Origin of the sequence: Chitinophaga sp. W3I9 (assembly GCF_050434025.1) — a bacterium.
In the GTDB taxonomy this organism is placed as follows: domain Bacteria; phylum Bacteroidota; class Bacteroidia; order Chitinophagales; family Chitinophagaceae; genus Chitinophaga.
This window is the reverse complement of record NZ_JBNPWC010000001.1, coordinates 3943782-4001304: the sequence shown is the minus strand read 5'-3', so window position 1 is coordinate 4001304 and position 57523 is coordinate 3943782. Positions and strand designations below refer to the sequence as shown.

The following is a 57523-nucleotide window of genomic DNA, read 5'->3' as shown; positions in this document are numbered from 1 at the left end:
TCCGCCATTGGTGTTGCCGGCCATATTCCGTTAAAGCAGTGCGCAAACCACTGTTGGCGCTCACGCCGCCAGCAATGGCAATATCGCGGATACCTGTTTCTTCAGCCGCCTTCACCACCTTGTTCAGTAATATACTCACAATACGGTGCTGGATGGAGGCACAGATATCAGGCAGGTTTTGCGCAATAAAGGCAGGATCTTTCTGCTGGTTCTCCTGCAGGAAATAAAGAATAGCCGTTTTTAATCCGCTGAAACTGAAGTTCAGACCAGGTATCCGGGGCTCGGGGAACTTAAAGCGCGCCGGATTGCCCGTCTGCGCATATTTATCTATCAACGGGCCGCCGGGATAGGGCAAACCCAATATTTTGGCACTTTTATCAAAAGCCTCTCCGGCAGCATCATCCAGCGTTTCACCAATTACCCGCATGCTAAGCGGACTTTCACATAAAACGATCTGGGTATGACCACCAGACACGGTTAAGCATAAAAAAGGAAAGTCCGGCTTGGGATCATCTATAAAGTTAGCCAGTACATGCGCCTGCATATGATGCACGCCTATCAGGGGAATATCCAGTGCCATCGCCATCGATTTGGCAAAGCAACTGCCTACCAGCAGTGAACCGATCAATCCGGGCGATTGGGTAAAGGCAATCGCGCTCAGCTCCTCCCGCTTCACCCCTGCGGTTCTCAGGGCAATATCCACCACAGGCACTATATTCTCCTGGTGCGCGCGGGAAGCCAGCTCCGGCACCACGCCCCCGTATTGCTCATGTACCTTCTGACCGGCAATATGATTGGATAACACCTGCCCGTCTACAATGACTGCTGCTCCTGTATCATCACAGGACGACTCTATAGCTAATATTTTAACCGACATAAGGCGCAAAATTAATAAAAAAGGCGGGAAAACCCCGCCTGTACAACAGCTAAGCTGTTGCCTGTTACGTATGCCTGTTTAGTTGCTGCGGATGGCTACCACCGGATCCAGCTTGCTGGCCGTATAAGCAGGAATAAAGCCCGCCAGCAGCCCTACCAGGGCAGATATGCTCAACCCGAATATCACAGAACCGGCAGACAGCACCATCTCAAAGGTACCAGACAGATTAATAATTACTGTAAGAAGATAAACCAGCAGCAAGCCAAAAGTTCCTCCCAACAAACACAAACTCACCGCTTCCAGCAAAAACTCCATCAGGATAATGCCCCGGCGCGCTCCTATGGCTTTTTTCAGCCCTATGATGTTGGTGCGCTCTTTTACCGTTACAAACATAATATTGGCAATACCAAAAGCCCCCACTATCAGCGCAAAAATCGCAATCATTCCCCCACCCATATTGATCGCAGCAAACATCGCGTTCAAACTGTCGTTGGCGGTACTGATTTCATTCAATGAAAAATCATCCTCTTCCTTCGGCCTTAACCGGTGAGACGCGCGCACCACCCCTTTCAGCTCATCTTTCAGCTGATCCATACTCACACCGGGTTTGGCCTTTATCAGGATATACGGGTCCGCAAACCGGCGCTCATCCACTACCGTACGGGCAAACCGGTAAGGCAGTATAATGGCATTGTCGTACCCGATCCCGCCAATCATGCTTTCTCCCTTCTTCTTCAACACCCCGATGATCTTTACATCCCTCCCCGCTACTTTCACCACCTTGCCCATAGCCGCTTCCGGCGAAGGGAAAAGTCCATCCCAGATAGTAAAGCCCAGGATCGCCACATTGGTGCCGCTGTTACTTTCACTGTTGGCAAAGAAACGGCCGTCCAGGATCTGTAAGGTCTGTATCTGGTCAAAGTCGTTCGTCACCGCCATCATCGTCACGCCATCCATATAATCATCCCCATATTCCACCTTCTTATTGCCCGATTCAAAATTAAATGAGGCAAAACTGGCGCTCTGCACCTTATCCTGTATAGGTTTCAGGTCCTTATACTCCGGCTCCGGACGGTTCATATATTTCCACCACGGATATTCCCCATTACCGCCCCAGGGCCACTTCTGCATATATACCACATCGTCGCCCAGGTCAGCCAGATCCTTTCTGATATTGTGTTCCAGGCTACCGGTGAGCGTAAATACCGCGATGATACAGAAGATGCCAATGGTAATTCCAAACAACGATAAAAAAGTGCGCAGCTTATTCACCCGCAGCTCCTGCATCGCCATTTTGAAACTATTCCATAATATTTTAAGGGTTGCTATCATATTCCAAATTTAGCGGATTTATCGGCACGGGCAGCGCCAATAAACACGAAATATAGCCGGACAAAAAATTTAGTTACCTTTGCTGCCATTTTTCGGATATTTATGAAGTACGCTAACGAAATCAGTAAAAGAAAATCCTTTGCTATCATCGCTCACCCGGATGCCGGTAAAACTACGCTGACAGAGAAATTCCTCCTGTTTGGCGGCGCTATTCAAACAGCCGGTGCGGTGAAGTCCAATAAAATAAAGAAGCACACCACTTCGGATTTCATGGAAATTGAAAGGCAAAGAGGTATCTCCGTAGCCACTTCCGTTATGACCTTCGAATACCGCGATATCCTCGTTAATCTCCTGGATACCCCCGGTCACAAGGACTTTGCGGAAGATACCTACCGTACGCTGACTGCCGTAGACAGCGTGGTACTGGTGATCGACTGCGTGAAAGGAGTGGAAGAACAAACGGAAAGACTCATGGAAGTATGCCGCATGCGCGATACGCCCGTGATCATCTTCGTCAACAAAATGGACCGCGATGGTAAATACCCGTTCGACCTCCTGGATGAACTGGAAGAAAAACTTAACATCCGGGTAAGACCCCTCAGCTGGCCTATCAATATGGGCAGCGACTTTAAAGGCGTTTACAACCTGTACGATAAAAGCCTCGTGGCCTTCCTTCCCAACAAGAAAGCAACAGACGAAGACGTAGTACCGCTCACAGATCTCAGCAGCAGCTACATCGATGAACACTTCAATGAAAAAGATGCCGCACAGCTGCGTGGCGACGTGGAACTGATCGAAGGCGTGTACGATACCTTCAACAGGGAAGAGTACCTCGCCGGTAAACTGGCGCCCGTTTTCTTTGGCAGCGCCGTCAACAACTTCGGCGTGAAAGACCTGCTGGATACCTTTGTGGACATCGCGCCCATTCCGCGTAACCGCACCGCTACCACCCGCGAAGTAGACGTAAACGAAGATAAGTTCAGTGGATTCATTTTTAAAATCCATGCTAACCTCGATCCGCGTCACCGCGACCGTATCGCCTTCCTCCGCGTTTGCTCCGGTAAATTCGAAAGGAATAAATTCTATCACCATGTTCGTTTAGACAAAGACGTTAGGTTCAGCAACCCTTACAGCTTCCTCGCCCGCGAAAAGAACGTAGTAGACGATGCCTACCCCGGCGACGTGGTAGGGCTGTTTGATACCGGCAACTTCAAGATCGGCGACACCCTTACGGAAGGTGAAAACTTTTACATCACCGGTATTCCCAGCTTCTCTCCTGAACTGTTTAAGGAACTGGTGAACAAAGATCCGCTGAAAACAAAACAGCTGGAAAAAGGTATCCGCCAGCTTACAGACGAAGGCGTGGCACAGTTATTTACGCAGCACGGTGGCAACCGCAAAATCATCGGCTGTGTGGGCGACCTGCAGTTCGAAGTAATCCAGTACCGCCTGCTCCAGGAATATGGCGCCGCCTGCCAGTTCAATACCCTGCCTTTCTACAAGGCCTGCTGGCTCACCGGTCCGAAAGAGAAAATCGAGGAATTCATCCGCTTCAAATCCTCCAACATCGTGGAGGACAAGGACGGCCATATCGTATACCTGGCGCAATCGGAATGGTACCTTAACACCGAGCGCACTAACAACCCTGACATTCAATTCAACTTCACATCGGAGATTCATAAGTAGCGGAGGGAGGGCGGCGCCTTCGGCGCCTTTTGTCTTGGAGCAGGATTACGCTGATTATGTTGATTACGCTGATTTTCCCACCTTTTGTTTTAGATTTTTTTGGGGAGAGATTAGATTGATTTTCCCACATTTTATTTTAAATATTTTGGGAGATAGAAACAGAGATCTCTGTTTCTATCTCCCATTTTTTTTATCACAATACCAGGAAAATTTTTCTAATCAAATAAAATGCAGAAAAATCATTCCCATCTTCCCCTAAAAAAATCTAAACAAAAGGTGGGAAAATCAGCGTAATCAACATAATCAGCGTAATCCTGCTCCAAGACAAAAGGCGCCGAAGGCGCCGCCCTCCCTCCGCACAAAAAAGCCACTCCCTGTGAACAGGGGCGGCATTACTTGTACGACCAACTCAAATTATTGCTTTATTGAGAATATCTTGGTGCTGTGTATCGTGTGTGTGTTACACAAAAGTAGGTACAGCAATGCACTCCGCTTTCTCGAAGCGGGAAAATCATTTACGCAATCGGGAAACTTTACTCCGGGGAGAGGGTATACTGGAAAATGTATTCCTCGGTGGTGCCGTCCCGCACGCCTTCCACGCGGGCGTCGAGATGTTTGGCGTCTTTAAAACGGTAGGTGATTTTTTTGGGGAAATCATTGTTCAGGTCTTCTGCAACAAAACCAATGGCTTTTAAAACCCGCAGTTTCAGGTGTATGGTGGCGGGTTTGTCCTGCCCTTCATAGGCTGGAATATAAAAGATGCCGGTTCCTCTTCTCACAAGCTGCATGGATTGTTGCAGGGCGCTGTCCGCTCCTACTACCCGCCAGGTTTTCCCTTTCCAGGTAGAGTCATTGACCTGGCTCCAGGTTTCCACGATGGTGCTTTTGCGGGTGTTCATCTTCCAGGTGCCTTCCAGCTTATCCAGGAAACGGAAGTCGGCAGCACTTACCTGGCCGGCTGCCCGCAGGCTGCCGGCCAGTAAAAGGATCAGCAGCAGGTAACTACTGTTGTACCACCGCTTCTTCACCATAAATCTGTTGTTTGTATTTGAGAGAAGGAGAAGTCAGTAAAGGTCCGATACCCAGCTCAGGCCATTTGGTATCCACTTTCCGGATAGTGGCATCGTCGGCCACAATGATATTGGGCCAATCGCGCTCAAAATTGTCCAGCAGCCTGGTTTTCAGGGTGCCGTCCATACCAATGCCGCCAATATATTTACCGGGTTCCCCGGAAGGAATACGAACAACAAAGCTGTCACGTTTAGGGTCCAGGTTATTGCAGAAGCGCCATAACGCAGAAGCAAGATCGCTTACGTCCACGGTATGCTCTACGAAAAGGATCATTTTAATGCCCGCCAATGCCGGTAAGGTGTACAGCTTTTCATTCAGCTCCCTCACATGCGAAGGACGGGCCTTTTCCACTGCCACCAGGATACAGGAAATATCCAGTGGCAGCAGCGAAGCGTTGATGCCTTTGATTTCCGGGAACTGCTGCATGATGGCGGCTGTATCCAGCTGCCGCGGCGCCGGAACAGATATAAAGGTGGTGTCCTGCTCTTCTTCATATTTGCGGGTACCATCGATACACATTTTACCGCCAAAGCCCATTTTGGAACAGGAGTGATCCAGTACATCCATCGGCCCCTGGCTGAGGTATATATCGGCAGCGGGGTTCAGGTGTTGGAAGACATACTGCGCCAGCTGCTTATAGTCTGTGATCTTTGTGCCGTCGTCTGTTACCACCAGGATCTTGTTAAACATCATCTGGCCGGCGCCCCACATGGCGTTCATTACTTTCTGCGCCTGTCCGGCATAGTCTTTTTTAATCTGTGCAATCACCAGGTTATGGAACACGCCTTCCACCGGCATTTCCATATTAATGATTTCAGGCACGAGTGTCATTTTAATCGGCGCCAGGAAAATACGTTCGGTGGCTTTGCCTATCCAGGCATCTTCCTGCGGCGGAATGCCTACTATCGTCGATGGATATACGGCGTCTTTACGGTGCGTGATAGCGGTGACATGAAATTTAGGATACCAGTCGGCCAGTGAGTAATACCCGGTATGATCACCGAAAGGGCCCTCCCAGATGAGGTCTTCAGCCGGTTCTACATAACCTTCAATCACAAAATCGGCATCTGCCGGCACTTCTATATCCGGTTGGGTGATACACTTTACCAGCTCTACTTTCTTCTTGCGGAGAAAGCCGGCCAGCATATATTCATCTACGTTTTCCGGCAGCGGGGCGGTAGCAGCGTAAGTATAAACGGGATCCCCGCCCAATACTACGGCAACGGGCATACGCTTATTCAGCTTCTTGTATTCCATGAAGTGTTTGGCGGATACCTTATGTTTATGCCAGTGCATACCGGTCATATCTTTTTCAAATACCTGCATACGGTACATGCCTACGTTGCGGGTGCCGGTAAGCGGGTCTTTGGTATGGATTACGGGCAGGGTGATAAAAGGACCACCGTCCTTAGGCCAGCAGGTAAGCACCGGCAATTTGCTGAGGTCCGGGTTGGCCATTACCACTTCCTGGCAACTGCCTTTTCCACTTACTACCTTTGGCATCCAGGAAGCAAATTGTCCGAGCTTTGGCAGCATGGCCAGTTTATCAAGTATACTTTCCTTTGGTTTGGATAATAATTTAAAGAGATTTTCAATTTCACCGGCCACATCGTCCAGTTCACTCACGCCCAGCGCCAGGCACATACGTTTGTAGCTGCCCATGGAATTAATCAGCACGGGGAAGTCGGTACCGGTATTTTCAAACAACAGGGCTTTGCCGCCATCCGGCGATTTGCTGACCCTGTCTGTTATTTCAGCGATTTCCAGTTTAGGGTCCACATAAGTTTTTATACGTACCAGTTCTCCTGCCTGTTCCAGCGTGTCTATAAAGTGTCTGAGATTTTTATATGCCATGTTTGAATCTTATTACCAATCAACAAAAGTAACCATCCCGCACCGCAATAAAAAATGCCCCCCATTTAAATATGGGAGGCATCTCATTTATTCCATTTTCAGTTATCAGTTCACGATGGTAACACCCGCGTGGAATACGGCCCTTGGCCTTGATGGGTAGTAGCGTACCGGAGCTGGTACCGGAACAGGTATTACAGCAGGATAGTAAGCCGGTCTGGCGTATACCACTCTTTGACGAGGGTAGCAGTCATAGTCATACCTGTCGCGTACATACACTCTCCTGGGCCGCTCGCATCTCTCCCAGCGGTCATCATCATAACGGTCATGTCCGCGCCCATGTCCATATCCGTGGCCACGTCCATGTCCCCTTTGTGCATACGTGGTGAGCACAGTGCCGCCAATAAGCAGCATCAACAGCAGTACTTTTTTCATGTTTCTTTGGTTTTTAGTTCAAGATCGGTTGGCAAATAATAGTTGTGGTGTGTTGTTAATGTTAACCCGCATACCGGGCAAAACTGGCATCTGTAACAACATAAGTGGAACCCGGATATGCGATAAAAGAATATCTCCGGGGCTTACGCGGTTTCTTGTAATGCTTTTTATACGGTTTTTTATGATGATGCGGTGGTGTTGGCGGAGCCGGTGGCCGGTGATGCGGAGGCGTTGGAGGCCTGGGCAATCCTGGTGGTACTGGTGGCGCCGGCGGATGTGGTAAATGTGCCGGAGCCGGTGGCCTGGGTGGCAGTGGTGGTGCAGGCGGCCTGTGCTGTGCAGAAAGGCTCATTGAACCTGTTATCAACATCACTGAAGCTATATTTAAAAACTTCCTCATGGCACTTCTTTTTCGTTAGTTAAAACAGGCAGTTGCACACCAACTTATTTTCTTGCGGCTGTTGATTCATTACTCTCTCCGCGATTTGTGATTCTGCGATCCGCCATAAGCTGGTGGCTGCATTAGTACCTGTTTGAACTCATAAATTCAACAACTATGCCAATAAAAAAAATCCCGGCGGGATGCCGGGATTAAGAGGATAAATAAAGTATTAAACAGTTTGAATATCAGCTGATTACGGCCTGAGTATCGGGCACCGGGTAGCCTTTTGTTTACCCCAGCCACTGCCACCACCCAAACGGTAAGTAATGGTGAACCCGGAAAACGCATACCAGTCGTTATGCTTGTCAGAACCACGGATAGCACCATCTGCAGGATATGTTCCCGGCGCCACTTTGCCGGTTACTTCATCGCCACGGTAAGCCATATCTACCGCCTTCTGGCCACGGTAGGTCAGCAAGGTATTCTGATCAACATAGTTAGTGCTCACATCATCCATATAGTCTGTGGTAGTAGCACGAAGTCCTATCTCAAATCCAAGTGTCCATTTATCATTGATGATCGCCTTTACACCCGCTCCAAACGGAAAGGAAAAGGAAAACAGGTCGTAAGGCTGACGGGTAGGATACTGCGGTAATCCCTGTCCTTCGGTACCGAGGGGACGAAGCCGTACCCGGTTGCCCGACTGGTCTTTAGAAGTGGGATCAAAACCAAAACCACCCACACCCACAAACACATAAGGCGTAAACCCCTTTTCGTCGAGATCAAAAAAGTTGATTTCACCAATCAGGCTGCCTTCAAAAATATTGGTCCGGAAACTAAGGTTACGGGCCACCAGGTCTTTGGAAGAGTTGGTGCTGTCGGCGCCGGTAGCAATTCCCCAGGTAAAAGAGCCACGGATAGTGAGGTAACGGTTAATATCCTTTCTCACCAGCAAGCCAAGCGCCGGCCGGGTATATTTCATATCCACCCTTTGCTGGGTAAGATCCCCGCTGTAGTTGCTGATACCTGCAAAAGCGCCGACATGCCAGTCCTGCGCAAAGGTGAAAAAGGGAACTGCCATGAATAACAACAGTATTCCGGTAGATTTGGAGAATTTCAATGTATTTAAGTTTAAGAGGTTAGTCCTTATTATTCGTGCATCCATTTAACGTTATTACTGCAATTTTTATTTGGTGCCGCCCTCCCAAACTTTCAACCGCTATTCCCGGCACTTTACTTTAAAAATGTAAAAATAAACTAATAAACCAATTAACTCATAAACAATTAAACTAACATCTTATATAGGCCCATCCCTCCTGTTGCCTTTCTATAAGGTGCGCTATGGCTGCAGGCACCACTTCCACAAAGGGAAACAGCTGATCCGCTGCCAGCTGACGACTGTTCAAGGTATTTTGGCAAATAAGGAAACGGACCGACCGGCCCTGCAGGGACGCTATCTTTTCGGGGAAAGGGTGGCCCTCCGGCAGCAGTAAATTCCAGGCATGACCATGTACTACCACCTCTATGGCTACACGTGTTTGACGTTCGTTGGTATAATGAAGAAGATTATTGAGCTGCCCGAGCATAGACAATTGTGCATCCCGCTCACCGGATGTAATCTGAAAAACTACCTGCATGCCAGCAAACCTAACTAAATATTGGCAAACCCGAAAACAATGACATCAATACCAGGTGGATGTTATTTTCAGCGCTGAATCTCTTTTTGTTTTCCATTATGCAGCTCATATTGTACCTTTCTGAGCTTCTCTTCCAGCTTATTGTATTTTTCCCTGGCCTCACGCAGCTGGAACTGCAACGAAGCCTCTTTCTGCGCCTGTTTTACCAGGTTAATATTAGCTACCCGCAGGGCTCTGAAATGGTGGTACAGGATGGCCCAACCCAGCAGCAACAATAACGCTAAAACAATGATGACGGCTACCATAACATAAAAGGTTATACAATCAAATCAATCAACTATGCTAAACCACCGGCAAATGGTGTTGCGAAGGCCGCAACTCCATAACAGGATTGATAGGACAAAATCATTTAATGGTTATAAAACTATGGGAATGCCCGACTGATGATCCAAACATAACATGACTGTCAAAGATATTCATTCCCGTAATTAACGGTTTGTCCATTTTAGCTTTTTCTGTTTTTTTTCTCCTCCGGAACCTCCTTCCAGGCAACAATTTTTCTACATATTATAAATTTATATGCTAAATGCAAAATATATCATATTGAAAATCAACTTAATAAAATGATCCTGAAATTTACTTCTCCGGTAATCATAAAAAAATTAAATTAGGGATAATGTTCACGTAGCGATCTGCTTATCCAGGATGTAAATCAGCATGTACCGGATCCAATGAAAATCAACTAAAATCCCTCATATTTTATGGCCGCCCTTTTGACCAAAGAACAACTTGAAAATTTTGCTTTACAAGGGTTATCTTATGCAGATGATCACGTAAGTGATCCCTTTAATATCAGAGATGTGGCAGAACGCCTCGGCATCTCCTACTCCTACTTCTATCACAACTTTGTGAATTACATGGGAGAACCATTCTGGCACTATGTTAAAAGACACCGCCTGGAACTCGGCGCAGGCCTGCTCCGGCACAGTGGCTATAACATCGGTGAAATAAGCGAGTATTGCGGATACGCCACCACCGCGGCTTTCAGCAAAGCCTTTAAACTGCACTTTAAAGAAAGTCCCAAAGATTTCCGCCGCATCATCATCCTGCCCAATGAAAACAGGACCCTGCAGATCACTAAAACCATCACCGCAGCTGTAGGTAGTGAAGCATTCCAGGAATTGTTCAATTATGATCGCTGTGAGAAAATCAGAATGCCGGACAGCATCCTGTACTACTCCTTCATTTCACGGGGCCAGGACCCGATCGCTGAAATGATCGCCCGCATGAACACCTATCATAGTCTGTTTAAAAAGATGCAGACATTATACGATCTGCCACAAAGCAGGATCATTACAGGTACCCTCGACGCCGTACCGGTAACCAACTATGAAAAGCTGTCTATGTTCGCTGGATTGTTGATTCCAACGGCTGCAATAAACGCGCATATCCAGCTGACGAAAAACCACTCCTATCTCGCCACAAAACGGATAGCAGGTGGCAACTACCTCAAACTGCCGGTGCCAATGGACTTCGCCACAGCAGGTATGCCGATGTATAATTTTATCAGCATGAACTGTAAGGAAGGAATTTTCAAAATGAGCGGGAACCACTTCTTCATTTCGCTTGACGGCCCTCAATACTCTGAAATATTTATTCCGCTGCTCAAAAAACATTATTAAAAAGAGAACGGAATGACCAATGATGTCATTCCGTTTATTCTTTTATCTATTTAGTAAATACAGCCCGGAAACAATTGGCGCTCGTATTCACGGTATCTTTCTGCGGCTTGCCCGTTCCATAAAACTCATCCAGGAACCCGGCGGCATCCGACCAAACCGTTTGCATCATTCCCTGGAAACGGGGTTTCATTTCTTTGGTGGCACTCGCCCGGTAATCATACATATCCTTCAGCTGCAGCTTCGCATTAGCCGGCATCCTCCACGGACACGTAATCACCGATAATCCCTTCATCGCCAGGTATACCGGCGTTTTATCCGGACGCTCGTAGTGCCAGTCGCAAATCACCACATCCTTCGGAACCAGGTCCACCGCCCGGTGTGTATTGTTCATACTCGCCTCCCAGGCGCCTAACCCCGTCAGCTTGCCATCCAGCAACCGGTCGCCCCACATCCACAGCTCACGCCCCTGCTGCGCCAGGTGATTCCGGATCGTCCATACCTCCCCGGCAAATAATTCGGCCTTGTCCCGGCCGCCGCAACGCGGACATTTATCCTCGCCAATATAAAATACTTCATCCATGCCGGCATGAAAAGCGGTGCTCTCAAATACATCACAGATCTCATCCACCAACTCAAACACAACTTTATGTACCCCCGGATGCAACGGGCAATAACTTTTGCAATACAACCCATCTGCATTTGGCCATACATATTTCGCCGGCATTTTTACCCACGGCGTTTCATCAAAATCAGGATACACCTTCAGCAGGTTGGTAGTTGTACCCGCCCACGACTGGTGCCCCAGCAAGTTGATCTGCGGAATCAGCCGGATATTATGCTTACGGCAGGTTTGCACCAGCTGTTTTACCTGCTGTTCGGTTAACCCACCGGCATCACGCAGTTCCGGGTGCGACTTAAACTGGTAATTAAAATCAACGCGCAGCACCAGGGTGTTGATGTGCCGGGGCGCCAGTTCTGTATCGATAAATCTCAGGAACGGAGCCAGTCCTTCCGCCCTGGGCGCCGCTATACAAAAACCGCGGACAGGTAAGGTGTCAGCCGGCAGGGGTTTTGCAAAGGAAAGGGATCCACTGCCGCAAACGAGCAGCAAAAGGGCAAACAGTTTTTTCATAACGCTTGAATTTTTACGGGCATGTCCGTAAAATAATAAAAGCGGTGCGCAACTGCAACCTTTTCACCGTAACAAATGTATAATCAGCATTCTAATGTTATACACTTTGATTTTTAATATCTTTGATAAAAGCACTACCTCTATGAACGAGATCAAACTACCGTTTACTGCCCGTCTCACTTTTACCCTGTTTTCGATTATCCTTATCATCTATATAGCTCATGTTGGCAGTGGTATCATCGTTCCGTTGATGTTTGCCATGCTCATTGCCATCATGCTGCTGCCCGTTGTTCATCAGCTGGAAAAATGGCGCCTGCCCCGGGGGATGGCAGCCATCATAGCGGTATTGCTGTTTATCATCGCCATCCTGCTGATAATGCTCCTACTCGCCAAACAAATGGAAGCCTTCATCTCCGATTTCCCGCAACTGGAACAAAAGCTCATGCTGGTGATAGATTCCACCCAGGATTGGATCAATACTAAGTTTCATATTAATTCCAGCACACAAATGAGCTACGTGGAAAAAGCGATGATGGGTACCCTCGGAACCGCCACCAGCTTCATCAGTCAAACATTCCTGTCGCTTTCCTCCCTGCTGGTATTCGTTGTATTTGTATTCCTGTATGCTTTCTTTATCCTCTTCTACCGCAGGTTACTGGTATCTTTCCTGATCAAGATCTTCCAGGAACAGCACCGCGAAAAATTACTCACCGTCATCGCCAGCACCCGCACCATTATTAAAAGCTATGTAGGCGGCCTGATGATAGAAATGGTGATAGTAGCCGTTCTCAATACCGCCCTGTTCTTTATTCTTGGTATTAAATACGCCATCCTGCTGGGCGTAATGGCCGCTATCTTTAATATCATTCCTTATGTAGGGATCTTAACGGCCGCCATCCTTATCATCCTGGTAACACTGGCTACGGGTACGCCTATACAGGCGTTGCAGGCGGGCATTGCCCTGTTCCTCATTCATGTACTCGACAGTAACGTGCTTTTCCCCAGCATTGTGGGTTCCAAGGTAAAGATCAACGCATTGATCACCATCATTGGGGTGGTACTGGGCAATATGTTATGGGGCATCCCCGGCATGTTCCTTGCCATTCCGACCATCGCTATTATTAAAATTATTTGTCAGAATATCGAAGAGATGACCCCCTGGGCTATTTTGCTTGGCGATGAATCCAAACCGAAAGTAAAGAAGGTGAAAGTGGTGAAGAAAGACTAAACCATAAATATCGTCGTTGCCGCAGCGGTCCGGACTAACAAAACCTTTACAGCCATTTACCGGCCGGAGGAAAGAAAATATTAAAGGTGGTTCCCTGCCCTAACACGCTGCTCACCGTGATGGAGGCCTTATGCAGGTACAGAATCTTTTGCGTCATGGATAAGCCAATGCCATACCCCTCGAAGGAATGCGCATTATCTGCCCGGTACAGCGGCATAAAGATCTTTTCGGTGTCAGCTGCCGCAATACCAATACCACGGTCGCTTACAGACAGGCTGATACCACTGTCGCTATAGGAAAGCCGGCAACTAACGTCACGGTTATACGAAAATTTAAATGCATTACGGAGGATATTTTGCAACGCCAATGCCATCAGCGAACGGTTACCACGGATGCAAAGCAAAGCAGCATCGTCTGGCATACCGCTGAGTTGTACGTGCAGCTGCAAAGGCGGCGATTTATGACGCCAGTATTCCGCCAGGTCCCACAATAACTCGTCCATCCGGATCAGCTCACTGTTGGCTTCTGTAAGGTTGGCATCCACCCGTGTAAGCTGCAACAGTCCATCCGTAATGATCTTCAGTTTCTCCGATTCACCGAGCAGCGTACCCAGCGTTTGTACATATTCTTCCGGGCTACGGCTGTTCTGAAGGGTTACTTCTATCTCCCCGATAATAGTAGTTAATGGTGTACGTAACTCGTGGGAGGCATTGGATGCAAAAGAACGCTGCATATCAAAAGCCTGTTCCAGGTGTTGCAACAGTCCATTGAAATTAGCAGCCAGTTCATCTATTTCATCTTTATTTAATCCCTGCTGCACGCGCAGGTGCAGGTTGTTGGAGCGGATCTTTTGCACCTGCCGGTTGATGCTTTTAATAGGTTCGAGCGCCCTGCTGGCATACCACTGCCCCATCAGGAAGGTGATCAGCAGGGCAACCAAAAACATCACGACCAGTATCCATAAAAGATACTGCAGCTGCTGGATGCCCGCCGTATTACGCGCGGTTACTATCACTACAAAATCGCCCTGGTTATCGGGATAATAAATCCCCAGGCCCGACTCTTCCCGGAAAACGAACCGGTACACTTCCTGGTGACGGATGGTTTCCAGCAGCGACACCGGCCAGTTATACCTCGTTTTTTCAATGAACACCGCCTGGTTGTGCTGATCGTAAATATTACTGGATTCATCGGGTATCCGTTCCCGGTAGCTCTTTTCTATTTCAAGAAATTTCTTCTTCGTCAGCTCGTCTTTTTCAAGGTACACCTGCGCAGTTACCAGCGCACGCATCTGCAACAGCTTATAAAAACTGTTCCGGATGTATTGGGCAGATAACAGGTATATCAGTACGAAAACAACCGTAAGGATAATACCTGAAATCAAAGTAAACTGCAGCGATAGCCGGTGGCGGATCTTCATAAGCTTATTTCTGTTTCATCACATAACCCATCCCAACTACGGTATGGATCAGCTTTTCACCGGTAAAGCCTTTTTCAATTTTATTCCGGAGATAATTAACATATACATCAATGGTATTGGTGCCTGTGTCAAACTCGAGTCCCCACACGGCTTCTGAAATAAGCGCCCGGGACAGCACCCTTCCTGTATTACGGAGCAGCAGCTCCAGCAACGCATACTCTTTCGCTGTAAGCACAATTTCCTGTCCATCCCGGCTGGCAGTTTTGGAATGGGTATCCAGTTGAAGATCCGCAAACCTAAGCACCGCAGGCTCCTCGTGGAAGTGGCTTTTCCGTCTCGACAACGCATTGATACGTGCCATCAGCTCAGAAAAATGAAAAGGCTTGGCGAGATAATCATCTGCCCCGGCATTGAGTCCTTCTACAATATCCTCCGTGGCATTTAACGCGGTAAGCATCAATACAGGGATACTGATTTCCAGCGCACGCAGTTTTTTACATATAGCCGTTCCGTTTATTCCCGGCAACATCAGGTCCAGTAAAATGAGATCATAGTCGTGTTCCAGCGCCGCCTGCTGACCGGTAATGCCATCCGTATGCACATCCACATGATGATGATGCTCTTCCAGCCCGCGTTTGATGAAAGCGCCCACTTTTACTTCATCTTCTATAACCAGTATTTTCATATCAAAAAATTATAAGCAATAACCCCTGCAAAAGTAGCATTGTTTACCCGGGCAGGCATTAAAGCGGGATTAAAATCAAGGTTCCTATGGACATTTTCGCAATATCTGTTAGCTTTGCCCCAACCTAAACCGGCAACCGTATCATGCATTTACCCGTTTTAAATACCGGCAACCTGGTACTGAGACCAATAGACGAAAAAGATACCGCCGCCCTGTTCAGGCATTTTTCGGATGATACCGTCACAAAATATATGGACATTGATTCATTTTCCAATATCAGTGAAGCCACCCATATTATACAGTTTTTCCGCCAAAGCCTGGAAAAGGAAGAAGGCATGCGATGGGCCATCACACTGGCCGGAAAGGATGAACTGATAGGCACCTGCGGGTATCACAAAATCAACAAAACACATTTCAAAGCGGAAATCGGCTACGATCTGCGACCCATCTACTGGGGCAAAGGCATTATGAAAGAAGCGATAAGCGCCATGCTCAGTTATGGCTATGAAGAATTGCAGTTCAACCGCATTGAAGCCTTTGTGGACCCGGAAAATCAGGCGTCGTCCAAACTGTTGAGCAGATTGGGATTCCGCTACGAAGGCTTTTTAAGAGATGCCTTCTTTGAAAAAGGAAAATTTGTAAATGCAGAACTCTACAGTCTTCTAAGACACGAACATACACGCGAATCTATTTTCTAATTATTATATCATGAGCTTACAATTTCGGCATGCTACAGAAGCCGACCTGCCAAGGATCGTTGAAATTTATAACACCACTATCGCCAGCAGAATGGTGACTGCCGACACCTCACCTGTTACTGTTGAAAGCCGGCTACCCTGGTTTCATGCGCACAACAATACCCGCCGTCCCCCTGTGGATGATAGACGACAACGGCAGTAATGTGGGCTGGATGAGCTTTCAATCGTTTTACGGCCGGCCGGCCTACGACGGCACAGTAGAAGTAAGCATCTATCTCGATGAAACGATGCGTGGCAAGGGATTAGGCAAAAAAATACTGCAACATGCCATTACCGTAGCGCCGGAATTTGGCGTACAAACACTGCTGGGTTTTATTTTTGCGCACAACGAACCCAGTCTGAAACTGTTTCTGAATATGGGTTTTGAAGAATGGGCGCACCTGCCGGAAATTGCGGTACTGGATGGAGTGGAAAGAAGTTTAAAAATTTTAGGTAGAAAGATCTGATTCCGGCTACAACATTCCTTCAGTTTTCCGGGATAACTTACAAACCGTAAAAGGAAAAATATGTGGTGGTTTTATGCATTACTATCCGCTTTCTTCGCGGCCTTAACCGCTATCCTGGCCAAAATCGGGGTAGCGGACATCCCTTCCAACCTGGCTACCGCCATCAGAACCCTCGTTATATTGGTATTGGCCTGGGCCATTGTGTTTGCAAGAGGGGAATATAAAGGCGCCGGCGCCCTGTCCAAACACGCACTGCTCTTTCTCATCTTATCCGGTATCGCTACCGGTTGTTCCTGGATCTTTTATTTCAAAGCGCTCCAGATCGGCAAAGTATCGCAGGTAGCCCCCGTGGATAAGCTCAGTGTGGCGCTCACCATTCTCCTCTCCGCTATCTTCCTTCACGAAACACTCACCCTGAAAACCGCCATCGGCGCCAGCCTCATCATCGCCGGCACCCTGGTGCTCATCCTGAAATAACAGTCTCACGCGGATTTTGTCTTTCTCGCTGATTACGCTGATTATAATGATTAGCTTGATTTTTACTTTTGGATTTTTTTAGATTTCTTTGATTTTTTCAATAATAATTAAGGGAGATAAAAGCGAATATATCCGCTGCTATCTCCCTTAATCCTTTATAAAATCCAAAAGTAAAAATCAAGCTAATCATTATAATCAGCGTAATCAGCGAGAAAGACAAAATCCGCTACTCCGCCTCTATCTTATACACACAACGGCGGGCGCCGTTGATAATATGCTCCATCCGGGACACATTCATTTTCTCCCCGAGTATGCTCACAAACGTGCGCATTTCGGAAGTACAGATATTGTCGCATTCTGTGGCGGCGCAGCAAATGGGACAGTGATTCTCTATGAAGTAATACGTATCGCCTTCTTTTTTCCATTCCGCCAGGTACCCTTCGCCGGAGCGGATGGCCGCAAACGAGGTGAGCCGGTTTTCAATACCGTTGACGCCTTCCAGGGCGCTGCTGTATTTTTCCAGCTGGCTTTTTTCCCGGGCGTTCACCACGTTATCGAGCGCTTCCTTACCCAATACCGTTTTAATGGTCTGGATCAGCTGAAGGGTGAGTTCGGTATGTGTGTCAGGGAAACGGGCATTACCCAGGGGGGTAAGACTCCATATTAAAACAGGGCGTCCTACGCCTTTGGAAGCACTTTCCGACTGCACCAATCCTTCTTCTGCCAGTTTAAGCAGTTGAAGCCTGGCGCCCTCTCCGGTAATACCCAATTCGTTGGCCAATTCAGCTGCAGACAGCGGTCCCCGGGTCTTGAGCAACGTCAAAAACCGTTCGGCAGCATTCTTGGTTCGTATTGGATAATTTTCCAAGTTCTTACTTGTTTTATTCTCAAATATCGGTATTTTTGTGAAAGCTAAAAAAAAGATTTTGGGATTTTGGTGAGTTTATGAGATCCTTCATCAAAATTTAATCTCATAATCATTTAAATTTCTAAAAGTTAAATATTAATGAACGTCCTGATATTTAATGGTGCGATAGATGACCGTCCTTATGCCACAGCAAACCAGCTGGCGGTGTATCTGACGGAACAGTTAAAAGAGAAAGGATTTTCCCCGGAGATCTTTAGTCTGGGTAACGCCCAGATCCCCTTTTTCTCCCAGGCGGAAGCAGGAACGAAACCACCCGCAGTAGACGCCATGTGCAAAGCTTTTTGTAAGGCAGACCTGCATATCTGGATGACTCCTTTATATCATGGCAGCATGACCGGCGCCATGAAAAATTGCCTGGACTGGCTCGAGATGACAAGCAAGAACCAGCGTCCTTATTTAACAGGAAAGGTTGTAGCTTTGCTGTCCTGGGCGGACGGCACCCAGGCCATGCAGGGTATAAATGCGATGGATGCAGTGGCAAAGGCACTAAGGGCGTGGGTTTTACCATATTCCCTGCCCATTTTGAAAGACAACCTGTATGACCCCGAAACCCGGGGGTTCACTGAGTTCTATAAAAATAAACTGGATACGATGGTGCAGTTACTGTGTGCGGCTAAATCGCATGTAGTGGCTGGTATTGAAGGATAAACAGATAAGGATAGGCCGGGAAACCGGTAAATAGCTAATTAAAACAAATTCTGAGTATGATAACCGTTTCAGAAAAAGCAGGAGAATATATAAAAGCGCTGATGGAAAAAGAACATCATGCGCCGGGCACCTTTGTACGGGTAGGCGTAAAAGGTGGTGGCTGTTCTGGTCTTGAATATGTGATGAAATTTGAAGCAACCGAAGAAGAAGGCGACCAGATTTTTGAAGATAAAGGCGTAAAAGTAGTAGTACAAATGAAAAGCCTCCTTTACCTGTATGGTACAGAACTGGACTATTCTGATGGACTCAACGGAAAAGGCCTCTACTTTAATAATCCAAATGCAACCAGAACGTGTAGCTGCGGCGAAAGCTTTGCGGTTTAAATATTAAACTTGTATGATCAACAGTAACGAAATAATTGATGATATAGCCAATAAGGAGTACGAGTTTGGCTTTAGCACCGATATTGAAATGGATATAGCTCCTCCGGGGCTGAATGAAGATATCATCCGTTTTATTTCGGCGAAGAAGAATGAGCCCGAATGGCTGCTGGAATGGCGCCTGAAGGGATTTGCCGCGTTTAAGAAAATGGAATTCCCGAAATGGCAGCACTTTGAAATGCCTAAGCTTGATCTGCAGGCACTTTCCTATTATGCCGCACCAAAGAAGAAAATACAGCTCAACAGCCTGGATGAAGTAGATCCGGAACTGCTGGCTACCTTCGCAAAACTGGGTATTCCCCTGAATGAACAGAAAGCCCTTACCGGTGTAGCCGTGGATGCCGTTTTTGACAGCGTTTCCGTAGCCACCACTTTCAAAGGGAAACTGAAAGAAATGGGCGTTATCTTCTGCTCTTTCGGTGAAGCAGTACAGGAACACCCCGACCTGGTAAAGAAATACCTGGGCAGCGTGGTTCCCCATACGGATAACATCTTCGCAGCACTCAACGCCGCCGTATTTTCCGATGGTTCCTTCGTTTACATTCCCAAAGGCGTACGATGCCCGATGGAACTGAGCACTTACTTCCGTATCAACGCACAGAACACCGGACAATTTGAACGTACCCTGATCATCGCAGACGACAACAGCTACGTAAGCTATCTCGAAGGCTGCACCGCTCCCATGCGTGATGAAAATCAACTGCACGCCGCAGTAGTGGAACTGATAGCTCTCGAGCAAGCTGAAATAAAATACTCTACCGTACAAAACTGGTATCCCGGCGATAAAGACGGTAAAGGCGGTATCTATAACTTCGTTACCAAAAGAGGCATCTGCAAAGGCGCTGCCAGTAAGATCTCCTGGACACAGGTGGAAACCGGCTCCGCTATTACCTGGAAATATCCCAGCGTAATCCTGCAGGGCGACCACTCCGAAGGTGAATTTTACTCCGTGGCAGTAGTCCGTAACAAACAGATCGCTGATACCGGTACCAAGATCCACCACATCGGTAAAGGCACCAAAAGCCGCATCATCTCCAAAGGTATTTCCGCCGGCAGAGGCGATAACAGCTACCGCGGCCTGGTATCCGTTGGGCCACGTGCCGATAACGCACGTAACTTTACCCAGTGCGATTCCCTGCTCATCGGTAACCAATGCGGCTCCCACACCTTCCCGTATATCGAATCAAGGAACAAAACAGCCATGATCGAACACGAAGCCACCACTTCGAAAATTGGGGAAGACCAGATCTTCTACCTGAACCAACGTGGCATCGACAGCGAAAAGGCAGTTGCCCTGATCGTAAACGGCTATGTGAAGGAAGTACTGAACCAACTCCCGATGGAGTTTGCAGTAGAAGCGCAAAAATTATTATCTATTACACTTGAAGGAAGCGTTGGATAACTCATTATCCAATTAATACATACAGAACGAAATAAAACAATCATGCTGACGATTAAAAATCTGCACGCAGAAGTAGAAGGGAAAAAAATTCTGAAAGGCATTAATCTCGAAATAAACAAAGGAGAAATGCACGCTATCATGGGACCTAACGGTTCCGGCAAAAGCTCACTGGCTTCTGTTCTGGCGGGACGTGATAACTACACTGTCACCGAAGGTGAAGTTTGGTTCAACGGCAAAAATCTGCTGGATATGGCTCCGGAAGAACGCGCCCGCGAAGGTGTTTTCCTCGCTTTTCAATACCCCGTAGAAATTCCAGGTGTTTCCAACCTCAACTTCCTCAAAACCGCACTGAACGAAATCAGGGCGTATAAAGGTCTCCCGGCCCTCGAAGCCAGGGAATTCCTGAAGCTGACCAAAGAAAAACAACAACTGGTCGATTTTCACTCCAACCTGATGAACCGTTCCCTGAACGAAGGATTCAGCGGTGGCGAAAAGAAACGTAACGAAATTTTCCAACTCGCTATGCTGAATCCGCAGCTCGCCATATTGGATGAAACAGATTCCGGACTGGATATCGATGCACTGCGTATTGTTTCAAATGGTGTAAACAAATTACGCGATGCAGAAAAATCTTTCGTAGTGATTACTCACTATCAACGCCTGCTGGAGTATATCATACCTGACTTTGTGCATGTATTATACAACGGCCGTATTATTAAAACCGGTACCAAAGAACTGGCACTGGAACTCGAAGAAAGAGGATACGACTGGCTGAAAGAGGAATTACATTTGAAAGAATCTGTATAAAAAGAACTATGACAAGCGATATGATATTGCCATTTTACCAGGCGTTAACAGAAGATGTAAATGCACTGTCGGCACAGGCTCCCTCCCTCGCTACCGATACGCTGCAGGACATCCGCCGCAAGGCGCTGGAGCGTTTCTCTGCGATAGGCTTGCCTACGCTGAAAACGGAAGCATGGCGCTACACGAATATTCAGCGCTACCTGAAAGAGTTTCCTTATGAACTGCTTACCACTGCTTCCCCCGTTGCGGAAGAAGTAGTAAACAGCACCGCTATTCCTGAACTGGACTGCTACCGCATTGTGCTGGTAAATGGCCACCTGCAGGCGGATCAGTCTACCCTGCCGCAAGGCAAAGGTATCACCGTTGGCGCCATGAGTGCCCATACCACCGCACCAGGCTTTGTTACTTATTTCAATGAACAGCACCACCTGGCCGCAGAATCATTGGCACAGCTCAATACAGCCCTCTTCGCCGATGGCCTGTATATCGAACTGGCCACCAACACCGTGGTCGATAAACCCATACATGTAGTAAACGTTTACTCCTGTACAGCGCATGCCTTCATTCAGCCACGCCACCTGTGGATCCTGAACAGAAACGCTGCCGCCACCATCATCGAAACTTCCATTCACCCGGAAACCGCCACCATCGCTTTTGCGAACAGTGTACTGGAAACCGTGGTACTGGAAAATGCAGAACTGTGGCACTATAATGTACAACAGGGCGCTGAAAGCTTCCGGGAAGTACATACCACCGCTGCACAGCAACACAAAGACAGCCGTTACCACCATTTTAATTTCACCCTGCCAAACACCCCGTTCACCCGTAACAACCTGAGCGTGGCCCTGAATGGCAGTCATACCGAAACTAATCTGAACGGTTTATATATTGCCAGCAAACACCAGCATGTAGATAACCATACCTTTATGGATCACATCATGCCGGACTGCAACAGCAACGAACTGTACAAAGGCGTACTGCTCGATAACGCCAACGGCGTATTTACCGGCAAGATCCTTGTACACCAGGAAGCACAGAAAACAAATGCTTTCCAGCAGAACAATAACCTCCTGCTCGGTACCAAAGCGGACATCAATTCACAGCCTCAGCTGGAAATTTATGCCGACGACGTAAAGTGCAGCCACGGTTTTACTGCCGGTCAGTTCAGTGAAGAGTCCATGTTCTACCTCCGCTCACGCGGTATTGGCGAAGATGCGGCAAAAGCACTGATGGTAAACGCCTTCTCCCACGACATCACAGATGCAGTGAAGGTGCCTGCCCTGCAACATTTCCTGCAGACGCAGATTGCGGAGATCATGAATAACTAATTTTACGATGGAACATATTGCTAACATCATAACCGACGGCCTGGACGTAAAGCAGATCAGAAAGGATTTTCCTATCCTGCAGCAACAGGTACATGGTAAACCGCTGGTATACTTCGACAACGGAGCTACCACGCAGAAACCACAGGTTGTAATAGACACGGAAGCCCGCTATTACGAAGAATATAACAGCAATGTGCACCGGGGTGTACATCACCTGAGCCAGGTAGCTACCAACGCATACGAAAAAGCCCGCATCACCATTGCAGGTTATATCAATGCCGCAGACCCGCATGAAGTAATCTTCACCGCAGGTACCACCGCCGGCATCAACCTGGTAGCCAATACCATGAGCCGCCGCTTCCTTCAGCCGGGCGACAGCGTCATCATTTCCGCCATGGAACACCATAGTAATATAGTGCCCTGGCAGATAGCCTGCGAAGAAACCGGCGCCACACTCAAGGTAATTCCTATCAACGACCGCGGCGAACTCCGGATGGACGCATACAAAGCCATGCTGGATGATTCCGTGAAAATAGTAGCCGTTACCTACGTTTCCAATACCATGGGAACCGTAAACCCGGTACAGGACATTATAACGCTGGCGCATGCACGCAATATACCGGTACTGCTCGATGCCGCCCAGGCAATCCAGCATATCAGTATCGATGTACAGGCGCTCGACGTGGATTTCCTGGCTTTCTCCGGCCATAAAATTTATGGCCCTACCGGCACCGGCGTACTCTATGGCAAAAAAGAATGGCTCAATAAACTGCCCCCCTACCAGGGCGGCGGCGATATGATCAAAACCGTTACTTTCGAAAAAACAATCTATAACGAACTGCCGTATAAATTTGAAGCCGGTACCCCCAACATTGCCGGTGGCATCGCATTGGGTGCGGCTATCGAATACCTGCAGCAAACAGGGATCTCCAAAATCCAGCAATGGGAAGAAGAGCTGATGGAATATGCCATGCAGGAACTACGCCAGATCGATGGCATTCGTTTTATCGGAGACGCCACAGAAAGAAGCGGCGCCATCTCCTTCCTGGTACACAACATCCACCCGTTTGATATGGGTGAACTGCTGGATCAGCAAGGCATCGCCGTAAGAACAGGACACCACTGCACCGAACCACTGATGGATATCTTTAAAATCCCGGGTACCGTGCGTGCATCCCTTTCTTTCTATAATACCAAAGAAGAAATAGACAAACTGGTAGCCGGCATAAAAAGAGCCGCCGCCATGCTTTTGTAAACAGGTGAATATGACGATTCAGGAAATACAGGAAGAAATAATATCCGATTTTTCGGTGATGGGCAGCTGGGAAGATAAATACGAATATATCATCCAGCTGGGTAAGGAATTACCGCTCATCTCAGAAGAATTTAAAACGCCGGACAATCTCATCAAAGGCTGCCAGTCGCGCGTGTGGCTGCATACAGAGCTGAAAGACGGGAAACTTTTTTTTACCGGCGACAGCGATGCCGTTATCACCAAAGGCCTCGTAAGCCTGATGATCTATGTACTTTCCGGTCATACGCCACAGGAAATTGCCGCAGCAGACATTTATTTTATCGATGCTATCGGCTTGAGCAGCCATCTCTCCCCCACCCGCTCCAACGGGTTGCTGAGTATGCTCAAACAAATGAAGCTGTACGCCATCGCCTACCAGGCTAAAATTAATCAGCAATGAGTGAAGCAATATTAAGAGAACAGATAGAAGCACAGCTCAAAACCGTATTCGACCCGGAAATCCCGGTGAACATATGGGAACTTGGACTGGTATACGAAGTAAAGATCAAGGAAAATAACAGGATCGGTATCGATATGACCCTTACCGCCCCTGGCTGCCCCGTAGCCGGCGATATTATCCGCGAAGTAGATGAAAAAATAAGAAATATAGAAGGCGTTTCCGATGTGGATGTGCACCTTACTTTTGATCCCCCCTGGACAAAAGAAATGATGAGCGAAGAAGCTAAACTGGAACTCGGCTTTCTGTAAAACAACACAATACTTACATACTAAAACCAAATATCAGATACACTGCGTAGTGTTACCTGATATTTGGTTTTTTATTTTATGGAATTATTTACTTTGCGCTTTAAATCGTTAATCCATTGAACCTATCCGACGAACAAGTGCTTGCTATGGCGCCTGATGAATCTTCCCGTAAATCCGGGAAGGATCTGGCTAATCCGGCTAAATGGGTTAGTAAAGGCGTCAGCGATATAGCGTTATGGGGCGAATGCCAGGGCAGCGGCAGCAAACCATACCAGACACAGATAGATACCGGCAACATGGCATTCAAATGCAGTTGCCCCAGCCGTAAGTTTCCCTGTAAACACGGACTGGGCCTGCTGTTGCTCTACTCCAGGCAACGGGCTTCCTTCCAGAAAGAAACACCACCGTCCTGGGTAAGCGAATGGCTCGCCAAACGCGCCGAAAAAGAAGAGAAGAAAAATACATCCGCCACTTCAACAGAGAAGCAGCCAGATACGTCCGCACAGGCCAAAAGGCAACAGGCACGCATGCAGAAAGTAAGCGACGGCGCCGCAGAACTTCTCCGCTGGATAAAAGATCTCGTGCGCAACGGTATCATGGATATGCCCGAAAAAGATCCGGCTTTCTTCGAAAATATGATCCGCCGCATGGTAGATGCACAGGCCCCCGGCCTCGCCGCCATGTTGCGCGAACTGGCAGACATCAGCTACTTCCACGACGGATGGCAATCCGTTTTTATCACCCAGCTCACACGCATTTACCTCGTTATACAGGGCTATCAGCACCTCAGCGACCTCCCACCAGCACTCCGGCAGGATATCCGCACCCTCGCCGGTTTTTCTACCTCACAGGAAGAACTGAAGGAACAAAACGGTATCACCGACACCTGGCAGGTACTGGGAAAACAAACCACGGAAGAAGACCGCCTCGTGGTGGAACGCTACTGGCTGTACGGCATAAATACCAAACGTCCCGCACTGATACTGCAGTTTTATGTACGCGGACAAAGCACCATCGCCAATACCCTCACTCCCGGCAGCGCCATCAATGCGGAACTGGTATTTTATCCTTCCGCAGCACCGCTGCGCGCACTGATCAAACAACAGGTAACAGTGCCGGCAAACCACACCTTCAGCGGCTATGCCGGATGGCAGGAAGTAGTAACCGCGCAAACCGCCATCAATGAAGTATTGCCCGTGTATAACGACCAGGTATATACGATCGCAGACCTTACCCCTGTTTGGCACGCGGATCAATGGTGGCTACAGGACAGCCGTCAGCAACTCATGGCCGTGAAAAAAACTTTCCAGCACACCTGGAAACTGCTGGCGCTGAGCGGGGGAACACCCCTCCATATGGCAGTTACCGGTAAAGAAACCCAATATGAACCCATTGGCGTTTGGCATGAACAGGAATATAAAATACTATAATGGAGCACTGGCATCAACTCATTAATACCGCCTTACTGGGCACCGCTAAAAAACCGGTAGACAGCACCGGTATGAACGGCCCCCTGCAACAGGCGGCCCATACCATCCTGACAGGCGAACACACAGATAAAGAAGATAAGTTCCTGCAACTGGCAGCAGTGCTCTATAACTACCGCCTGAGCGGCACGCAACCCGTTACCGCCAACGTAGCACCCATGAAAGTGTGCCCGCCGGAAACAAAACTTTACTGCAAGCCCGCCGCCATAAGAGTACTGCAACAGGTACTGGAAACCGAAAGCATCCAGCTGCTCCAGCTATGGCTCGAATACTGCGCCAAGGCCAATGTACTCCTGCCACCGGCGCAACTGCCCGTGATGCTCGACAAAGGCTGGCGGAATAAATCATTGCGCGCATTGATCGCTGCTACGGGCGGACAACGTGCGGAATGGCTCGGGCACTTTAACCCCGACTGGAACTTTTCACGCGTAGCGGATACCATCGAAGACAGATGGCAGAATGGCGCCACCGCACAGCGTTTTGAAGCGCTGAAGGAGTTGCGTGCAACCGATCCCGTAATGGCGCGCACCTGGCTGGAGCAATCCTGGCCTAAAGAAAGCGCTACCGTGAAAACGGAACTGCTCTCCGTACTGGAACAACCTGCCCATCCCGCAGACATTCCCTGGCTGGAATCGCTGCTCACCGAAAAAAGTAAACAGGTAAAAGACACCGCCACCCGCATCCTGAAAAAACTGCCCGGCTCCTCCCTCCATGAAAAATACTGGCAGATCGTCGCCGGCGCCATACAACTCGATGAATACGGTCAGGTAACGGTAGCGCTCCCGGAAATAACGGACGACAGCATTTTCCAGAGCGGCATCGAAAAACTCAGCAACGATAAAAGCATTACGGATGAAACACACATCCTCTACCAGCTGATCAGCTTCGTACACCCCGCCCGCTGGGAAGAACATTTTAACCGGAATACGGAAAGGGTCATCGCCCTCTTCCAGCTACAGGAATCGCTGAAACCTTTTATCCCTGCGCTGGTGCTGGCTATTGCCTGGTTTGAAGACAAAGCGCGCGCTGTCTCGTTTATGGAGCACAGCGAAACTTTTTATATAGATATCATCCCCCTGCTACCACCGGAACAACAACAGCAGTTCAGTGAAAAGTTTTTTGATGAACACCCGGACTCCATTATCCAGTATGCCTGCAACAACCAGGAAGAATGGAGCCTCCCGCTATGTACCCGGATCTTCAAATATGCGGCCACACAGCCTTACACCTACAATCAGCAATTCATGAATAATCATATCCGGCAGATACCCGTAGCCATTGCCGCCACCCTGGATGATATCACACCCGTGGAGGCCTATCACACCGGGTACTGGAATAATATCAAAGTTCACCTGGGCCGGCTGCTCCAGGCAAAAAGCCAGATACAATCACTTTAATCCAAACACATTAATCAACATACCATGTCAGACATTTTACGCTACCACGCCGAACAACTGTACGCACAGGAGCTGGAAGAACTGAAAAAAGACGACGCAGGGAAGCGTCCGCAAAACTGGTTACTGCCGCCACAAGCGGTAGTTACTTACCTGATCGGCGGGAAACTGAAGAACGGTTTTGAAGTCACCCCTAAATATATTGGCAGCAAACGCCTCATGGAAATAGCCGTGGCTACCCTCGCCACCGACAGGGCCCTGCTGCTGTATGGTTTGCCTGGCACCGCCAAAAGTTGGGTGAGCGAACACCTCGCCGCAGCCATCAGCGGCGATTCCACGCTCATCATTCAGGGTACCGCCGGTACCAGCGAAGAAAGTGTGCGCTATGGCTGGAACTACGCCCGCCTGCTGGCCGAAGGCCCTACCCGGAATGCCCTGGTGGAAACCCCGGTGATGCGCGCGATGCAGGAAGGAAAAATTGCCCGCATAGAAGAACTCACCCGCATCGGCGCCGATGTGCAGGATACCCTCATCACTATCCTGTCGGAAAAAACGCTTCCCATTCCTGAACTGAATACGGAAGTGCAGGCCACCAAAGGATTCAATATCATTGCTACCGCCAACAACCGCGATAAAGGCGTAAATGAATTATCCAGTGCGCTGAAACGCCGCTTCAATACTGTTATCTTGCCTGTTCCGGATTCCATGGAAGAAGAAATTGATATTGTAAGAAGAAGGGTGGAAAGCTTTGAAAAAACGATGGACCTGCCGGCAGAAAAACCTGCGGTGGAAGAAATCCGCCGCATCGTTACCATCTTCCGCGAACTCCGCAACGGCGTTACCCTCGATGGCAAAACCAAGCTGAAGTCGCCCGGCGGCACCCTCAGCACCGCTGAAGCCATTTCTGTGGTGAATAATGGTCTCACCCTGGCCGCCTGGTTCGGCGATGGCACCCTCAATGCTGCGGATCTGGCCGCCGGCATCATCGGCGCTGTAGTGAAAGATCCCGTTCAGGATAAACTGGTTTGGCAGGAATATCTCGAAACAGTGGTAAAAACACGGGAGGATTGGAAAGATGTGTACCGCGCCTGCCGTGACCTGGCTTAACAGCAGGTAAGGTTCAGGTCCGCCTTTAAAGCGGGGATGAAGCGTATCAAGTCCACCTTTATGAAGGCTATAAAGCGTGATACAACGTGAAAACTCCTGCTTTACTGCTTTAGTTTTTACTTTAATAGTAATTTCATAAGTAGATCATAATGTGTTCATTACATTATGTTTGTTTAGAAATTACTTTCAGTATAATTTCCGGGAGATGCCGAACTGCTGGCACTCCATTCATTTGTTAATAATGATCGACGTATGTCCGTACATATATTAGGTATCCGGCACCACGGCCCTGGCTCAGCCAGGAATGTAAAAGCTTTCCTGGAAGAGCTGCAACCGGATATTGTGCTGATCGAAGGACCACCGGAAGCAGATGCCTTGCTGCAATGGGCTGGTCATGAAGAGCTGCAACCACCCGTGGCCATCCTGGCTTATCAGCCGGATAGTCCGCAGAAAGCCTGCTTCTATCCATTTGCGGCCTTCTCACCGGAATGGCAGGCCATGCTGTATGCCAAAACCCACCGCATCCACGCCCGCTTTATGGACCTTCCCCTGGCCCATGTATTCGGCATGGAAAACGAAGCCGCGGCAAAAAGAGCAGCCGGCGCTCAAAAAGAGGAAGCTCAAAAAGAAGAAGCTGAAAACACAATACCAGGGGAAGACATGCCTCCCGCGGAACTGAACTCCGCATTGAATGCTTCCACGAAAGCATTCAATGCGGAAGAACTGGACCTGGAATTTCTCCCGCCATCACCGCAGGACCCGGTCGCCCACCTGGCCCATGCCGCCGGATACGACGATGGCGAACGCTGGTGGGAACATATGTTTGAATACCGCCTCGGACAGGAACAGGTATTTGAGGCGGTGCATGACGCCATGCACGCCCTCCGGGAAGAACTCCCCCGGCGGTACGACCGGAAAGAAGCCCTCCGTGAAGCCTGGATGCGGAAGTGCATCCGTCAGGCAGAAAAGGAAATGTTCCAGCGGATAGCCGTCATATGCGGCGCCTGGCACGCACCGGCGCTGCAAACCATGCCCAAACAAAAAGATGATAACGACCTGCTGAAAGGCCTCCCCAAAGTAAAAGTGGAATGCACCTGGATACCATGGACGTATAGTCGCCTCAGTTATGAAAGCGGCTATGGCGCCGGCATTCCGTCACCGGGATGGTACGAACACATCTGGGAATACCCTGCCGATGATGGTACCCGCTGGATGGCGCTGGTAGCAAAGCTCTTCAGGGAGCAGCAACAGGATACCTCCGTGGCGCACGTAATGGAAGCAGTACGCCTGGCCAACGCATTGGCTGCCCTCCGTCATTATCCCAGACCCGGATTGGAAGAACTCAACGAGGCCACCCTCAGTGTGCTCTGCAACGGGGAAAGTATCCTCATGCAACTGATCCGTGATGAGCTGATTGTACGCAACCGGATCGGGAAAGTACCCCCAGAAGTACCTACGCCTCCACTCCAGGCCGATATTTCCCGGTGGCAGAAAAAACTAAGGCTGCCGCAAACAGCTGACTTTAAAGACTATACCCTCGACCTGCGGAAAGACACGGACCTGGAAAGAAGTATTTTCCTCCACCGCCTGCAACTGCTGGAAATATACTGGGGAAAACGTTTCGAGGTATCCGGGAAAGGTACCTTCAAAGAACAATGGCGCCTGCAATGGGACCCCGCCTTTTCCATTGATATCATCGAAAAAGGCAGTTGGGGAAATACCGTAGCAGAAGCCGCTACCAGCTTTGTTACCAACACCGCCAATAATACCGGCACTCTTCAGCAGGTATGTAAAATGCTGGAATCCGCCATCCCTGCAGAACTCCCCGCTGTAGTGGAAGTATTGATCCACCGGATCAACAACCTCGCTGCCGCCTCCGGCGATGTGCTCCAGCTGATGGAAGTAATTCCCTCACTGGTAAATATCAGCCGCTATGGCAACGTGCGCAAAACAGATGCGGCGCTGGTCAGCAACATCACCGAAAGCATGATAGGCCGCATCTGCATCAGCTTACCCGCTGCCTGCACCGCCGTTGCCGATGATGCCGCACTCCCGCTGCTGGATCTCTTCTTTGCCATGAACGACGCCATTAACCTCATACAGGATAATGCCCTCACCACCTCCTGGCAGGAAACGCTGCTGGCCATTTCCCGCAACGCGCAATCGGCCCCCATGATAGCCGGCTACGCTTCACGGCTCCTCTTCGACGGCAAAATAATGACGGGGGAAACATTGGTAAAAGCTTTCAGTGTATCCATGTCAGTAGCCAATCCGCCTGCACTGGCGGCCGCCTGGCTGGAGGGCTTCCTCAGGGGCAGCGGTACCCTGCTGCTCCTGGATGAAGAGCTGTGGGACATGGTGCATAATTGGGTTTCCCAACTGGAAAATGATATTTTCATACAGGTATTGCCGTTATTACGCCGCACCTTTTCTAACTTTACCGCCCCGGAACGAAAAAAACTGGGCGACAAAGTGAAACACGGCGGAAATGGAACCAGCATAAAAGCAACTACCACAGGGGATATAGATCATGACCGGGGCGCCCGGGGCATCCCCGTAGTGATGCAGCTGCTGGGATTTAAAGACGCTAAATTATTACCGGATGGAGCATGAAGAACAGGTTCGCAGGTGGCGGCTCGTACTGGGTGGATCCCAGAATGACGGTACCTCCTTCCCGTTAAATAAAACGGACCTGCAGTTGGACAAAACACTGGAAGCCCTGTACGACAGCACCAGGCAGGGAGGATTAGGACCATCCTCTCCAAACGTAAGCCGCTGGCTGGGCGATATCAGGAGCTACTTTCCCGCCTCTGTGGTGCAGGTAATGCAACAAGATGCCCTCAAACGCCTGAACCTCACCCAGATGCTCTTCGAAAAAGAGATGCTGGAAAACATAGAACCCGATGTACACATGGTGGCCACCCTGATGACTTTGAGCAAGGTTATCCCGGAAAAAACCAAAGACACCGCCCGGCAGGTAGTGAAAAAAGTAGTGGATGAACTGATGCGGAAACTGGCGCAACCCACCCAGCAGGCCATCACCGGCAGCTTAAACCGCAGCGCACGCAACCGGCGCCCACGGCATAACGAGGTGAACTGGCCTCTAACTATCCAGAAAAATCTGCAACACTATCAACCGGAGTATAAAACCATTATCCCTGAAACACTGATCGGGTACGGCCGCAAACGGTCGGCGCTGAAAGAAGTGGTATTATGCCTGGATCAAAGCGGATCAATGGGTACCTCTGTCGTTTATTCTGGTATCTTTGGGGCTGTAATGGCTTCTATCCCGGCGCTAAAAACACAGATGGTGGTTTTTGATACCGCCGTGGCAGACCTTACAGAAGAATTGCAGGACCCGGTGGAACTGCTGTTCGGCGTACAACTGGGCGGAGGTACAGATATCCATGCCGCACTGAAATACTGCGCACAGATCATCACCAAACCGGCAGACACCGTACTGGTACTGATCACCGATCTCTTTGAAGGAGGAGATGAAAAAAATATGCGGAAACGCTTTACCGAACTTGCAGCAGCAGGTGTACAGGTAATCGTACTGCTGGCGCTGAACGATGAAGGCGCCCCCAGCTACGATCACGAGAATGCCCAATTCCTGGCAAACCTCGGAATACCCGTATTCGCCTGCTCCCCGGACAAGTTTCCGGAGATGATGGCCTGCGCATTGAGCAAACAGGATGTTGCACAATGGGCAGCAAAAGAAGATATTGTGCTGAAAAAATAATCTGAATCTATCTATACCCTTATGCCATACAAAAAGGAAACTATACTACCTCTTGTTGAAAAACTGAAACAACTGAATGACTATGAAAACATCGCAGGCGCTATACAGTCCGGGGTAGATTTCCTTACAGGGCACACCTATGAAACACCGGTATTTCCCACCGCTGAAACCGCCCGGCAAATGGGACATTTCATCTCCCTGCTGCAAATTCCCGACCACTGGGACGACAACGACCGGCTCATACTAAAGCTGATTTCACCACCGATTACCTGGAACGAATGCAGGGAAACCTTCCTGACAACCATCATTCCGATGATGGACATGCCCGGCACCTCCTCTTCCATTGTACTGCGGTTCAGCTATTTTACCAGCTACCTCCAGCAACGGGGTTGCACACCGGAAGAAATCGGCTCTCTCATGATCAGCTATTCCAGGGACGGTAACAACTTCGACCTTGCACCGCTGAAATTCACGCCCCTGCGCAAATTTCTGCAGGACCTGATCAAAAGTGCGGAACCACATGTGATCAACGCCTATGTAAACACCTGGCGTAAAAAAGGATGGAACTCCCTCTTCTTCCGGCTCCTTACCAAAGGGCACCCGGACCGGGAAATGGAATACCTGGAAAACATCCTCCTGCTGCCGGAATACCTTCCGGATCAACAGGCCGTGTCCCGCGTATTACTGCAAAACAACCCGGGCAAGTATGAACCGCTGATCGAAAAAACAACCACGCAACTGGCTGCACTACCCGATTATGCCGCCGCCGTCAGTGGTTATTATCTTCTCGCCGGTCATCTTCCCGAAAAATATAACCAACGGCTGCTGAAAGCAGCCTACGATTACCTGGAAAGGCAGGTTGCCGGCCCATACACACCGGAATCGGGGTACTCAAAGGTAACAGGGGAACATACCGCCCAACAACATGCCCCCCGGCGTGCTGGCAGTGCGCGGCTTGCTGCACCTCGACCGCCCCGCAGCCGTTCCTTATCTCGCTGACCTGCTTGCTCAAAAACGTTCGCTCCACCCCGAAGCCTTCCAGGTGCTGGCAGACGAGTTACAGGAACAGGCAGCACCCATGCTGCTGCACGCACTGGAAAATGATTACGACGCCAGAACAATACTCCCGGTGCTCTCCCAGCTGGACAAGGCGCTGTATATAGATCAGCTCTGGCCATACACCCTGCATAAACTGAAATCAGTTCGTACGCTCGTTGCCGTGATACTGGCGGAACACCCGCAGGCGCTGGAAAGAGCGGCGGAATTACTGGGGCATAAGAAAGCCGATCAACGCTTAACCGCCGTACAGATCCTGTCTAAACTCGACCATGAGCATGCCCGGGAACTGCTGCAACAGGCGCTCCACAAGGAAGTAAACGACGATGCACGTGACCTGATGCTGGAAACACTGGGAGGACATACCCTCACAGATACCGACGACCTGGTGCTCGTTACCAGGCTGGTGATGTTTGCAAAGAAAAGACACAAACTCTCCAAACCGGCAGAGAAATGGCTGGACGACAAAGCCTTGCCGCCGCTCTACCTGCTGGATGGTACAGTGATGACCACCGACATGATGCGCTTCCTGATTTACCGCATGTCGAGGGTAACGGAAGTACACGCCGACGTGGAAGCCAAACCACTGCTGCGTTTGATCGACCGGTCCCGCAGCGGCGACTTTGCCCGCGCACTCTATAAAGCATATGCCGACCAGGGCGGCGACCTGAAGCTAAAGTACCTCATGACGCTCACCGCCCTGCTGGGAGACGACCTGCTGGCCGATACCCTGCGGGAAGACATACAGCTCTGGATTACCACCAAACGGCTCAAAATGGCGGAACACGGCGTGGGCGCGCTGGCCCTGCATGGCAGCAATAAAGCGCTCCGCGAAGTGGAATTCTTCTCACGCAGGTACCGCTTCCGTAAAGCAGTAGTAGGCGCTGCAGCCCTCCGGGCGCTGGAGCTGACGGCCACAGAAAGAGGTCTAACGCTGCAGGAGCTGATCGATTCAATAGTGCCTGATTTTGGCTTCGATGGACTGTACCGGTCCTTTGAAGTGAAAGGCGAAACATACCGCGCATTCCTCGACAGTAACTTTAAACCGGCTTACATTAATGATAAGGGCCGTCGCCTGAAAGCCATTCCCGTAGCCACTCCCAGGGAAATCAGGAATGCTTTCAAAGCACTGCCAAAGGAAATGGCCGATACCATCAAAGTACAAACACAGCGACTGGAACTTTTCCTGGAAGAACAAAGAAAATGGAGCGCCGAAAAATGGCAGGCCGTATTCCGGCACAACCCGGTGATGTCCGTTTTCGCCACAAGGCTTGTCTGGGCGTTATTCGATGAAGGCGATCAGCTGATCACCGCCTTCTACTGCGATGAAAACATAACACCACGGACGCTTACCGGCGACTCCCTTACCCTTCCGGAAAATGCGCAGGTAAGGATATTGCATCCCATTCACCTGGATACAGCTACCCTGCAGCAATGGAAAGATACATTCAAGGCGCAGCCGGTGTTTCCTCAACTGGACAGGCCCGTAACCCTGCCGCAAAATTATGCGGTAGAATACGACTATGGCGACGCCTCTATGGAAAACGGATTACCAAGCGGTTATATGGAACAGGAAGGTTAATGGCGCAGTTCTTTTAAATCACGGGATTTTATTGTATTTTTTCACCTTAACCAAGTGAACAATAAAAATCTACGTATGTTAAAACTACGCTCCACCCTGGCATTGGCCGGCCTGCTGCTGCTATCGGTAAGTACCATGCCCCTGCAGGCAATCAATATTATTCCGCAGCCGTCGGAAGTAAAAACATTGTCTGGCACGTTCTCTTTATCCGGCGCCACTGCCATCATTCCAGGCAAGTGCGCCGGCGAGGCCAACCAGCTGCAACAGGCATTACAGGAAACATATGGACTCTCTCTCACACTGAAACCTGCTGCCAAAAACAACTACATCCGCTTCTCCCTGGACGCAAAACTGGAGAAGGAATTAGGCAAGGAAGGCTACCAGCTGCAGGTAACGCCTGATAACATCACCATCACCGCGGCAACTACAACCGGCGTGTTTTATGGTATACAGTCTTTACGCCAACTCATTACCGCCAACGGCAGCGCATATACGATTAATGCCGTGTCCATCAAAGACAAGCCCCGCTTTGGCTGGAGGGCATTCATGCTGGATGAAGGCCGCTACTTCAAAGGCGGCGAAACCGTAAAACACCTCCTGGATGAAATGGCGCTGCTGAAAATGAACGTTTTCCACTGGCACCTCACCGACGACCAGGGCTGGCGTATTGAAATCAAAAAATATCCCCTGCTTACCACTGTCGGCAGCAAACGCGATTCCACCCAATCCGGTACCTGGAACAGCAAAGTATACGACGGCAAACCCCACGAAGGGTTTTATACGCAGGAACAGATTAAAGACATTATCAAATACGCGGCAGACAGGCACATCACCATTGTTCCTGAAATAGAAATGCCGGGCCATTCCAGCGCGGCCATTGCAGCCTATCCGTGGCTTGGCACCACCCACACGCCTATCAGGGTTCCGGGTAAATTCGGTGTGCATTACGACGTTTTCAATGTGTCTGATCCCAAAGTGATCGCCTTCCTGGAAGATGTGTTGCAGGAAGTGATTACCCTCTTCCCCTCTAAAGTGATCCATATCGGCGGCGACGAAGTAAAATACGACCAGTGGAAAGCAGATGCCGGTGTAAATGCCTTCATGAAAGCGCATCAGCTTGGCTCTCCTGCCGACCTGCAGATTGCTTTCACCAACAATATCTCCAACTACCTGGCAAGCAAAAAACGCCGTATGGCCGGATGGAACGAAATCATGGGCACAAAGCTGCATGAGTTCACTGATAGCAAAGATGTTTCCGCTACGGAAAAACTCGCAGCCGGTACCATTGTGCAATTCTGGAAAGGGGAGCTGAAACTGATCACCGATGCGGTGTCTAAAGGATACGACGTAATCAATTCCTATCACGCCATGACTTACCTGGATTACAGCTACAAGGAAATATCACTGGAAAAAGCCTACAGCTTTGATCCCATCCCCGAAGGCCTTGATCCGAAGTTCCACAGCAAAATACTGGGCAGTGGCTGCCAGATGTGGGGTGAATGGATTCCGGATGTAAAAACAATGAACCACCAGGTATTTCCCCGCCTGGCGGCTTATGCAGAAGACGCGTGGACCATTCCCGCCAATAAAAACTTCACACAGTTCTCCGATGCACTGCAATACTTCTATACCCGCTGGGATAAAGAAGGTATTCAGTACAATAAATAATTGTAAAACAGCTATTGCAGCCATACCAGGCTGCAATAGCTGTTATTTCGCCGGCACCAGCTTCAGGGTGTCGCCTGCCTTTTGCAGGTGATAAATGATAATCCCTTTGGTGTTTGCAGTTAACGCATCGGGATCACCTTCCCTGAACGCCGGAAAAGTACGTACCAGCGTTTTCTCTTTTATAAAAAATGTATCCTGTCCCCTGTAATCCTTTTGCTGCATGGTATCCAGGGAAACAGTGTTAATCCTTGTCACTTTAGGCCGGCCTATTTCAAAAGCATAGATCTTACCAAACCGGCCGGTACCCTCCGATAACATTTGCAGGTAAAGCTCCGGTTTATCGTTTCCATCCAGGTCTGCGATCATCATATTTTTCAGCTGCCCTTTCACGTCATGCTCAATGGTACTGTCTGCCTGTGTAGAATCCTTTTTGCTGCCTACCGCCAGGATAAGATCCCGCATACTGCCGGTACCAGAGGCAATCGCCGAAATGCGGTAATCGCCATATGTAGTATCTAACGAGATGCTTTCCGATTTTTCTTCTGGCACGCCCTGAACCGGGGCATTGGCCGAATCTTTGGCTGCCCGCTCCTGCTCATTCTGCATCGGGCTGTTACATGCGGTGCAAATTACCACCGCCAACAGCGATAACCTGAAAAATGTGTGATCCATATGCTGCTGATTTAAAAGCCCGGCCGCCGGTTAGCGGCCGGAACTGCCTGTCATCAATGCTTTTTATGTTTATTAGCTTTGGTGTCTTTACTGTTGTGCGTGGTATCGCTGCCTTTATAATCCTGTTCTTCATTTTTCCTGCTGTCAAGATTATCCCTGATTTCGGGCCGTGGCATATTGGAAAAAGACTGTTGTTTACTTTGCCGGGTGTTCTCATTTCTGGTGCCTTTCATAAGATAAATTTTTGGTGAACAATATCTTAACCGCCACAAAAGCAGTGCCTCACGTTCTTCCGGCCGTCCATAGGGGTATACAGTATGGGATAACGTGTCTGTCACTCCACTGTTTGACGTGCAATATCCACAGTAAAAACGGGAATAAATAACGCAACGATAAGATAACTGAAATATTGTCAGCAGCTTACATCAACAGTGCTCTGCCGCTGGAAAGGGCGCATGATATCTGCTTATTAATACCTGAACAAATTTATTTTTTTATGAAAAACCTACCAGCTACCATCGGCCTTATAGGCACGCTTACCCTCCTCTTTTTCTTCAGGGGTACTCCGGACAAAGCACAGGCGGCTCCGGTAAAGCCAGCTCAGATTGATCAGATTGAAGTATTTGCACAGGACACTTTTCCACCTAAGCCAATGGATACCGTCATGAAACACAAGAAGAAAAAAGATAAGAAAGGAGATACTTCCTGGCCACAGAAAAGAGATACTTTATTCAGATGATTTTTAGCGGAGGGGAATCTCCCCTCCTTTTTATTGTTCGAGGGTACCAAATAGCCCATTCTTATAATCCTGTATTGCCTGCTCCGTTTCTTCCGCAGTGTTCATTACAAAATTATCTTTTGCCGCCACGGGTTCATTGATCGGTTCCGCGCAAAGGTATAACAGGCGGGTATTTTCAAGTGCTGAAATATGAATGTCCGGTTGCTCATCATCCTTATCAAACACCACCAGGTGATAGCCTGATACGGCGGTTCCATTCACTTCTATTTTCCCATCCACTACATACAACAACGTCCAGTATCCACGTGTAGCCGTAAGCGTTACGGCTTTTCCTGCTTCCACATTTCCCCAGATGGCGGTGATGGGCGTAAAGTTTTTTAATGGCCCTGTTTTACCTTCATAATCGCCGCCTACCAGCGTAAGGTGCACGCCTTCTTTTACCGCCACTGCGGGCATTTCTGTTCCTTTAATATACTGGTACCAGGGATCTTCTGCTTTATGCGCTGCTGGTACATTAAACCAGAGCTGCAATAGTTCATAGTTGCCCCCTTTCTTCAGAAATTCCTCCGACGGGCCTTCACTATGCAAAATACCTTTCCCGGCAAACATCCATTGTACGTCGCCGGCGGTAACGGTCATGGCATTACCGGCATTATCGCGGTGATATCCCTGCCCCTGCAGCATAAAGGTAACCGGTGCAAACCCGCGATGCGGATGCGGATGCAGCCTGTCTTCCGGCGATCCCGGCGCAAAATACTTTGCCGGCATATGATGCACCACAATAAACGGGTTGGCAAACCGGAACTGCATGGTAGGCAGTGATTGTCTTACGACTTCGGTATCTGTAATATGTTTTTCGCGTCCTTCGAGGACGTGGAGGATCTTCTTCTCCATAAAAATTATTTTATCGGATCAGTTTTAATCTGGCTTTTTCCACGGAGCTGCGGAACATTTTCAGGATCAGCACTTCATAATTTTCAATAATGATCACTTCTCCTTCCCGCGGAATATTTCCGTGGATGTAGTTGATTAAACCGGAAAGGGTTTCATAATGTTCACTTTCCGGCAGGGGATGGGGTAATAATTCATTGATATCTGCCAGGTATTCATGCGCATCTACAATAAAATTATCATCTTTCTGCTCCACAATCGGCGTTTCATGATCATGTTCATCCTGTATGTCGCCTACCAGTTCCTCCAGGATATCTTCCATGGTAACAATTCCCTCTGTATCGCCAAATTCGTTGGTCACTACCGCCATTTGCAGGCGTTGGCCCTGGAAGGTACGCAGCAGGTCTTTTATTTTCATACTGTCCGGCACATAAAATACCGGCTTCATGATATCCTTTATGTTATGCAATGTTTTTTCATGCACGCCTTTCACCACATCTTTGGTATACACCACCCCTTTTAGTTCATCGAGCGAACCGCTGGATACGGGATACCTGGAGTAGCCGTCCCTGATCACCTGGTCTATCAGTTGATCCAGGGGCAGGTTGATGTCGAGGGAGGATATGTCTTTACGGTGGGTGAGGATTTCCTTTACGCGGCTGTCGTCGAACATAAATACGTTCTGGATCAGTTCCCGTTCGGTTTCCTCGATAGCGCCGCCTTCCTGGCTTTCAGAAATGATCAGCTTCAGTTCTTCTTCCGAATGGATTTCCGATTCTCCGGCCGGTTTAATACCCATAAGGCGGAGAATACTGTTGGCCAGCCCGTTGAGCAGCCATATAAAAGGACGGAAGATCACAAACAGCGCCCGCAGCGGGATGGCCACCACCAGCGTGGTGGGCAGCGGTTTACGGATGGCCATTGATTTGGGAGCCAGTTCCCCGAAAACGATATGCAGGATGGTAATAATAGTGAAAGCAACGGCTACGGCAATTACATGGGTAGCGGCCATTGAAATGGTAACACCAAGACTTTCCATCAACCGGAGCACGATGGCCGTCATCACCGATTCACCCACCCAGCCAAGTCCCAGTGAAGCCAGGGTAATTCCCAGCTGCGTAGCGGCCAGGTACCCGTCCAGGTTATTGAGGATGCTTTTGGCGGCGGCGGTAGCTCTTTTGCCGGTCAAACCGCCTTTACTGTTGATTTGGGAGGAACGTACTTTAACAATGGCAAATTCTGCCGCAACAAAGAATCCGTTTAATAATACTAATATAATTGTCCAGAAGAGTTGCCAAAGCATGTAGTTGTTAAATTGGTTCGCAACCCCAAATATAGGTAAATCAATTTTTATACGTTCGGGTATTTTGAAGAATTACAGATTATAAATTAAAATTCCGGGAGATATATTCGGGATTTTACCTTTCTGATATGCAATTTTTTCCAAGCAGTCTACTTATTTCATAGAGTTTATGTATTTTGTGGGGAATTAAGGCTGGCACATTATTAAAAAATGGAGAAAGAACTTACTACCCTTGCTGCACCCGCAGCTCCGAGCACAAACGAATCAAATGCTGCAACGCCGCAGGAAAGCGTCAACTTTAGAAAACAGCGCTGGATTTATGGTATAGCAGGCATCCTCATACTGGGCGTTATCCTGGGTGTGGCGTGGTGGCAATCGCCCGATTTCCGCACGTATGTAGAAGACGTACCTCCTACTTTTTACTATTTCCTCATAGCAGGATTTATCTTCGCCATGATCGACGGCGCCATCGGCATGTCTTACGGCATTACTTCCACTACTTTTTCCCTGTCGATGGGCATTCCGCCTGCATCGGCGAGTACGGCGGTGCATATTTCGGAAATCCTCAGCTGCGGCATTGCCGGCTGGATGCATATGCGGATGGGAAATGTCAACAAAAAACTGTTTAAACTACTCATATTACCGGGTATTGCCGGTGCTGTGATAGGGGCTTACCTCTTATCGTCGCTGGAACATTACGCACAATACACTAAACCGGTGGTATCGCTGTATACGCTGATCCTCGGCACCGTTATCCTGATGAGAGCCATTAATGCGCAGCGCAAAAAACACGCAGCTAAAAAAATTAAGCGAATAGGCCTGCTAGGCTTCGGAGGCGGATTTATAGACGCTATCGGTGGCGGCGGCTGGGGTTCTATTGTGTTGTCGTCCCTGATTGCCGGCGGCCGACATCCCCGCTTTTCGCTGGGCACGGTAAAGGCTACCCGCTTTTTTATCGCTATGCTCAGTTCCCTCACTTTTGTAACGGTGTTGTATCACGTACACTGGGATGCCGTACTCGGCCTCGTAATAGGCAGCGCCATCGCCTCTCCTATTGCGGCAAAAGTATCCAATAAAATTTCTGCTAAAACTATTATGGTAGCGGTGGCGATCATTGTGATCCTGGCAAGTATGAGGAGCATCTATATGTTTGTAGCCAAAATCATATAGCCGTAGCCGTTAATCGTTGCTTACCTGCTGGTTTACCTTTAAAGTAATGGGCTTGTCGACTTCGTATTCCACCAGCGCCTTAATAGTGATCACTTCCCGGTCGCTGAACGGCCGTTGCGGGAGGAACTTCGGGTCTATGTCCACCTGGATTTCGGCGGTACGGTCTTCAAAAAGATAATTATTGCCACGCAGCTTTTTGGTGATGTAACCGGTCACCTTAACAGCGATGCTGTCGTTGTGCAGTTGCCGGGCATTGCGCATCACCTCTCCGACGGTGTAAGTTCGTTCCTGCAGAGCGAACAGGGGAAGCAACAAACATAGCATCCAGCTTTTCATGATAAATATATTGGTTCGCTAACACCATAAACAATAATCATGGCAGATTGTTCACCGAACAGATACATTTGGTTATCTTGTAAATCATAAACTTCAGGTATGGGATTCCTCAAAACGTACAGTAGTATGTTCTGGTTACTGGCAGGCATCATTGCCGGCAGTATTGCCGGGCTTATATTGGGTGAGCGTGTAGCCGTTATCAAACCATTGGGCGATGTATTTCTGAACCTGCTGTTTACAGCCATCATACCACTGGTATTTTTTGCGATCTCGTCCGCCATTGCCAATATAGAAGCGGGGCATAAGCTGGGCCGTATTCTCGGTGTGATGTCGCTGGTGTTCCTTGGTACCGTTCTCATCTCCGCCTTTCTTACTATTGTGGCCGTATGGATATTTCCCATCCACCAGCAGGTAACGCTTACAAAAGATGTGAACCTGGAACAGCCGGGCAACTGGGGCGAGCAGGCAGTACGGCTCCTCACTGTGAATGAATTTTATGAGTTGCTGTCGCGTAAAAATATGCTGCCGTTCCTGATTTTCTCCGGCCTGGTAGGTTTTGCAGCCATGCGTACGGGAGAGAAAGGCGCTGCTTTCCGCGGATTTCTGCAGTCGGGCAATGAGGTGATGAAAGATATCCTTACGCTTATCATGAAATTGGGCCCTATCGGGCTGGGCGCCTACTTCGCTTACCAGGTGGGCACTGTAGGACCGCAACTATTTGGCACCTATGCACACTCTCTCGGTATTTACTACGGCTTTGGCGTTGTATATTTTATTGTTGGCTTCAGTGCGTACGCATTTGTTGCCGGTGGTATACCGGGTATAAAAATTTTCTGGAAGAACAATATTGTACCCACCCTTACCGCGGTTGGTACCGGCAGCAGTATTGCCACTATTCCGGCTAATCTCCACGCAGTAGAGCGGATGGGCGTTCCACGCGATATCGGCAACGTGGTAGTGCCATTGGGCGCTACCCTGCATAAAGATGGCTCCAGCATTTCTTCCATCATAAAAATGGCCGTGGTGTTTGCCATGTTCGGAAAGGGCTTCGACAGCGTCCCCATCATTTTAATGGCACTAGGCGTTACTGTTATAGCCAGCATCGTGGAAGGCGGTATTCCTAATGGCGGCTACATTGGCGAACTGCTGGTGATGAGCATCTACGGGTTTCCCATAGAAGCACTCCCGCCGCTGATGATTATAGGCACGCTGGTAGATCCGCTGGCTACAATCCTCAATGCGACGGGCGACAATGTTGCTGCTATGCTGACAACACGTTTTCTGCGGGGGCGGGCGCCGGCAGTTTCGTAAACGCCTGCTCCAGGTCGGCCAGCAGATCGGCGGTTTCTTCAAGTCCTACTGATAAACGGATCAGGCTATCGCTTACGCCTGCCGCTCTTCTCTTTTCTGCGGGAATGGATTTATGGGTCATCGCCGCGGGATGACACAATAAGCTTTTGATGCCTCCGAGGCTTTCTGCCAGTTTAAAGTAATGCGTAGCTGTAACAAACGCAGTTGCCGCTTCGGCCCTGTCATCTTTCAAGGTAAAAGATATAATTCCTCCAAACCCTTTACTCTGCTGCTTTGCCAGCTCGTGGCCCGGGTGCGATGGCAATCCCGGATAAAACACTTTATCTACTGCCGGGTGTTTTTCCAGGTATTCCGCCAGGGCCTGCGCATTAATGCCATGTTGCTTAATACGCAAGTGCAATGTTTCAATACCACGTATCAGCAGGAAGCTGTCGAACGGGGAAAGAATAGCGCCGCAGGCATTCTGATAAAATTTAATCTCCTCTCCCAGTTGTAATGTTTTAGCCACTACCACGCCCGCAATCAGGTCGCTGTGGCCGCCCAGGTACTTGGTAGCACTGTGGATCACCAGGTCGGCGCCCAGCTGCAAGGGCTTTTGCAGCACAGGGGAGGCAAAGGTATTGTCTACACAAAACAAACAGTTATGCGCTTTTGCAATGCGGCCTATAGCCGCAATATCTGAAATCTTCAGCGTTGGATTAGTGGGCGTTTCCAGCCAGATCAGGCGCGTGGCCGGTGTGATGGCGTTGAATACCGCCTGTGTATCGGAGGTATCTACATAGTTTACTTTGATACCAAACTTCTCATATACTTTATTAAACAGCCGGAAAGCGCCGCCGTAAATATCATCTACCGCTACAATTTCATCGCCTGATTTCAGGAGCTTGATTACCGCGTCGATTGCTGCCAGGCCGCTGGCAAAAGCAGATGCAGTAGCGCCGCCTTCCAGTTTCGCAATGATCTTTTCTGCGGTTTCACGGGTAGGATTATTTGACCGCGCATAATCGTATCCTTTATTTACACCGGGTGCTGTTTGCACAAAAGTAGATGTCTGGTAAATAGGAACTGCAATAGCGCCTGTTTGCGGATCTACGGGAATAGAATGGATCAGTTCAGTGATAGTGCTCATCTTTGTTTGATTTTTAGTTTGATGAAAAATTGGTTAAACAGGTCCGTTAAATGAGCATATCAAAAAGGTGGGAGCATAAAAAAAACTCACCTGGGAGCCAGATGAGTTTTCTATTATCGTAAGAATAATATAATGTAAAACTATTGATCTGACTTATCTTTCCTGGTCCGTAAACCGGGATGGATGCAGCACCTTTCACTGTTTGCACAGTGATGGTTGCTAAGGTATCGTCGGGCCATGTCCCTCCTCCTTTCTTGATAAGCTATTTAAAGAACTGGTGCAAAGATAAGACAGAAAAAATAACTTCCAAATTTATTTTCCTACTAAATCGGTAGACTATTATTTATGTGCCAGTGTTAAACGGATTCCTTCTTCATAAGAAGTAGGTTTCACCTTAAAGTGTTGTTCAAACTTTGTAGAGTCGAAGATATAAGGATAGTTACTCTGGTACAGCATTTCCTTCATTTCCCGGATGGTAGTGTCAAACAATCCCGAGAGGGTTAGCATAAAACTGCCCAGCTTCATATATTTAGGTTTCACCCCCATCTGGGTGGCAATTATATTTATATATCCGTTGCCGTCCGGCGCCGGGTTGGCGGTCGGCAGGTGCCATACCTGGTTCCAGGAACTATCGTCCTGTGAAAGAAGGAACAATCCTTTGGCAGCATCCGGCGTAAAGGTATAGCTATGTGTCTGATCGTCTTTTCCAAGCCACATGGCATTGCTGTTCTTCCGGAACTTATCGATGATCAGCAGGTTCAGGAAGCCGGTTTTATCTGCGCCGGGTCCGTAGAAGTCGGCCGCTCTTGCAATGGTAGCCGTAAGGCCACCGGCCTTTACCTCGTTCATTAACTGGGTTGCAATGGCTGCACGGATCGTTCCTTTCTTACTGGAGGGGTGATACGGCGTATCTTCTTTCATAGGTCCGTTTACTAACCCGTAAGAATATACGTTGTCGAAGAAAATGAGCTTCGCACCGGCTTCCTTGCAGGCATTAATTACATTGGTCATGATCTTTGGCCATGCATCAGACCATACTTTGATATTATATTGGAGACCGGCAGTAAGAAATACGATGGCACTATCTTTCACGGCGTTCTTTGTTTGAGCGGCATCAGTAATATCGGCCGGCACCAGGTCGGTGATGCCTTCAATTGATTTTGGCGACCGGCTTACGAGGCGTACCCGTTTCTGATGACGCACCAGTTCGGCTGCCAGTTCGTTAGCAATAATACCTCCTGCACCGAGGATTGTATATAAGGGCTGGATAGATGAATCAGACATAATAAGGATGTGTTTATAAAGTAGACGAATAAATGAATGAGATATTTTATTTCAGGGGTCCAATGGATCAAATACATTTACCTGCAGCGACCGCAGATCCGGCAGGAATGATAAAAAGTAGAGGTCGGCCTGTTTGATATCTGCCGCAGGCATATATCCTAACTCTGTGGTGCAACGTTGGGTGAACATCGGGCTGTTCACGTAGGCAACGTGCATCACATCAGACACGCACATCATTCTTTTACCGGCCGGTATGCCACTCTGCCACACGATCCTCACGGCATTACGCACGTTGGTGGTAGTGTGGCGGGCATAAGGGTCTACCATCACCGCCGACGCGGGGATCTTCAGTTCATTTACCAGGTATTTCCTCATTTCCACTGCTTCGGAATATTGGGTACCTACCGGTCTTACATGACCACCGGATACAATAATAAAGGGCGCCATTCCTTTGCGGTATAATTCCGCACCGGTACGGCAGCGGCTTTTACCGGTTTCACTGATGGCCTCCTTTGCTACCGGGCTTGCGCCCAGGATAAGCATGGCGGTGTACGGATATTTGTTCCAGTCTGTTTTCTTTATTTGTTTATACGCATCCCGGTTGGTATCAGATAATGGTTCATAACGCACGGCTTCATCGCGGCGGTTCAGCGTCAGTAATTCCAGGGCCACGTGCAGCGACGGCTGGAAAAACAAGTCCGGCTTCTTTTTCCCCGCATCTTCAATTACACGTTGTACCATTGCCTTGTAGGCAGGCGACATCACGTAATAAGTGGCCGAATCAATCACCGGGTAGCGGAGTCCTTTTCCGTTCGTATAGGCATTGAGGATATAGTTCACGCCATCGGCGGCATCCTTCCAGGCGAAGGAAAGCAATACCGGGTCCGTTTTCCCGGCATACAACTGGAATAAGCCACTGCTGCGCATTTCACTTACCAGTTGTTCCATTTCCTTTGGATGTTGCTGTAATAAAGTAATAAAAGCACTGCTCACTTCACTGATGGTGCTGCCGGCAAACTGCAACGGAGCGGTAAAATCACCGCTACTCACGGGATGGGTTATACGCTGTGTGTATTCATCCCGCAATGCGGTAAGGGTGCTATCCTTATTTATCAGCTGCGTCACACCAGGCACACGCTCCAGCAATGTAAACAGGTAAAAGATCCTGTCCTGCAGGGCACTGGTTCCTTTGTAAATTTTGTAATGCGGTTCCGGTGAAACAGGTTGACCAAAAACAAAAGGCAAGCATACGAGGAGTAACAGACCGGTAAGAAAACAGTTTTTCATCAAAAGCAGGTATTACAGCAACAATAATACAAAAGGAAAAGGGAACTTTATCTTCTCCCTAAAATATAATACATATTTTATATACCAATATTAAAACCTTAAAGTTTGCACCCATATGAAAGTTTTAATAGGTAAAAATATATAATGTATTAAATATAATTATACATAGGAAACTCAGCAGAAAATACATACCTATTCTTTTAGTTTTTCATTGATTATCTATTAGTTAGGGAACGTAAAATCATTATTTTCGTCGCGGTTTTGCCACCACGCCGACGTCCCAATCATATGTAACAATGTATACAACCCACGAAAAAAAGACCTTTGTACGTTATGCTGTGCTAACGATAATGGTGATTGTTTTGATGACCTTTTTCATGATTATCTCTTTAAGAAAAAAAGAGTCAGCACAGTTAAGCATTGTTGTTAAAGACCTGATAGCTACTAAAACTGATGTAGGTCATATTGACCAGGCAGTGCAACTGTTGTACGCAGCAGACAATAACTTCCGTGTATATACGCTCACTTACGACAAGCATTACCTGAATGCTTATGTGGGCCAGTTGAGCAGCATTACTGCGCACCTGGACAGCGCCGTGAGCTCCGCTAAAAATGAAAAGCAGATGCATGCGCTGCTGGCGGATAAAGTAAAGAAGTCGCAGCTGTACCTACAGACACGCCTATACGTAGATTCATTGCTGCAGCTATCGCAGGTATGGGACACTGCCACCCACCCCCTCCCCCTGCAGCAGTTGAGTAATATTAAAATACCGGCGCCCAACATAAAGGCCGACACGATTATAACTACGGAAACGGCCACTGCAAAGGGCCGCAAGAAACTATTGGGCCGCATCAAAGACGCGATCAGCAATAAATCACAGGTACAGCAAACGAGCCAGCAGGTGAAAATCGTTCAATACGACACACCAAAGGATGGCAAAGCCTTTTCAAAAGATCAGCTGTCAAAGATCCAGGCCGCCTATAACAAGTTTATAAAAGATGCCACCGAAAGTCATAATAACCTGAAGCAAAAAGAATACGCCCTCGTTATTGCCAACGAGCGGCTGTTCTCTGAATTGCTTCGCCTCATGGCGAACCTGAAACAGGACATCGTGGCCGAAACCGATAAGCGGCGGCTGCAATTGGGTCACGATATCGATCATTCCCTCTACAAGCTGGATAAGCACAACTACTGGGAGATTCCGCTCATCCTGTTACTGGCAGCGATTATTATATATGGTATTGTCCGTTTATACCGCTACGACCTGGCGTTGCTAAGAGCCAAGCAACAGGCTGAAAAGTTTGCACAACAGAAAAGCGACTTTGCAGCGACGATCAGTCATGAAATACGCACACCGGTACAGTCGGTGCTCGGCTATACGCACCTGCTGGAACGCGATACAACGCCCGAAACGGTGGCGGCTATACGTCACTCTGCAGAAATGCTGCTACAGGTGGTGAATAACGTACTCGACTACACGCGGATGGAATCTGCAGAACCCATATTAAGAGAAGAGAAGTTTGCTCCCCGTACCGCTATTGAAGAAGTATGCAATACACTGGCCATACAGGCAGCCATGAAGTCGCTCACGCTGGAGGTAAACATCTACTTCCCCAGCACTTTAATTGTGGTGGGCGATGCCTTCCGCCTAAAACAGGTGTTGATTAACCTGGTAGCCAATGCCATTAAGTTCACAGAAAACGGCGGTATTACGGTAACCGCGCATATACGTGACAACAACTTATTACAGGTAAGCGTAAAAGATACGGGTGTAGGTATTTCGCATAAAGAACTACCTTTAGTTTTCGAGGCCTTTTCCCAGGGAAATAACCATTATCATAAGGGAAGCGGATTGGGATTACATATTTCCAAGAAGATCATCGACCTGCACAACGGAAAGATACATGTGGAAAGCCTCGCAGGAAAGGGCTCCACTTTTTATTTTGAAATCAGGTATAAGCTGATGACCCCATCACCTGTTACCAAAAAAATTATTGTCCCGGTGAATAATACATCTACAAACGCAACTATTCCGGCGGGTATCCGGTTACTGGTAGTAGAGGACAGTATCCTCAACCAGAAACTGCTGGCCCTGATGCTGGACAGAATGCAGGCTTCTTACCTGATTGTTTCTTCAGCAGAAGAAGCACTGGAAGTATACCATCGTGAAGCATTCGATTTTGTACTGACCGACATTGACCTCCCCGGCATTGATGGACTGATGCTGACCAATATGATCCGGGAATTACCTGACAAGAAGAAAGCCTCCGTAACCATTATTGCCATTACCGGTAATGTTATGGACGATGATATTGAGCTGTATCTTCGTTCAGGTTTAAATGATTACATCATGAAGCCTTACCGCGAAGAAGACATCCTGGAAAAAATTACCAGGCATCATCAAATGGCGTAAATTGCGGAATGACTATCGCCGATCAGATCATTAGCTTCAACAGCCAGCTGCATTTCCCGGGCAAGTTGCCCGCAGGTATACGTGTGATGAACCCTTTCCGGGAAGGCCCCGGTATCATGGATATCATGACACAGTTCTATAAAAAATTTTATAACGACAAACAGCCACGCCAACTGATCCTGGGCATTAACCCCGGCCGGCTGGGATCGGGATCTACCGGCGTCCCTTTTACGGATACCAAACGTATGTGGGACAAGTGCGGCATTGAAATTACCGGGCTTAAAACGCACGAGCCCTCCTCTGTATTTGTATATGATGTAATAGACGCCTATGGCGGGGTGAAAAAGTTTTACCAGCAGTTTTATATCAGCTCTGTTTGTCCGCTCGGATTTACCTCCCTTCAACCTGGCGGGAAGGAAATAAATTACAATTACTACGACAGTGCCGCTTTAACAAAAGCCGCCTATCCTTTTATTGTGAGCAGTTTAAAAGCGCAATTGCAGTGGAATATCAGTCGTGAGGTATGCTATTGTATGGGGACAGGGAAGAATGCCGCGTTCCTGCAGGCATTAAATGAAAAGGAGAAATTTTTCAGGGCGATTGTCCCGCTGGAACATCCCCGCTTTGTTATGCAGTACAAATCCAAAACGAAGTCGCAGTATATCGACAAATACCTTACAGCTTTTGAGGAACACCCGTAACCCCAATCTGTGGAATTTTTACGCCGTCTGAACCGCGATCTGGTCTGCAATGTTGTTCAGCAGTCCCATGTTTAAACGACGGCCATTGTCTGTAGCGCCCGGTGCACGTACATATCCGTCTTCGTCTTTCTCCATCATTACCTCTTCTCCGTCTACGTCTACCAGAAAGCGTTCAGCTGAAGAGGGTTTTACGCAAAAGCGGCCTCCGGAAGTTTTAATCATAAATGCGTTCATAAGATTCTTTTTTCTAAAGAACTTACGCAAACCACGGACCAGCTATGTCAGGACAAAAAATAAAAATATTGATTCCAGATCAGTTCAAATTCTGCCTTGGAAATTAGTTCAGGAATAAATTGCCTGTCTTCCATGATTTCTTCCAGGCCGGGCATCACCTGATCGGATAAGGCGGTGCCGCCGAAATGAAAATTGCTGCAGGCGATGCCGAAGCTTCCATCCGGGTAGATTTCAATTTTCCTGTTTTCGAAACGCTGCGAATCTATCTCGCTGTATAGGTATACCGGTTCGTCTTCAAAATGATGAAGCCAAGATACTTTGAGATACTCCATTTTTTAGATTTTTACAAGACGGCAATCCCAGGTATCTTTGGGTTGTTCCTGTACCGGATCGGGCGTTACCACGCCGGTGATCTGGTAGATATTGCCTTCTTCATGCAACCGGTCGCCAATTTGAGGCGTCAGCTCGTATTTAAAGCGGATGGTAGCAATGATACCGAAAGACTTGTAACTATGAATTTTTATGATACTCGCAGATCTTACAGGTAAAAGCAATTCGGCCTTTTTGCGATTACGACTCCTGTACATGGAGATCATCGCCCATAATGCCAGGGCAAACAAAAGGCTAAGGAGCAGCAGATTCACGGTTTTGATCAGGTTTAGGTTGAATAATATTTTATAGTTGAGCGGTACCTCCTGTTGGCATAAAGCAGGTACTACTACAATATAGTGAATTTAACACATGTAAACAATTTTTTTTACAAGGCGGGGATGCGCCCTCCGGCGGGGAGGTATGGAGAATGCTTATATATGTGTTACTTCCGGGATACTTCTGCCATGCTTCAAACCTGCGTATACCTTGGATAAACCATGCGGTATTAATACTGTCAGCATGCACTTCTAATGCACTACCCATGCACTCCCCATGCACTATGTCTCATTTCCCCCCCGGATGGGCGGGTGTTGGTACTTCCTGAATGATGTCCGGAATTCGTATTCTCCGGCAGCAGCGTCCTTAAACATTGATATTATTAAACACCTGTAGCGGATCATCATACAAAAAACTATATCCCAGCACGTTTCTCAGTTTACTGGAACCTACAATTTTATAGGGTTCCTCTTCGGCGGGTAATCTGCGTGGCATCTGGATGCCGAGGTATTGCGCAGCTGCCTTGTAATAATGGCTGCGTTGCGGGTGTCCGCTGGCGCAGGCGTTGAATACTTCTCCCCACATCTTCTTTTCTATCACCTGCCGGATAATACCGATGCAGTCGTCGCGGTGGATTACATTCATAGGCTGGCCGTTGGCTTTCCGGCCTTCCATGATCCGGCGCTGATCCGGCAGCCGGTCGTAGCCAATGAGCCCGCCGAAGCGCAATACGGTGGTATCAAATGCGTCTGACTCCAGCAGGAGGCTTTCGGCTTCCCGCAGCGCCATCCCGTTGGGCGTGTCAGGGATTTCTTCATTTTCTTCTGTTACCAGGCCGTTAATGTCTTTATAGACAGAAGTGGAGCTTACAAAGATAACTTTGCTGATGGGCGTTGTGGCTATAAAACTGCGCAACAGCGCTATTTCTGATACATGTGCATCTTTGCCTCTTTCTTTCCGCGGCGGAATATTTATGATCAGTATGTCGGCATCCCAGAAGGCATCGGGGCCGGTCAGCACGTCTTCAGACAATACCACCGTATACGCTTCCAGGCCAAGGGCCTGCAGCTCCTGTACGCCTGCCATGCTGGTGCGGGCTCCTTTTACGGAATAACCTGCGGCTTGCAGGTGCAGTGCCAGCGGCTTTCCCAGCCAGCCACAGCTTAAAATACTGATCCTTTCGTTTCTTTCCTCTCCGGGGTTTACCGCTGTGCTGTCCATATAAAATAATATTTTACTGCAATAATGCTGATGATCATCACGAAAGTAACTGCCTGATTAAGGTACATTACCTTGCTGAATTCTCCATGTTCAATACTGCGTTCATTTTCACCGATGTAAGGTTTATTTACCACTACTCCCTGGTAGAGGTTGGGACCACCGAAGCGGCAGTCCAGGATACCTGCCAGTGCGGCTTCCGGATATCCTGAATTGGGGCTGCTGTGTGCCGGTCCGTATTTAATCATAAAATGCCAGGCACGGCTGCTGCCATACAGGAGGATCATCAGCAGCGCCGTGATACGGGCCGGGATAAAATTGGCTACATCATCCAGGCGCGCAGCGAAGCGTCCAAAATACAGGTATTCCTTGTTCTTATAGCCTATCATGGAATCCAGGGTATTAATCATTTTATACAACATCATGCCGGGCAGCCCCAGCACGGCGTAAAAAAACAGCGGCGCTACTACCCCATCGCTCAGGTTCTCAGACATCGATTCAAATACCGCGATGCGGATCTGATCAGGTGAAAGATGACCGGTATCCCTTCCAACTATCCACGACAACCGCCTGCGGCCGGCCTCCACTCCTTCGTGGTGTAAAGCTGCAAATACTTCTTTGCCTTCCTGTAGCAGGCTTTTGTTAGCCAGCGCGAAAAAAACAAACACTGCACTGAATCCATAGTACACTACCGGCCACCCCGATAGTACTATAAGCGTAAAATAAAAACTTATATATACTGCTACGCACAAGGTAACCGTGAGCAAGGCCCCCTTCCAGAACCGGGCGCCTCCCCTGTTCAGCCAGCGTGTGCCCCGGCTGATCAGCCAGCCATAAACTTTCACAGGATGCGGCCAACTGCGGGGATCTCCCAGCAACAGGTCGGCGATATACCCTAACAGTAGCGGCAATACGAATTTTAATACAGGGTCCATTGGCGCAAAGCAGTAGTCAGTAATTGATTGTCAGCGGCATTGCGGCAGGCAACCCGGCAATGCCCGGCTTCCAGTCCATAAAAATTGGAAGCATCCCGGATCAGCAGGCCATACTTCTCCATCAGCCATGCTTTCAATGTAGCGGCGGTACCGGTTAATGTTTCAAACAAAAAATAATGCGTATGCGATGCATATACTTTGTACTCGGGCATCTTACGGATACTCTCCCACAAATGAAAAGTTTCCTGCAACAGGCTGTCGGTCGCAATGGTAAACTGCTCCGGGTGTTCCACGATATAATAGCCGGCATCCAGTGCCAGGCTATTCACCGACCATGGCATCCGGAAAGCCCTGACACGGTCCAGCAGTTGTTTTCTTCCTGCCATATACCCCAGCCGTAAGCCCGGGATACAACAGGTTTTAGTCATGGATCTCAGCACCAGCACATTTGGTAACCGGTGCAGGAACGGCAGCATGGTAGCGGCATTTAGTGTAAACTGTATATAGGCTTCGTCAATGATGAACACCGTATGCTTATTATGGGCGATGAGTTGTTGCAGGGCTGTTTCATCCAATGCCTGCCCTGTAGGATTGTTAGGATTGCAGATAAATACCAGGTCGCTGCTGAACACGGTACCCGGTGTGAGCTTATCCCATTGCAGGTACAGCACCTGGTGCCCATACAGCTTACACGCATCTGCATACTCCGAAAAAGTAGGCACTACCACCGTGGTAGTGGCGCCTGTAAATGCCTGTGCCACCAGGTAAATGGCCTCTGTGCCACCGTTGGTAACCAGGATACTGCCGGCGGGGAGAGCCGCCTGGTTTTCGAGCATGGCCTGCAGCTTTGAGCCACCTGCGTCCGGGTAATGATCTATACCCGTTACTTTATTCCTCAGATGCTCCTTCAATCCTTCCTGTAAACCACCATACCATACGTTGGAGCTGAAATCAGCTTTCACCTGTTGGGCAAACAGGTAACCATCATCACCGTGTCCTTGTATCATAATGCAATATTATTATAATTCCAGTGCCTTATAAACAGCCGGAATGTCCAGATGTTCACGGATGTGTGTTGCCAGTTTGTTATATTGTTCCTCCTTAAACCGGCGGTAATCGAACTCCTTTACTACTGCGGGTTTCCCGCAATGCGCCAGCAGGTCGTTGATCACTGTGTCGTTATCGAGGATGCCATGCAGGTAAGTACCCCAGCAGTTAGTCCGGAGGAAATACCCGTCTGTGCCGCCATCTGTAAACGTGTTCAGCGGGGAAGCCACTGCGGCGGTGGTATCTCCCATATGAATTTCATATCCTTCACATACTTTCGGCTGATCCCGGTAATAAAAACTTCTTTGCCTGGTGATCTTTTCTTTTGTAAGCACAGTGGCAACTGGCAATATTCCAAGCCCCGGTATGCTGCCGGCAGGGCCTTCCACACCATCAGGATCCGCTACCTGCTGTCCCATCATCTGGTAGCCACCGCAAATACCGATCACTGCTTTATTTCGTTTATACGCTTCCGTTATTGCGGCAGCGGTACCGTTATTCCTGATGGAGACCAGGTCGGCAATCGTATTTTTACTGCCCGGCAGGATGATAATATCTGCGGCCGACAGTTCTGCCGGATTATCTGTATAAAATATATTTACGCGCTCATCTTTTTCCAGCGCATTGAAGTCGGTGAAGTTGGACATATGCCGCAGCAGTACGATAGCTATATTTATCTGACCGGCGGCAAACCGTTTCTGTTTAAGCTGCAATGAAACCGCATCCTCTTCTTCAATATGAATATCGTGATAGTAAGGCAGCACACCGGTTACTGGTACGCCGGTAATGCTTTCCAGCATCGCCCGCCCGTCTTCAAACAACCGGATATCGCCACGGAATTTATTGATAATAATTCCTTTGATCAACGCCTTTTCTTCCGGCGGCAACAGGGCGATAGTCCCATATACGCTGCCAAAAATACCGCCGCGGTCAATATCCGCGATCAGGTACACCGCTGCTCCTGCATGCAGCGCGATCCGCATATTCGTGATATCTTTTGCACGCAGGTTCAGCTCTGAAATACTGCCTGCCCCTTCCATTACCAAAGGATTGAATCGCTGCGACAAACGGTCAAAAGCGCCTTTCACTTCTTCAAAGAGCGCGCGTTTATCGTCTTCCATAAAGTATTCCCAGGCCGACTGATTACCAGCTGGTTTGCCGTGCAGCACCAGTTGCGCGTTGCGGTCACTGGTAGGCTTCAACAACACGGGGTTCATATCGGTGTGACATTGCACCCCGGCAGCTTCTGCCTGAACAGCCTGCGCACGGCCTATTTCCAGTCCATCGGGGGTAGCGTAGCTGTTGAGCGACATATTCTGGGCCTTAAAAGGTGCAGGAGCATATCCATCCTGTTTGAAAATACGGCAAAATCCTGCGGTGATTACGCTTTTGCCTACATCGGAAGCCGTACCCACAAACATTACCGGCCGGAGTTGTTTCATTCGTTCATGACGTTAGTACTGCCGCGAAGATATTAACTTTAAGACAAGTATGCCACCTTTATGCCGCCTGTAAGGGAGTGGCCTGCCGGCAATTATTTAAATATATCATCTCCCAGCCCACTGTTAATAGCCGCCTTTTTCACTTTCATCACCGCATCATAACCGCCTGTATTGGTAGTAATGGTAAACGGCAGTTGTACACCATTCACGTTGCGGTAATCAGTGTAATCAGTAGTGGTTTCCTTTTCATTGCCTTCCTGTCCCGGCAGGGAAACAGTGCGTACTTTCAGGCCCGTTTTCACATCGTAGTAGTTGCGCAGCAATGCCCCGTTGGAAGTAGCCACACCAATAACATAGGCGCTTGCATTATTGACATCGGCGGTCAGCGGCGCCAGTTCCAGCTTAACATCGCCGGCATGGTTAAGGTATTGCAGTTCGGGAAACAGGCTGTTTTTATCCTTCAGTATAGCCTTGTCCGCCGGTGAAAGCGGCACCTCCTGCCCCATGCGGGCCATACTTACATTATTGCCATTGATAAGCAACTTATAGGCAATTAACTTATTCACCGGAACGCTTACCACCTGCAGCATTTTATCGGGTTGTTTCGCCTGCACACTGCGTTCAATAGCCGTTCCTGCAATATCTCCATCTTCTTCCAGCAACAGGTCTTTTATGCTATTCAGCTTATCGGCGCCGCCTATGGCATCAATGTATTTTTTTAGTATAGCCGTTCCCGTAGTACCGTCGGGTACAGGTTTACCGGTGTCTGCTTTCCAGCTGTTATTTGGAGGGTTGATATCGGGGAAATTGCCTGCGGGATCGATGATCACGCTGGTGAGCTTAGTAGTGGAAGGATAGCGGAAAGTCCAGTTGTTGCCGCGTTGCCACACTTCCACCGGCAGGTGAACGGTATCTGTTTTACCATTGGCATCTGTTACTGCCAGCACTACCGGCATGGGAAGTTGTTCCAGGTTCTGAATGGTGATGAGCGCGCCCTGGGCAGGATCGTTCTTTACATATTTCACATCTTTTACTGCCTGGTCGAGTTTCCAGGTATTAAAAAACCAGCCGCGCCAGAACCAGCTAAGGTCTTCACCCGCGGCGTTTTCAATACTTCTGAAAAAGTCCCACGGTGTGGGGTGTTTAAATGCCCAGCGCTTAATGTATTCCCGGAATGCATAATCGAAACGTTCCGGACCCAGGATTTCATTCCTGAGAAGATTCAGTCCTGCTGCGGGTTTATAATAAGCCGCGATGCCATTGTAATTGAGACCGATAACATCCGGGGTATTCATAATGGCTTCCGCATTGGCGGAAAACAGCATGGGGGCTGCTCTCTGCATACTTTGACGGGCAGCATATTCTCCGTTGTTGAAATTTTTAGTGGAAATACCGTTAATGAAGGTGTTGAAGCCTTCATCCATCCAGGCGTATTTACGTTCGTTGGAGCCCACGATCATGGGGAACCAGTTGTGTCCGAACTCGTGGTCTGTAACGCCCCAGAGGCCGCCCTTGGTGGACTTCCAGTTACAGAAAACAATACCGGGATATTCCATTCCACCTACAATACCTGCTACGTTGGTGGCTACCGGGTAAGTATAAACGTACCATTTATCTGAGTAGTGTTCGATACACCCTTTCACATATTCGGTGGATCTGCCCCAGCCATTTTTACTGGCAACTTCTACCGGGTAAAGTGATTGCGCCAGCGCCTTTTTGCCACCGGGCAGGTTAATGCGCGCGGCGTCCCAGATAAACGCTGCGGAGGCGCCCCAGGCCACGTCACGGGTATTTTTACATATGAAATGCCAGGTACGATTTCCTTTGGCGGTATTGTTTTTTACATCTGCACTGTCGCGGATAAACACGGTTTCATCGCTGTTGCGCGCTTTGGCCAGCCGGCTCATTTCCTTCGGCGACAGCACCTGCGCTTCATTCAGCAGTTGCCCGGAGCCTCCTATCAGCAGGCTGGCGGGAGCTGTGATGGTATAATCGAAGTTGCCGTATTCAAGATAAAACTCGGACGCGCCCAGGTAGGGTATATTATTCCATCCGAGTACATCGTCATACAC

General features: G+C 48.7%; 57 protein-coding genes and 1 riboswitch (2 of these 58 only partly in view). Of the genes, 29 read left to right on the top strand and 28 right to left on the bottom strand.

Going from position 1 to position 57523, the window contains the following annotated elements; all coding sequences use genetic code 11:
- Positions 1 to 877 carry the 5' portion of a tRNA (adenosine(37)-N6)-threonylcarbamoyltransferase complex transferase subunit TsaD gene (tsaD, locus tag QFZ51_RS16460; protein ID WP_429047262.1) on the bottom strand. 128 nt of this gene lie to the left of the window's left edge, so only the first 877 of its 1005 coding nucleotides appear in the window; it begins with the start codon at positions 875 to 877; its stop codon lies beyond the left edge, outside the window.
- Between the two features lie 78 nt (positions 878 to 955).
- Positions 956 to 2209: an ABC transporter permease gene (locus QFZ51_RS16455; protein ID WP_429047260.1), complete on the bottom strand. Its 1254-nt coding sequence runs from the start codon at positions 2207 to 2209 to the stop codon at positions 956 to 958.
- 102 nt (positions 2210 to 2311) lie between these two features.
- Between QFZ51_RS16455 and QFZ51_RS16450 the strand changes: the two genes are divergently transcribed.
- Entirely contained in the window at positions 2312 to 3895 is a 1584-nt protein-coding gene (locus tag QFZ51_RS16450; RefSeq protein ID WP_370909935.1) for a peptide chain release factor 3, read from the top strand.
- A 533-nt stretch (positions 3896 to 4428) separates the two neighbouring features.
- On the opposite strand, the gene QFZ51_RS16445 is transcribed toward QFZ51_RS16450, so the two are convergent.
- The 3 genes from QFZ51_RS16445 to QFZ51_RS16435 form a co-directional block, all read right to left on the bottom strand.
- Positions 4429 to 4926, bottom strand: coding sequence for a DUF6265 family protein (locus QFZ51_RS16445; protein ID WP_429047256.1), 498 nt, complete (start codon positions 4924 to 4926; stop codon positions 4429 to 4431).
- The gene (locus tag QFZ51_RS16440; RefSeq protein WP_429047253.1) at positions 4898 to 6820 is read right to left on the bottom strand and encodes a menaquinone biosynthesis decarboxylase; all 1923 of its coding nucleotides are present in this window, start codon (positions 6818 to 6820) and stop codon (positions 4898 to 4900) included. Before QFZ51_RS16440 ends, QFZ51_RS16445 begins: the two co-directional genes overlap by 29 nt.
- 105 nt (positions 6821 to 6925) lie before the next feature.
- Positions 6926 to 7252 carry a hypothetical protein gene (locus QFZ51_RS16435; RefSeq protein ID WP_370909932.1) on the bottom strand — a complete coding sequence of 109 codons (327 nt, stop codon included), beginning with the start codon at positions 7250 to 7252 and terminating at the stop codon, positions 6926 to 6928.
- A 192-nt stretch (positions 7253 to 7444) separates the two neighbouring features.
- Here QFZ51_RS16435 and QFZ51_RS16430 point away from each other — a divergent pair, with 192 nt between their 5' ends.
- Entirely contained in the window at positions 7445 to 7675 is a 231-nt protein-coding gene (locus QFZ51_RS16430; protein WP_429047250.1) for a hypothetical protein, read from the top strand.
- A gap of 212 nt (positions 7676 to 7887) precedes the next feature.
- Here the strand turns inward: QFZ51_RS16430 and QFZ51_RS16425 are convergent, their stop codons facing one another.
- The 3 genes from QFZ51_RS16425 to QFZ51_RS16415 form a co-directional block, all read right to left on the bottom strand.
- The gene (locus tag QFZ51_RS16425) at positions 7888 to 8754 is read right to left on the bottom strand and encodes a DUF6089 family protein (RefSeq protein WP_429047248.1); all 867 of its coding nucleotides are present in this window, start codon (positions 8752 to 8754) and stop codon (positions 7888 to 7890) included.
- A gap of 169 nt (positions 8755 to 8923) precedes the next feature.
- Positions 8924 to 9271, bottom strand: a complete 348-nt coding sequence (locus QFZ51_RS16420; RefSeq protein WP_429047247.1) for a DsrE family protein — start codon at positions 9269 to 9271, stop codon at positions 8924 to 8926.
- A gap of 68 nt (positions 9272 to 9339) precedes the next feature.
- Positions 9340 to 9576 (bottom strand): hypothetical protein, encoded by a 237-nt coding sequence (locus QFZ51_RS16415; protein ID WP_429047245.1) that lies wholly within the window; start codon positions 9574 to 9576, stop codon positions 9340 to 9342.
- Positions 9577 to 10032: 456 nt separating this feature from the next.
- On the opposite strand from QFZ51_RS16415, the gene QFZ51_RS16410 reads away from it, so the two are divergent.
- On the top strand, positions 10033 to 10953 hold the full coding sequence (locus QFZ51_RS16410; protein WP_370909927.1) for a helix-turn-helix transcriptional regulator: 921 nt from the start codon (positions 10033 to 10035) through the stop codon (positions 10951 to 10953).
- 46 nt (positions 10954 to 10999) lie between these two features.
- Here QFZ51_RS16410 and QFZ51_RS16405 read toward each other — a convergent pair whose 3' ends face one another.
- Positions 11000 to 12085 carry a family 20 glycosylhydrolase gene (locus tag QFZ51_RS16405; protein WP_429047242.1) on the bottom strand — a complete coding sequence of 362 codons (1086 nt, stop codon included), beginning with the start codon at positions 12083 to 12085 and terminating at the stop codon, positions 11000 to 11002.
- A gap of 94 nt (positions 12086 to 12179) precedes the next feature.
- Here QFZ51_RS16405 and QFZ51_RS16400 point away from each other — a divergent pair, with 94 nt between their 5' ends.
- Positions 12180 to 13313, top strand: a complete 1134-nt coding sequence (locus tag QFZ51_RS16400) for an AI-2E family transporter (protein ID WP_429047240.1) — start codon at positions 12180 to 12182, stop codon at positions 13311 to 13313.
- 46 nt (positions 13314 to 13359) lie between these two features.
- Here QFZ51_RS16400 and QFZ51_RS16395 read toward each other — a convergent pair whose 3' ends face one another.
- Positions 13360 to 14733 carry an ATP-binding protein gene (locus QFZ51_RS16395; protein ID WP_429047238.1) on the bottom strand — a complete coding sequence of 458 codons (1374 nt, stop codon included), beginning with the start codon at positions 14731 to 14733 and terminating at the stop codon, positions 13360 to 13362.
- Positions 14734 to 14737: 4 nt separating this feature from the next.
- On the bottom strand, positions 14738 to 15418 hold the full coding sequence (locus QFZ51_RS16390; protein ID WP_429047236.1) for a response regulator transcription factor: 681 nt from the start codon (positions 15416 to 15418) through the stop codon (positions 14738 to 14740).
- A gap of 143 nt (positions 15419 to 15561) precedes the next feature.
- On the opposite strand from QFZ51_RS16390, the gene QFZ51_RS16385 reads away from it, so the two are divergent.
- From QFZ51_RS16385 to QFZ51_RS16370, 4 genes are read left to right on the top strand one after another with little or no spacing between them, the layout of a single operon-like run.
- Entirely contained in the window at positions 15562 to 16116 is a 555-nt protein-coding gene (locus QFZ51_RS16385; RefSeq protein ID WP_429047235.1) for a GNAT family N-acetyltransferase, read from the top strand.
- A 10-nt stretch (positions 16117 to 16126) separates the two neighbouring features.
- Positions 16127 to 16318, top strand: coding sequence for an N-acetyltransferase family protein (locus QFZ51_RS16380; RefSeq protein ID WP_429047233.1), 192 nt, complete (start codon positions 16127 to 16129; stop codon positions 16316 to 16318).
- Entirely contained in the window at positions 16263 to 16622 is a 360-nt protein-coding gene (locus tag QFZ51_RS16375; protein WP_429047232.1) for an N-acetyltransferase family protein, read from the top strand. The genes QFZ51_RS16380 and QFZ51_RS16375 overlap by 56 nt, the downstream gene beginning before the upstream one ends.
- Before the next feature lie 60 nt (positions 16623 to 16682).
- Complete coding sequence (locus QFZ51_RS16370) at positions 16683 to 17099, top strand: EamA family transporter (protein WP_429047230.1); 417 nt, start codon at positions 16683 to 16685, stop codon at positions 17097 to 17099.
- A 226-nt stretch (positions 17100 to 17325) separates the two neighbouring features.
- Here QFZ51_RS16370 and QFZ51_RS16365 read toward each other — a convergent pair whose 3' ends face one another.
- Positions 17326 to 17967: a helix-turn-helix transcriptional regulator gene (locus QFZ51_RS16365; RefSeq protein WP_370909919.1), complete on the bottom strand. Its 642-nt coding sequence runs from the start codon at positions 17965 to 17967 to the stop codon at positions 17326 to 17328.
- 138 nt (positions 17968 to 18105) lie between these two features.
- Here QFZ51_RS16365 and QFZ51_RS16360 point away from each other — a divergent pair, with 138 nt between their 5' ends.
- The 16 genes from QFZ51_RS16360 (at position 18106) to QFZ51_RS16285 (ending at position 36690) form a co-directional block, all read left to right on the top strand.
- Positions 18106 to 18675: an NADPH-dependent FMN reductase gene (locus QFZ51_RS16360; RefSeq protein ID WP_079467720.1), complete on the top strand. Its 570-nt coding sequence runs from the start codon at positions 18106 to 18108 to the stop codon at positions 18673 to 18675.
- 56 nt (positions 18676 to 18731) lie between these two features.
- Positions 18732 to 19058, top strand: coding sequence for a HesB/IscA family protein (locus QFZ51_RS16355; protein WP_370909918.1), 327 nt, complete (start codon positions 18732 to 18734; stop codon positions 19056 to 19058).
- A gap of 13 nt (positions 19059 to 19071) precedes the next feature.
- On the top strand, positions 19072 to 20517 hold the full coding sequence (gene sufB / locus QFZ51_RS16350; protein WP_370909917.1) for a Fe-S cluster assembly protein SufB: 1446 nt from the start codon (positions 19072 to 19074) through the stop codon (positions 20515 to 20517).
- Between the two features lie 42 nt (positions 20518 to 20559).
- Positions 20560 to 21324 carry a Fe-S cluster assembly ATPase SufC gene (gene sufC, locus QFZ51_RS16345; protein ID WP_370909916.1) on the top strand — a complete coding sequence of 255 codons (765 nt, stop codon included), beginning with the start codon at positions 20560 to 20562 and terminating at the stop codon, positions 21322 to 21324.
- Between the two features lie 8 nt (positions 21325 to 21332).
- Positions 21333 to 22652, top strand: coding sequence for a Fe-S cluster assembly protein SufD (sufD, locus tag QFZ51_RS16340; RefSeq protein WP_429047227.1), 1320 nt, complete (start codon positions 21333 to 21335; stop codon positions 22650 to 22652).
- A gap of 7 nt (positions 22653 to 22659) precedes the next feature.
- On the top strand, positions 22660 to 23907 hold the full coding sequence (locus QFZ51_RS16335) for an aminotransferase class V-fold PLP-dependent enzyme (protein ID WP_429047225.1): 1248 nt from the start codon (positions 22660 to 22662) through the stop codon (positions 23905 to 23907).
- A 10-nt stretch (positions 23908 to 23917) separates the two neighbouring features.
- Positions 23918 to 24346: a SufE family protein gene (locus QFZ51_RS16330; RefSeq protein ID WP_370909913.1), complete on the top strand. Its 429-nt coding sequence runs from the start codon at positions 23918 to 23920 to the stop codon at positions 24344 to 24346.
- The gene (locus QFZ51_RS16325; RefSeq protein WP_429047223.1) at positions 24343 to 24654 is read left to right on the top strand and encodes an iron-sulfur cluster assembly protein; all 312 of its coding nucleotides are present in this window, start codon (positions 24343 to 24345) and stop codon (positions 24652 to 24654) included. The genes QFZ51_RS16330 and QFZ51_RS16325 overlap by 4 nt, the downstream gene beginning before the upstream one ends.
- A 116-nt stretch (positions 24655 to 24770) precedes the next feature.
- Entirely contained in the window at positions 24771 to 26084 is a 1314-nt protein-coding gene (locus tag QFZ51_RS16320; protein ID WP_429047221.1) for an SWIM zinc finger family protein, read from the top strand.
- A complete protein-coding gene (locus QFZ51_RS16315; protein ID WP_429047219.1) occupies positions 26084 to 27538 on the top strand; it encodes a DUF5691 domain-containing protein in 1455 nt (484 codons plus the stop codon). Before QFZ51_RS16320 ends, QFZ51_RS16315 begins: the two co-directional genes overlap by 1 nt.
- Positions 27539 to 27562: 24 nt before the next feature.
- Positions 27563 to 28642 carry an ATP-binding protein gene (locus QFZ51_RS16310; RefSeq protein WP_429047218.1) on the top strand — a complete coding sequence of 360 codons (1080 nt, stop codon included), beginning with the start codon at positions 27563 to 27565 and terminating at the stop codon, positions 28640 to 28642.
- A 252-nt stretch (positions 28643 to 28894) separates the two neighbouring features.
- Entirely contained in the window at positions 28895 to 31255 is a 2361-nt protein-coding gene (locus QFZ51_RS16305; RefSeq protein WP_429047217.1) for a DUF5682 family protein, read from the top strand.
- Positions 31245 to 32384, top strand: a complete 1140-nt coding sequence (locus QFZ51_RS16300) for a VWA domain-containing protein (RefSeq protein WP_370909907.1) — start codon at positions 31245 to 31247, stop codon at positions 32382 to 32384. The genes QFZ51_RS16305 and QFZ51_RS16300 overlap by 11 nt, the downstream gene beginning before the upstream one ends.
- A 21-nt stretch (positions 32385 to 32405) precedes the next feature.
- Complete coding sequence (locus tag QFZ51_RS16295; RefSeq protein WP_429047215.1) at positions 32406 to 33383, top strand: hypothetical protein; 978 nt, start codon at positions 32406 to 32408, stop codon at positions 33381 to 33383.
- Entirely contained in the window at positions 33310 to 35022 is a 1713-nt protein-coding gene (locus QFZ51_RS16290; RefSeq protein WP_429047213.1) for a DUF4132 domain-containing protein, read from the top strand. The genes QFZ51_RS16295 and QFZ51_RS16290 overlap by 74 nt, the downstream gene beginning before the upstream one ends.
- 75 nt (positions 35023 to 35097) lie before the next feature.
- Complete coding sequence (locus tag QFZ51_RS16285; protein ID WP_429047211.1) at positions 35098 to 36690, top strand: beta-N-acetylhexosaminidase; 1593 nt, start codon at positions 35098 to 35100, stop codon at positions 36688 to 36690.
- 42 nt (positions 36691 to 36732) lie between these two features.
- Here QFZ51_RS16285 and QFZ51_RS16280 read toward each other — a convergent pair whose 3' ends face one another.
- Positions 36733 to 37362: a hypothetical protein gene (locus tag QFZ51_RS16280; RefSeq protein ID WP_429047209.1), complete on the bottom strand. Its 630-nt coding sequence runs from the start codon at positions 37360 to 37362 to the stop codon at positions 36733 to 36735.
- 53 nt (positions 37363 to 37415) lie between these two features.
- Positions 37416 to 37595, bottom strand: a complete 180-nt coding sequence (locus QFZ51_RS16275; protein WP_370909903.1) for a hypothetical protein — start codon at positions 37593 to 37595, stop codon at positions 37416 to 37418.
- Positions 37596 to 37858: 263 nt separating this feature from the next.
- On the opposite strand from QFZ51_RS16275, the gene QFZ51_RS16270 reads away from it, so the two are divergent.
- Positions 37859 to 38101, top strand: a complete 243-nt coding sequence (locus QFZ51_RS16270; protein ID WP_429047207.1) for a hypothetical protein — start codon at positions 37859 to 37861, stop codon at positions 38099 to 38101.
- A gap of 30 nt (positions 38102 to 38131) precedes the next feature.
- On the opposite strand, the gene QFZ51_RS16265 is transcribed toward QFZ51_RS16270, so the two are convergent.
- Positions 38132 to 38995, bottom strand: coding sequence for a pirin family protein (locus tag QFZ51_RS16265; RefSeq protein ID WP_429047205.1), 864 nt, complete (start codon positions 38993 to 38995; stop codon positions 38132 to 38134).
- A 10-nt stretch (positions 38996 to 39005) separates the two neighbouring features.
- Entirely contained in the window at positions 39006 to 40295 is a 1290-nt protein-coding gene (locus tag QFZ51_RS16260; RefSeq protein ID WP_429047203.1) for a hemolysin family protein, read from the bottom strand.
- 210 nt (positions 40296 to 40505) lie between these two features.
- Here QFZ51_RS16260 and QFZ51_RS16255 point away from each other — a divergent pair, with 210 nt between their 5' ends.
- The gene (locus QFZ51_RS16255; RefSeq protein ID WP_429047201.1) at positions 40506 to 41465 is read left to right on the top strand and encodes a sulfite exporter TauE/SafE family protein; all 960 of its coding nucleotides are present in this window, start codon (positions 40506 to 40508) and stop codon (positions 41463 to 41465) included.
- Between the two features lie 9 nt (positions 41466 to 41474).
- Here QFZ51_RS16255 and QFZ51_RS16250 read toward each other — a convergent pair whose 3' ends face one another.
- Positions 41475 to 41801, bottom strand: coding sequence for a NirD/YgiW/YdeI family stress tolerance protein (locus QFZ51_RS16250; protein ID WP_429047200.1), 327 nt, complete (start codon positions 41799 to 41801; stop codon positions 41475 to 41477).
- Positions 41802 to 41900: 99 nt separating this feature from the next.
- On the opposite strand from QFZ51_RS16250, the gene QFZ51_RS16245 reads away from it, so the two are divergent.
- Entirely contained in the window at positions 41901 to 43112 is a 1212-nt protein-coding gene (locus QFZ51_RS16245; protein WP_429047198.1) for a dicarboxylate/amino acid:cation symporter, read from the top strand.
- Here QFZ51_RS16245 and QFZ51_RS16240 read toward each other — a convergent pair.
- The 3 genes from QFZ51_RS16240 to QFZ51_RS16230 all read right to left on the bottom strand — a co-directional run bounded on the left by QFZ51_RS16240 (position 43063) and on the right by QFZ51_RS16230 (position 46812).
- Positions 43063 to 44241, bottom strand: a complete 1179-nt coding sequence (locus tag QFZ51_RS16240) for a trans-sulfuration enzyme family protein (RefSeq protein ID WP_429047197.1) — start codon at positions 44239 to 44241, stop codon at positions 43063 to 43065. The two genes, QFZ51_RS16245 and QFZ51_RS16240, sit on opposite strands and share 50 nt — an antisense overlap.
- A gap of 150 nt (positions 44242 to 44391) precedes the next feature.
- Positions 44392 to 44505: riboswitch (SAM riboswitch) on the bottom strand.
- Positions 44506 to 44580: 75 nt separating this feature from the next.
- Complete coding sequence (locus QFZ51_RS16235) at positions 44581 to 45525, bottom strand: NAD-dependent epimerase/dehydratase family protein (RefSeq protein ID WP_429047195.1); 945 nt, start codon at positions 45523 to 45525, stop codon at positions 44581 to 44583.
- 51 nt (positions 45526 to 45576) lie between these two features.
- Positions 45577 to 46812, bottom strand: coding sequence for a YdcF family protein (locus tag QFZ51_RS16230; RefSeq protein ID WP_429047193.1), 1236 nt, complete (start codon positions 46810 to 46812; stop codon positions 45577 to 45579).
- Positions 46813 to 47108: 296 nt separating this feature from the next.
- Between QFZ51_RS16230 and QFZ51_RS16225 the strand changes: the two genes are divergently transcribed.
- Entirely contained in the window at positions 47109 to 49226 is a 2118-nt protein-coding gene (locus QFZ51_RS16225; RefSeq protein ID WP_429047192.1) for an ATP-binding protein, read from the top strand.
- 8 nt (positions 49227 to 49234) lie between these two features.
- Entirely contained in the window at positions 49235 to 49927 is a 693-nt protein-coding gene (locus QFZ51_RS16220) for a uracil-DNA glycosylase family protein (protein ID WP_429047191.1), read from the top strand.
- Positions 49928 to 49945: 18 nt separating this feature from the next.
- Here QFZ51_RS16220 and QFZ51_RS16215 read toward each other — a convergent pair whose 3' ends face one another.
- The 8 genes from QFZ51_RS16215 to QFZ51_RS16180 all read right to left on the bottom strand — a co-directional run.
- A complete protein-coding gene (locus tag QFZ51_RS16215) occupies positions 49946 to 50161 on the bottom strand; it encodes a hypothetical protein (RefSeq protein WP_429047190.1) in 216 nt (71 codons plus the stop codon).
- Between the two features lie 47 nt (positions 50162 to 50208).
- Entirely contained in the window at positions 50209 to 50493 is a 285-nt protein-coding gene (locus tag QFZ51_RS16210) for a DUF6881 domain-containing protein (RefSeq protein WP_429047189.1), read from the bottom strand.
- Positions 50494 to 50496: 3 nt separating this feature from the next.
- A complete protein-coding gene (locus QFZ51_RS16205) occupies positions 50497 to 50805 on the bottom strand; it encodes a hypothetical protein (RefSeq protein WP_429047187.1) in 309 nt (102 codons plus the stop codon).
- A gap of 370 nt (positions 50806 to 51175) precedes the next feature.
- The gene (locus QFZ51_RS16200) at positions 51176 to 52030 is read right to left on the bottom strand and encodes an SDR family NAD(P)-dependent oxidoreductase (RefSeq protein ID WP_429047185.1); all 855 of its coding nucleotides are present in this window, start codon (positions 52028 to 52030) and stop codon (positions 51176 to 51178) included.
- Entirely contained in the window at positions 52012 to 52962 is a 951-nt protein-coding gene (gene cbiB, locus QFZ51_RS16195) for an adenosylcobinamide-phosphate synthase CbiB (protein WP_429047184.1), read from the bottom strand. The genes QFZ51_RS16200 and cbiB overlap by 19 nt, the downstream gene beginning before the upstream one ends.
- Positions 52947 to 53969 (bottom strand): pyridoxal phosphate-dependent aminotransferase, encoded by a 1023-nt coding sequence (locus QFZ51_RS16190; protein ID WP_429047181.1) that lies wholly within the window; start codon positions 53967 to 53969, stop codon positions 52947 to 52949. Before QFZ51_RS16190 ends, cbiB begins: the two co-directional genes overlap by 16 nt.
- A 12-nt stretch (positions 53970 to 53981) precedes the next feature.
- The gene (locus tag QFZ51_RS16185; RefSeq protein ID WP_429047180.1) at positions 53982 to 55451 is read right to left on the bottom strand and encodes a cobyric acid synthase; all 1470 of its coding nucleotides are present in this window, start codon (positions 55449 to 55451) and stop codon (positions 53982 to 53984) included.
- A gap of 92 nt (positions 55452 to 55543) precedes the next feature.
- Positions 55544 to 57523: the 3' portion of a M1 family metallopeptidase gene (locus QFZ51_RS16180; RefSeq protein ID WP_429047179.1), read on the bottom strand. 630 nt of this gene lie beyond the right edge of the window; the window shows 1980 of its 2610 coding nt (coding positions 631–2610); its start codon lies off the right edge, out of view; its stop codon occupies positions 55544 to 55546.

Excerpts from the sequence above, each read along its gene's own strand:
- QFZ51_RS16185 (WP_429047180.1), bottom strand. The coding sequence starts at position 55,451 with ATGAAACAACTCCGGCCGGTAATGTTTGTGGGTACGGCTTCCGATGTA.
- QFZ51_RS16250 (WP_429047200.1), bottom strand. The coding sequence starts at position 41,801 with ATGAAAAGCTGGATGCTATGTTTGTTGCTTCCCCTGTTCGCTCTGCAG.
- QFZ51_RS16295 (WP_429047215.1), top strand. The coding sequence starts at position 32,406 with ATGCCATACAAAAAGGAAACTATACTACCTCTTGTTGAAAAACTGAAA.
- QFZ51_RS16280 (WP_429047209.1), bottom strand. The coding sequence starts at position 37,362 with ATGGATCACACATTTTTCAGGTTATCGCTGTTGGCGGTGGTAATTTGC.
- QFZ51_RS16360 (WP_079467720.1), top strand. The coding sequence starts at position 18,106 with ATGAACGTCCTGATATTTAATGGTGCGATAGATGACCGTCCTTATGCC.
- QFZ51_RS16265 (WP_429047205.1), bottom strand. The coding sequence starts at position 38,995 with ATGGAGAAGAAGATCCTCCACGTCCTCGAAGGACGCGAAAAACATATT.
- QFZ51_RS16310 (WP_429047218.1), top strand. The coding sequence starts at position 27,563 with ATGTCAGACATTTTACGCTACCACGCCGAACAACTGTACGCACAGGAG.
- QFZ51_RS16305 (WP_429047217.1), top strand. The coding sequence starts at position 28,895 with ATGTCCGTACATATATTAGGTATCCGGCACCACGGCCCTGGCTCAGCC.
- QFZ51_RS16210 (WP_429047189.1), bottom strand. The coding sequence starts at position 50,493 with ATGGAGTATCTCAAAGTATCTTGGCTTCATCATTTTGAAGACGAACCG.
- QFZ51_RS16325 (WP_429047223.1), top strand. The coding sequence starts at position 24,343 with ATGAGTGAAGCAATATTAAGAGAACAGATAGAAGCACAGCTCAAAACC.
- sufC (WP_370909916.1), top strand. The coding sequence starts at position 20,560 with ATGCTGACGATTAAAAATCTGCACGCAGAAGTAGAAGGGAAAAAAATT.
- QFZ51_RS16235 (WP_429047195.1), bottom strand. The coding sequence starts at position 45,525 with ATGTCTGATTCATCTATCCAGCCCTTATATACAATCCTCGGTGCAGGA.
- QFZ51_RS16225 (WP_429047192.1), top strand. The coding sequence starts at position 47,109 with ATGTATACAACCCACGAAAAAAAGACCTTTGTACGTTATGCTGTGCTA.
- QFZ51_RS16420 (WP_429047247.1), bottom strand. The coding sequence starts at position 9,271 with ATGCAGGTAGTTTTTCAGATTACATCCGGTGAGCGGGATGCACAATTG.
- QFZ51_RS16415 (WP_429047245.1), bottom strand. The coding sequence starts at position 9,576 with ATGGTAGCCGTCATCATTGTTTTAGCGTTATTGTTGCTGCTGGGTTGG.
- QFZ51_RS16245 (WP_429047198.1), top strand. The coding sequence starts at position 41,901 with ATGGGATTCCTCAAAACGTACAGTAGTATGTTCTGGTTACTGGCAGGC.
- QFZ51_RS16405 (WP_429047242.1), bottom strand. The coding sequence starts at position 12,085 with ATGAAAAAACTGTTTGCCCTTTTGCTGCTCGTTTGCGGCAGTGGATCC.
- QFZ51_RS16440 (WP_429047253.1), bottom strand. The coding sequence starts at position 6,820 with ATGGCATATAAAAATCTCAGACACTTTATAGACACGCTGGAACAGGCA.
- QFZ51_RS16330 (WP_370909913.1), top strand. The coding sequence starts at position 23,918 with ATGACGATTCAGGAAATACAGGAAGAAATAATATCCGATTTTTCGGTG.
- QFZ51_RS16400 (WP_429047240.1), top strand. The coding sequence starts at position 12,180 with ATGTTATACACTTTGATTTTTAATATCTTTGATAAAAGCACTACCTCT.
- QFZ51_RS16200 (WP_429047185.1), bottom strand. The coding sequence starts at position 52,030 with ATGGACAGCACAGCGGTAAACCCCGGAGAGGAAAGAAACGAAAGGATC.
- QFZ51_RS16290 (WP_429047213.1), top strand. The coding sequence starts at position 33,310 with ATGCCCCCCGGCGTGCTGGCAGTGCGCGGCTTGCTGCACCTCGACCGC.
- cbiB (WP_429047184.1), bottom strand. The coding sequence starts at position 52,962 with ATGGACCCTGTATTAAAATTCGTATTGCCGCTACTGTTAGGGTATATC.
- QFZ51_RS16190 (WP_429047181.1), bottom strand. The coding sequence starts at position 53,969 with ATGATACAAGGACACGGTGATGATGGTTACCTGTTTGCCCAACAGGTG.
- QFZ51_RS16380 (WP_429047233.1), top strand. The coding sequence starts at position 16,127 with ATGAGCTTACAATTTCGGCATGCTACAGAAGCCGACCTGCCAAGGATC.
- QFZ51_RS16370 (WP_429047230.1), top strand. The coding sequence starts at position 16,683 with ATGTGGTGGTTTTATGCATTACTATCCGCTTTCTTCGCGGCCTTAACC.
- QFZ51_RS16450 (WP_370909935.1), top strand. The coding sequence starts at position 2,312 with ATGAAGTACGCTAACGAAATCAGTAAAAGAAAATCCTTTGCTATCATC.
- QFZ51_RS16355 (WP_370909918.1), top strand. The coding sequence starts at position 18,732 with ATGATAACCGTTTCAGAAAAAGCAGGAGAATATATAAAAGCGCTGATG.
- QFZ51_RS16255 (WP_429047201.1), top strand. The coding sequence starts at position 40,506 with ATGGAGAAAGAACTTACTACCCTTGCTGCACCCGCAGCTCCGAGCACA.
- sufB (WP_370909917.1), top strand. The coding sequence starts at position 19,072 with ATGATCAACAGTAACGAAATAATTGATGATATAGCCAATAAGGAGTAC.
- QFZ51_RS16390 (WP_429047236.1), bottom strand. The coding sequence starts at position 15,418 with ATGAAAATACTGGTTATAGAAGATGAAGTAAAAGTGGGCGCTTTCATC.
- QFZ51_RS16300 (WP_370909907.1), top strand. The coding sequence starts at position 31,245 with ATGGAGCATGAAGAACAGGTTCGCAGGTGGCGGCTCGTACTGGGTGGA.
- QFZ51_RS16220 (WP_429047191.1), top strand. The coding sequence starts at position 49,235 with ATGACTATCGCCGATCAGATCATTAGCTTCAACAGCCAGCTGCATTTC.
- QFZ51_RS16375 (WP_429047232.1), top strand. The coding sequence starts at position 16,263 with ATGCGCACAACAATACCCGCCGTCCCCCTGTGGATGATAGACGACAAC.
- QFZ51_RS16275 (WP_370909903.1), bottom strand. The coding sequence starts at position 37,595 with ATGAAAGGCACCAGAAATGAGAACACCCGGCAAAGTAAACAACAGTCT.
- QFZ51_RS16385 (WP_429047235.1), top strand. The coding sequence starts at position 15,562 with ATGCATTTACCCGTTTTAAATACCGGCAACCTGGTACTGAGACCAATA.
- QFZ51_RS16410 (WP_370909927.1), top strand. The coding sequence starts at position 10,033 with ATGGCCGCCCTTTTGACCAAAGAACAACTTGAAAATTTTGCTTTACAA.
- QFZ51_RS16395 (WP_429047238.1), bottom strand. The coding sequence starts at position 14,733 with ATGAAGATCCGCCACCGGCTATCGCTGCAGTTTACTTTGATTTCAGGT.
- QFZ51_RS16455 (WP_429047260.1), bottom strand. The coding sequence starts at position 2,209 with ATGATAGCAACCCTTAAAATATTATGGAATAGTTTCAAAATGGCGATG.
- QFZ51_RS16260 (WP_429047203.1), bottom strand. The coding sequence starts at position 40,295 with ATGCTTTGGCAACTCTTCTGGACAATTATATTAGTATTATTAAACGGA.
- sufD (WP_429047227.1), top strand. The coding sequence starts at position 21,333 with ATGACAAGCGATATGATATTGCCATTTTACCAGGCGTTAACAGAAGAT.
- QFZ51_RS16335 (WP_429047225.1), top strand. The coding sequence starts at position 22,660 with ATGGAACATATTGCTAACATCATAACCGACGGCCTGGACGTAAAGCAG.
- QFZ51_RS16285 (WP_429047211.1), top strand. The coding sequence starts at position 35,098 with ATGTTAAAACTACGCTCCACCCTGGCATTGGCCGGCCTGCTGCTGCTA.
- QFZ51_RS16240 (WP_429047197.1), bottom strand. The coding sequence starts at position 44,241 with ATGAGCACTATCACTGAACTGATCCATTCTATTCCCGTAGATCCGCAA.
- QFZ51_RS16435 (WP_370909932.1), bottom strand. The coding sequence starts at position 7,252 with ATGAAAAAAGTACTGCTGTTGATGCTGCTTATTGGCGGCACTGTGCTC.
- QFZ51_RS16315 (WP_429047219.1), top strand. The coding sequence starts at position 26,084 with ATGGAGCACTGGCATCAACTCATTAATACCGCCTTACTGGGCACCGCT.
- QFZ51_RS16215 (WP_429047190.1), bottom strand. The coding sequence starts at position 50,161 with ATGAACGCATTTATGATTAAAACTTCCGGAGGCCGCTTTTGCGTAAAA.
- QFZ51_RS16230 (WP_429047193.1), bottom strand. The coding sequence starts at position 46,812 with ATGAAAAACTGTTTTCTTACCGGTCTGTTACTCCTCGTATGCTTGCCT.
- QFZ51_RS16270 (WP_429047207.1), top strand. The coding sequence starts at position 37,859 with ATGAAAAACCTACCAGCTACCATCGGCCTTATAGGCACGCTTACCCTC.
- QFZ51_RS16445 (WP_429047256.1), bottom strand. The coding sequence starts at position 4,926 with ATGGTGAAGAAGCGGTGGTACAACAGTAGTTACCTGCTGCTGATCCTT.